Genomic DNA, 54906 nt, shown 5'->3' with positions numbered 1-54906 from the left:
GGGCGGCGGAAGGGCCAGAGCGGGCGCATCCCTCACCAGTTTCGAGAGCATCATGGCCACCGATGCCACGGCCGTCGATCAGATCGCGCGTTTCGCGGCGGATCTGACGATCCTTCACGATTTGTCCTCCGATACGGCGCCGCTGTTGCTGGGCGTGTCGGGCGGCCCCGACAGCATGGCGATGCTGATGCTGGCGGCTTCGGCCTTTCCGGGGCGGATCGCGGTGGCGACGGTCGATCACGGTCTGCGCCCCGAGGCCGCCGACGAGGTGCGGATGGTCGCGGCACATTGCGCCACGCTGGGCGTGCCGCATCACGCCCTCAGGCCCGGCGAGGCGATCGCCGGGGCCAGCATCCAGGCACAGGCGCGCGAGGTCCGCTATGCGCTGCTCGCCGAGCAGGCGCGGGCGATCGGCGCGGCGGCGATCCTGACCGCGCATCATGCCGACGACCAGGCCGAGACCTTCCTGATGCGCGCCGCGCGTGGGGCCGGGCTGTCGGGGCTGTCGGGGGTCCGGGCCCGGACGGTCATCGCGGGGGTGACGGTGCTGCGCCCGCTGCTCGACTGGCGCCGCGCCGAGCTGCGCCGGATCGTCCGCCGCGCCGAGGCGCCCTTTGTCGACGATCCCGCCAATCATGATCCCCGGCACGACCGCACCCGGTTCCGCCAGCTGCTCGACGGGCATGAATGGCTGGGCGTGGCGCAGCTCGCGCGGGCGGCGGCGCAACTGGCCGAGGCGGACACCGATCTGCGCGCGACGGTCGACTGGCTGTGGCAGGAGCGGGCGCAGATCGACGCGGACAATGTCCGCATCGCCGCCGCCGACCTGCCGCGCGAGCTGGGGCGTCGGCTGGCGCGGCGCGCGATCGGCACCGTCCGCGCCGCCGCCGCGATCGAGGCTCCCGCCTGGAACGAGGGCGGCAATATCGAGAAGCTGCTCGACGCGCTGGCGCAAGGCAGCCGCGCGACCCAGGCGGGCGTGATCGCCAGCGTGCGGTCGGGTATCTGGCGCTTCCGTCCCGCGCCGCCCCGCCGCACCGGCTGAGCCGGGGGCCGACTCGGGCGCGTGATCGACGTCGGAGGGGGCGCTCGATCACTTTGATCGGCGTTGTTCCATTGCCATTAACCTCGCTGTGCCTATCTTGAGGGCTGAAAGGTATCCGGCACCGATGAACGACAACGACAAGCAACAGAGCCCCGATCCCAATGGGGGCGGCAACCCCTGGATGAAGAGCCTGTTGATCTGGGTGGGCATCCTGATGGCGCTCGCCCTGTTCGTCAGCCTGTCCGGCGCGGGATCGTCGGCGCAGAGCGGCAACCAGATCGAATATTCCACCTTCCTCGACAAGGTGGACGAGGGGACGGTGAAGACCGCCGTCATCTCGCGCGATTCGATCACCGGCACGCTGTCCTCGGGCGAGAAGTTCCGCACCAGCCCGGTCCCCGATTCGCAGCTGATCCCGCGTCTGCGCGACAAGGGCGTGACCTTCACGGCCAAGGCCGAGGAAGGCCCGTCGATCTGGATGCTGATGCTGTACAACTCGCTGCCGTTCCTGCTGTTCATCGGCATCGCCTTCTTCGTTCTGCGCCAGATGCAGAAGGGCGGCGGGGCCAGCGGCGCGATGGGCTTTGGCAAGAGCCGCGCGCGGATGCTGACCCAGAAGGAAGGCAAGGTGACCTTCGACGATGTGGCCGGCATCGATGAAGCGCGCGAAGAGTTGCAGGAAATCGTCGAATTCCTGAAGGACCCGTCGAAGTTCGCCCGTCTGGGCGGCAAGATCCCGAAGGGCGCACTGCTGGTCGGCTCGCCCGGCACCGGCAAGACGCTGCTGGCGCGCGCGATCGCGGGGGAGGCGGGCGTGCCCTTCTTCACCATTTCGGGTTCGGACTTCGTCGAGATGTTCGTCGGCGTCGGCGCCAGCCGCGTGCGCGACATGTTCGAACAGGCCAAGAAGAGCGCGCCTTGCATCGTCTTCATCGACGAAATCGACGCGGTCGGCCGCCATCGCGGTGCGGGCCTGGGCAACGGCAATGACGAGCGCGAGCAGACGCTGAACCAGCTGCTGGTCGAGATGGATGGTTTCGAGGCCAATGAGGGCATCATCATCATCGCCGCGACCAACCGTCCCGACGTGCTCGACCCCGCGTTGCTGCGTCCCGGCCGCTTCGACCGCCAGGTCGTGGTGCCGCGTCCGGATATCGATGGCCGCGTGAAGATCCTCGAAGTCCATATGAAGAAGGTGCCGCTGGCACCCGACGTCGATGCCCGCGTCATCGCGCGCGGCACGCCGGGCTTCTCGGGTGCGGACCTGGCCAATCTGGTCAACGAAGCCGCGCTGATGGCCGCGCGCAAGGGCAAACGCCTGGTCGCCAATGCCGAGTTCGAGGAAGCCAAGGACAAGGTCATGATGGGCGCGGAGCGTCGCTCGATGGTCATGACCGAGGACGAGAAGCGGATGACCGCCTATCACGAGGCGGGCCATGCGATCATCGCGCTTCACGAACCGGCTTCGGACCCGATCCACAAGGCGACGATCATCCCGCGCGGTCGCGCGCTGGGCATGGTGATGCGCCTGCCGGAGCGCGACTCGTACAGCTATCACCGCGACAAGATGTACGCGAACCTGGCGGTCGCCATGGGCGGTCGTGTCGCCGAGGAGATCATCTTCGGTTACGACAAGGTGTCGAGCGGCGCGAGCGGCGACATCCAATATGCCACGGGTCTGGCGCGTGACATGGTCACCAAATGGGGCATGTCGGACAAGGTCGGCCCGGTGGAATATGCCCAGCCCGAGGGCGAGAGCTTCCTGGGTTATTCGTCCAGCCAGCCGGTGCGCATGTCCAACCAGACTGCGCAGCTGATCGACGACGAGATCAAGTCGATCGTCGAGGGCGGCCTGCACCGTGCCAAGCACGTCCTGACCGAGCATGTCGACCAGCTCCATCTGCTGGCCGGTGCGCTGCTGGAATATGAGACGCTGTCGGGCGACGAGATCAAGAAGCTGATCGCGGGCGACGATATCGGTCGCGACGATCCCAAGGCGAAGGCGGTGCCGATCGCCAAGGCGGGAACCTCGATCCCGAAGACGCGGCGCGGCCCCGGACCGTTCGGATCGCCGAGCCCGCTGGGGGCGTGATCTTCCAGCCAAGCTGACACAAGGGCCATCCCCGAAAGGGGGTGGCCTTTTTGTTTGGAGGCGCGCGCCCTCCCGTGGGCTTCGACTTCGCTCAGCGTGAACGGCGGTTTCGGGTGGGGCTCATGCGTTAAGGGTGGGGGCGTACCCCCCCGCCTGGCTTAAGTCGTATCGACATTCAGCATTGCGCCTTCTTCCCTCTCCCCTGGCCAGGGGAGAGGGTTAGCGAAGCTTGCCAGCTTGCTGGCTAGCGCAGCTTGGGTGAGGGGTTGAGCGAGCCCAAAGGCTCGCGCGCTCGCGGAGCGAGCGCCACCCCTCACCCAGCTCCGACTAAGCCTTTGCTCTCGCAAAGGCCAAGTCTGCGCAACCCTCTCCCCTCTGCGAGGGGCGAGGGAAGGGAAGGCATCGCTGGATGTCGATCGGCCCTGGCCTGGGCGAAGTCGAAGGCCATGTCCCAAGAGGCCCCGCTTTCCACCAGCATCCAGCGCGCGATGCGGCCGCGCGAGCGGGGGTTGGTGTAGAGCGTCAGATCGCCGGTCATCGCATGTCTCCTCGATACGTGCCGGACCGGTCAGACCCGGTCGAGATGGCGATGCAGGAAGCGCGTCGTCCGCTCCCATGCCTGCGCGGCCGCCGCCGCGTCATAGCGCGCCGCCGAGCTGTCATTGTTGAACGCATGATCGACGCCGGGATAGGTGAAGGCCTCGACCGGCCGCCCCGCCGCCTTGAGCGCCGCGACCCAAAGCGTGCCGGTCGCGTTCACGCGCGCATCCTTGCCCGCATAATGGAGCATCAGCGGCGTGCGGACCTTCGCCGCCTCGGCCGGGTCGGGGGCGGGCCCGTAATAGGCGACCCCCGCCGCCAGGGCCGGTCCCGCCGCCACCGCCAGCCGGTTGACGAACGCCCCGCCCCAGCAAAAGCCGACCGCGCCGACCTTGCCCGTCCCCGTGCGGTCCGCCCGCCCATGGTCGATCATCGCCCGCGCCTGGGCCAGCGCCAGATCATAGTCGAGCGTACCGATCAGGGTGCGCGCCTTGTCCTCGTCGGGCGGCGTGCCCCCCTGGGGGGCGAGCAGGTCGGGCGCGATCGCGTGGAATCCGACCAGCGCCAGCCGCCGCGCGACATCCTCGATATGCGGGGTCAGGCCGCGATTCTCATGGATGAGCAGGACCGTGCCCAAGCGCTTCCGCGCCGCTCTGGGCACCGCGACATAGGCGGCGGAGCGGGCCCCAGCCTCCATCCCCTCGCGCCGATCAATGCGCAGCCGGGCGTCATGCGGATCTACGACCGTGGCCGCCGCCGGGCTCGCGGCGATGCCCAGGATCAGCACCTCGGCCGCCGCAGCCGACCCAGCCAGCGCGGTCATCTGGCGCAACAGGTTGCGGCGGTCGTGATGCTCATGGGTGAAGGCGTCATAGATCCGGACGGCCCGGTCATGCAGCGAATCGGTCGGGGGGATATCGGTCATGCGGGCATCCTCCACTCCTGACCGCGGGTCCGGCATCGGCGCCGGTGATTTTGCGATCCGGATGAGGAGCTTAGTCGGGTGCGGGGACCGGGGCTAGGCTCGATCGGGTACGGTTACGACACGGTGGTGCTCGACTATGGGACGACGATGGTCGCGCCCGCCTATCGCGCGATCAACCCGATGATGAAGGTGCCCGCCATCGTCCATCGCGGACAGGTGGTGACCGAAACCGCCGCGATCTGCGCCTATCTGGCCGACGCCTTTCCGGATGCCGGGCTGGCGCCATTGCCGGCGGAGCGTGCCGATTATTATCGCTGGCTGTTCTTCGCGGCGGGCCCGCTGGAGGCGGCGATCACCAACCGCGCGATGGGCGTGACCCCGACGGTCGAGCAGCAGCGCATGGCGGGCTATGGCGATTTCGACCGGGCGGTGGCGGTGATCGGCGATGCGGTGGCGCGCCATCCCTATATCGCGGGCGATCGCTTCACCGCCGCCGATGTCTATCTGGGGTCGCAGCTGATGTGGTTCACCCAGTTCGGACTGCTGCCCAAGACCGAGCCGGTCATGGCCTATATCGGCCGGTTGAGCGATCGCCCCGCCCATGCGCGCGCCACGGCGCTGGACGACGAAAGGGTTGAGGAAGGGGTGGCCTGACTCCGCCCCGGCGGGTCAGGCGAGTACCGGAAATGCGCGCTGCGCCTGCTGGGCGGCGCGCAGCATGTCGAGCCCTGCGGCGAAATGATTGCCCGCCAGCGGCTGGTTCAGCGCATCGGCGCCCTCCAGCGCGGCCTGGGCCAGCGCGATGATTTGATCGAGGGTCGGGGCAGGAGCGGACATCGCGGTTTCCAGGGCAACGGGTTTCGGACCATCGCGTGACGGCCGTGCAATCGCATAACGCGCAAGGCTTAAGCTTCGATAACTTTTTTCGCGATAACGAATATCCGTGGCCAAGTGACCATCTGCCCCCGAGCGGGACACTCGGGGGCAGGGTGCGCGTGGGTCAGCGCATCAGGACCAGTTCCTCGGCCATGGTCGGGTGCAACGCGACAGTGGCATCGAACTGCGCCTTGGTGAGCCCCGCCTTCACCGCGACCGCCGCCGCCTGGATGATCTCGGGCACGTCGGGGCCGATCATGTGCAGCCCGACCACCCGGTCGGTGTCGCCGTCGCAGACCATCTTGTAGAGCGCACGTTCGTCGCGCCCCGCCAGCACATTCTTCATCGGGCGGAAGTCGGAGGTATAGACGCGGACCGAGCCCAGCTTCTGCTTGGCCTGCGCCTCGGTCATGCCGACCCCCGCCATGGGCGGGTGGCTGAACACGGCGGCGGGGATGCAGTCATAATCGACGCGGGTCGGCTTGTTGCCGAAGATCGTGTCGGCAAAGGCCTGTCCCTCACGGATCGCCACCGGGGTCAGCTGGACGCGGTTGGTCACGTCGCCGACCGCGTAGATGCTGTCGCAGGTCGAACGATTATCCTCGTCCACCTTGATCGCGCCATGCTCGTCCAGCTCGACGCCCGCCGATTCCAGCCCCAGCCCATGGGTGTTGGGCAGGCGGCCGGTCGCGAACATGACCAGGTCGACCTCGATCGGCGCATGGTTCGACATGGAGACCAGCAGCGACCCGTCCGCCTGCTTCTCGATCCCCTCGAACGTCGCGTCGAAGCGGAACTCGATCCCCTTCATCATCGAAATCTGGAGCAGCCGGTCGCGGATCGTCAGGTCGTATCCGCGAAGAATGTCCTTGCTGCGGTTGATCAGCGTGACGTGCGCGCCGAACTGGTGGAAGACGCCCGCAAATTCGTTGGCGATATAGCCCGCGCCCGCGATCAGCACGCGGCTGGGGATCGCATCGAGATGGAACGCCTCGTTGGAGGTGATGCCGTGCTCATGGCCGGGGCAGGAGGGGACGGCGGGATGCGCGCCGACCGCGATCAGGATCTTGTCGGCGGTCTTCTCGGTCCCGTCGGCCAGGCGCACGCTGTGCGGGCCGGTGACGACCGCGCGCTGCTGGATGATCTCGACCTTATGGCTCTCCAGCGTGTTGGTATAGGCGCCGTTCAGCCGGTCGACCTCCGACAGGACATTGTCGCGCAGCGTCTTCCACGAAAATTCGCACTCGCTGGGCACCTGCCAGCCAAAGCGGCGGGCGTCCTTCAGGTCCTCGGCGAAATGCGCGCCGTATACGAGCAGCTTCTTCGGCACGCAGCCACGGATGACGCAGGTGCCGCCGACGCGATACTCCTCGGCCACCGCCACGCGCGCGCCATGCGCCGCCGCGACCCGCGACGCCCGCGTTCCCCCCGAGCCTGCGCCGATGACGAACAGGTCATAGTCATACTCAGCCATGGGATCGGTTTCTCCGGGGAATGGGGGCGACAGGCCCGCCTAAAAGCATAACGGGGGACGCCGAGCCAAGTTCAGCGTCCCCCTGACAGTGATCGGAAATTCAAATTCCTCCCCTGCCAGGGGAGGTGGCACGCGTCGCGTGACGGAAGGGGGGGCGCTATCGAGAGGGGGACACCCTTCCACCAGCTTCGCCGGTCCCCCTCCCCTGGCAGGGGGAGGATCGGATCACCCAAAGGCGCGCTTGATCAGGTCCTCGGTCGAGGGATCGAAATCCTGCCCGCCCTGTTCGGCGGCCTTGGCCATTTCCTTGCCCAGCTCGACGCCGAACTGGTCGAAGCTGTTGATGCCCAGGATCACGCCGTTCACGAACACGCGGTGCTCGTAAAAGGCGATCAGCGCGCCCAGCGTGCGCGGGTCGAGCGTCTCGAGCAGGATGGTCGAGGACGGACGATCGCCGGAATAGCTGCGCGCGGGATCGTCGGTCTTCTTGCCCTTCATCAGCGCGGCGCCCTGCGCGAAGGCGTTGAGCAGCAGCTGGCGGTGATGCTCGTCGCTCAGCACATCGCCCGGCTCGACCACCGCGATGAACTCGACGGGGACGAGGTGGGTGCCCTGGTGGAGAAGCTGGAACACCGCATGCTGCGCATCGGTGCCGACCCCGCCCCAGGTGATCGCGGCGGTGGGACGGCCGACGGGCTGGCCATCGACGGTCACGCCCTTGCCGTTCGATTCCATCTCCAGCTGCTGGAGATAGGAGGGCAGGAGGCGCAGCCGCTCGTCATAGGCGAAGGGCGCGCGCGTCTCGGCATGGCGGACCTGGGTATAATAGAGGTCGGCAAAGGCGGCGAGCGCGGGGGCGTTCTGCGACAGGTCGGTCAGGCGGAAATGGCGGTCCATCTCGGCCGCGCCTTCGAGCAGTTCCTCGAACGCGTCCCAGCCCAGGCCCAGCGCGGCGGGGAAGCCGATCGTCGACCAGAGCGAATAGCGGCCGCCGACCGACTCGGCGAAGGACAGGATGCGCGTCTCGTCCACGCCCCATTCGACCGCCTTGGCGGGGTTGGCGGTCAGTGCGATGACCCGGCCATAGGGGTCTTCTACGCCGTGCTCGGTCATCCACTGGAGCGCCGAGGTGGCGTTGAGCATCGTCTCGGTGGTGGTGAAGGTCTTGGACGCGACGACCAGCAAGGTGGCGGCGGGGTCGAAACGCTTGAACACCTCCTCCAGCGCGACGCCGTCGACATTGGAGACGATCGCGACGTCATAGCGGTCGCTGTCGCGGCCCAGCGCATCGACCAGCAGGTCGGGGCCCAGCGCCGATCCGCCGATGCCGATGTGCAGGACATGGCGGATGGGGCCCAGCGCCTCGGCCTCGATCGCGTCGATCAGCGCGCGCATCCGGGCGTGCGAGGCGCGGGCGGTGGCGACGCTTTCGGGATTGCCTTCGCCACGCTCGGCGGTGTGCTCGACCGCACGGCCTTCGGTGACGTTGACCACCTCGCCGCCGAACAGCGCGTCGCGCTTGGCAGCCAGTCCCTTGGTCTTGGCCAGTTCGGCGAAGGCGGCGACGGCCTCTGGCGTCAGATGCGTCTTGGACCAGTCGAAATGGATGCCCGCCACGTCCAGGCTGAGCGAGGCCAGCCGGTTGGGATCATTCGCGAAAAGATCGAGAAGCGGAGTCTGCGGGAGCGATTCGATCGTCGACCAGTCGGCAGCCATGATGCCTGTTCCTTCCTTGACCTGCCCCAAAGGGCTTCATCCACGGCGTTAGACAATGCGGGTGCGCAAAGCCAAGCCCTAGATTGGTATGGTGGATCAGGCTGGTACGCGAAATCGCCACGGGCGGGCGACTTGCGGCGGATCGGTCAGCGGTGCTTCACCGCCACCGGGTCGCGCACCACGCCGACATCGGCGAAGCGCCGGGGCTCGGCGGGCTGGGGTACGGGCTGGGCCAGTTCGCGCTGCCAATAGCCGACATCGATCCAGCGGCCATGCTTGTGGCCGACCTCGCGGAAGACGCCCGCGCGGCGGAAGCCGACCGCCTCGTGCAGCTTGATCGATCCGTCATTGGGCAGCGCGATCACGCCCATCGCCTGGGTGAAGCCCTGCGCGGTCAGCGTGTCGACCAGCGCCTCGTAGAGCAGCCGTCCGACGCCCGCGCGTTGCGACACGTCGGCGACATAGATGGTCGTCTCCACCACCCAGCGATACGCCTCGCGCTCGCGGAAGCGCGCGGCATAGGCATAGCCGATCACCGCATCCTCGCGGCCCGCCTCGTCGCTCAGCGTGGCGACGATCCATGGATACAGCCCGTCCGCGCCCTCCATCCGCGCGCGCATCGCATCGGCATCGGGCGCCTGCGTCTCGAAGGACACCACGCCCGCCAGCACATGCGGCGCATAGATGGCGGCGATGGCGGCGGCGTCATCGGGGCGGGCGGCGCGAATGGCGATCATGGGGCGTGCGTCTCCTGAAACGATGGGCCTGCCTAGCGCGCGGACGCGCCGTTCGGAAAGCCCCGATTCCCGCGCGCCGTTTGGGGAAGGCCCCAATCCCGAGCCCCGTTCGCACCGAGCGAACTCGAAGTGCACGCCCCACATCGGGGCAAAGGGTTTCCCCTGGCCTTCGACTTCGCTCAGGCTGAACGGAGGTGGCGGATCAGCTCACAACCCCAGCTTTGCGATCAGCAGATCGAGCAGCCGCTCGTCGCTGACCGAGCCCACCGGACCCAGGCCGCCGCATTCCAGGCAGCGCGCCTGCACCGACCCGCCGCGCGCCAGTCGCGCGACATCGCCCAGCGCGCGGGCCGCGACCGCGCGACGCTCCGCCGCCGCGATGGCGAACACGTCGCCGCCCTGCTGCGTGTCGTCATCGTCGCTGTCGAACCCTTCGGCCAGCGTCGCGGCGAAGCCCGGCTTCTTCTCCAGATATTCGGCATAGACCTTGGCGGGGTCCAGCCTGGCGCGGCGCGCGGCCTCGGCGATCGCGTCGGACAGGGTGCCGAACCGGTCGACCAGCCCGATCTGCCGCGCGGTGCCGCCGTCCCACACGCGTCCCTGCGCGATGGTGTCGACCTTTTCCACCGACATGTGGCGCGACTCGGCGACGCGGGTCAGGAACTGGCGATAGCCATTCTCGATCCCCGCCTGGAGGATGGTGTCGAGCATCGGGGTGAAGCCGCCCAGCACATCGGGCTGGCCGGTCAGCGGCGTGGTCTTCACCCCGTCGGTGGTGATGCCGATCTTGGCCATCGTGTTCTCGAACGAGGGGATCAGCCCGAAAATGCCGATCGACCCGGTGATCGTGCCCGGCTCGGCGAAGATCAGGTCGGCGGGGGTCGAGACCCAATAGCCGCCCGACGCGGCCAGGCCGCCCATCGACACGATGACGGGCAGCTTCTGCCGCTTGGCCTCCAGGATCGCCTGGCGGATCTGTTCGGAGGCCAGCACCGAGCCGCCGGGCGAGGCGACGCGGACGACCAGCGCCTTCAGTTTCTTCTTGGCCAGCCCGTCGAGCAGCGCCTTGGCGATCGTATCGCCCGCCGCGGTGCCGGGGCCCGCCTCGCCATCGACGATATTGCCCGCGATGGTCAGCACGCCGATCGCGTCGCCCTGCGTCGGCAGGGGATGGGCACGCACCCAGGAGGCGTAGGAGATGGTCCGGAAGCTGCCCGCAGGCTTGCTCGCATCGGCGCCCGCAATCTCGGCGACCCGCTTGCCGAAGGCCAGCTTGTCACCCAGCCTGTCGACCAGCCCGGCCTTCAGATTGGCGTCCGCGATGCTGCCGTTCGCGGCCAGCACCGCGCGGTCCGGCTGGGCCAGGAAACTGTCGATCTGCGCCTTGGGCCGCGCCTTGGCGACGCCCTCGCGCCACTGGGCGAACAGCGTGCCGTACAGCGCCTGCGACGCCGCGCGCGCCTCGGGGCTCTGGTCGGCGCGGATATAGGGTTCGACGAAGGACTTGAACTTGCCGACGCGGTAGACATGCGCGTTGACGCCCAGCTTGTCGATCAGCCCCTTGTAATAGAGCTGGTTGCCGCCCGGCCCCGCGAACAGCGTGCCGCCCAGCGGGTTGACCCAGATCTCGCTGGCGTTCGCGGCCAGGCGATAGGCGCCGTCGGTATAGGCGGTGGCATAGGCCAGCACCGGCTTGCCGCCCTTGCGGAAGCGCTGGATCGCGTCGCCGACCTCCTGCAAGGTCGCAGGATAAGCCCCGCCGAACGCATCCAGGTCGAGGACCAGCACCTTGACCCGGCCGTCATCCTTGGCGGCATCGATCGCGCGGACCAGATCGCGCAGGCGATATTCGTGCGGGACGCTGCGCCCCGACAGCATGGCGAGCGGCGCGATCGTCTCGGGCTGCTCGACGATCGGGCCGTCCAGCTTGAGGAGGAGGGCGCCGTCGGTGATCGCCTTGGTCCCCGGCCGTGCGTTGAGCGCGGCGAAGATCAGGCCGAAGAACAGCAGCATCGCCGCCAGGACCAGGAAATCCTTGATCCCGACCAGCAGCCGCCACGCCGCCTTCAGGATGCGCCAGCCGCTACGCTTGCCCGGCTTGCGTCCCGGTCGGCTGAAATCCTGGTCGAGGGGAGAGGCGGGCGGAAGAGCGTCTGCGCGAGCGTCGGTCATTCCCCATCGCTACCCCAGCCGCGAAGGCGCGGCAATGGTCCGTATTAGCCAGCCAATACGGACGCCGCCGCACCGCGATTTTGTTCCCGCTTTCGGGGCGGCCGGTCGAAATTTTTTGATCGGGGTCGTTGACGGCCTGAACCGGCGTTCACATATCCGGTGGCGTTGGCACTCGCATGGCTCGAGTGCCAGAAAAGTGTAACATGCCAGATAAAGGGACATGGCAATGAACTTTCGTCCGTTGCACGACCGCGTTCTCGTCCGTCGCGTCGAGGCCGAGGAAAAGACGGCCGGTGGGATCATCATCCCCGACACCGCCAAGGAAAAGCCCCAGGAGGGCGAGGTTGTCGCCGCCGGTTCGGGCGCGAAGGCCGAAGACGGCAAGCTGACCCCGCTGGACGTGAAGGCGGGCGACCGCATCCTGTTCGGCAAGTGGTCGGGCACCGAGGTCAAGGTGAACGGTGAAGACCTGCTGATCATGAAGGAATCGGACATCTTGGGGATCATCGGCTGAGCCGATGATCCCCAACCCCGGCGAAGGCCGGGGCCCAGATCAAAAGATTCCTGATCCTCAACATCCCAATCTGAAAGGGTAGCCACCATGGCAGCCAAGGAAGTCAAGTTTTCGCGCGACGCGCGTGAGCGCATTCTGAAGGGCGTCGACATCCTCGCCGATGCCGTCAAGGTCACGCTGGGCCCGAAGGGCCGCAACGTCGTGATCGACAAGTCGTTCGGTGCGCCCCGCATCACCAAGGACGGCGTCTCGGTCGCCAAGGAAATCGAACTCAAGGACAAGTTCGAGAATATGGGCGCCCAGATGGTGCGCGAAGTGGCGTCGAAGACCAACGACATCGCCGGTGACGGCACCACCACCGCGACCGTCCTCGCTCAGGCGATCGTCCGCGAGGGCATGAAGTCGGTTGCGGCCGGCATGAACCCGATGGACCTGAAGCGCGGCATCGACATCGCCGTCGCCAAGGTGACCGAGGACATCAAGTCGCGCTCGAAGCCCGTCTCGGGCAGCCAGGAAGTTGCCCAGGTCGGCATCATCTCGGCGAACGGCGACCGTGAAGTCGGCGAGAAGATCGCCGAGGCCATGGAAAAGGTCGGCAAGGAAGGCGTCATCACCGTCGAGGAGGCCAAGGGCCTCGAATTCGAACTCGACGTCGTCGAGGGCATGCAGTTCGACCGTGGTTACCTGTCGCCCTACTTCATCACCAACCCGGAAAAGATGACGGTCGAACTCAACGACCCGTACATCCTGATCCACGAGAAGAAGCTGTCGAACCTGCAGGCGATGCTCCCGATCCTGGAAGCCGTCGTTCAGTCGGGCCGTCCGCTCCTGATCATCGCCGAGGACATCGAAGGCGAAGCGCTGGCGACCCTGGTCGTCAACAAGCTGCGCGGCGGTCTGAAGGTTGCAGCGGTCAAGGCACCGGGCTTCGGCGATCGTCGCAAGGCGATGCTGGAAGACATCGCCATCCTGACCGCGGGCGAGCTGATCTCGGAAGACCTGGGCATCAAGCTCGAGACCGTCACCGTCGGCATGCTGGGCACCGCCAAGCGCGTCACGATCGACAAGGACAACACCACCATCGTCGATGGTGCGGGTGATGCCGACGCGATCAAGGGCCGCACCGAGGCGATCCGTGCGCAGATCGAGAACACCACCAGCGATTACGACCGCGAGAAGCTCCAGGAGCGTCTGGCCAAGCTCGCTGGCGGCGTGGCCGTCATCAAGGTCGGCGGTGCGACCGAGGTCGAGGTGAAGGAGCGCAAGGACCGCGTCGACGACGCGCTGCACGCGACCCGCGCGGCCGTCGAAGAGGGCATCGTCCCCGGCGGTGGTACGGCGCTGCTGTACGCGACCAAGGCGCTGGACGGCGTCAAGGGCGTCAACGACGACCAGACCCGCGGCATCGACATCGTTCGCAAGTCGCTGACCGCGCTGGTTCGCCAGATCGCTCAGAACGCCGGTCATGACGGTGCGGTCGTGTCGGGCAAGCTGCTCGACCAGAACGACACCTCGTTCGGCTTCAACGCGTCGACCGACACGTACGAGAACCTGGTCGCCGCCGGCGTCATCGACCCGACCAAGGTCGTGCGCACCGCGCTCCAGAACGCGGCGTCGGTCGCGGGCCTGCTGATCACCACGGAAGCCACCGTGGCCGAGCTGCCCGAAGACAAGCCCGCCATGCCCGCCGGTGGTGGCATGGGTGGCATGGGCGGCATGGACTTCTAAGTCGGATATCGGCGACCGGCGGGGCTTGCGCCTCGCCGGGAACCGGACCGGCCTGTCCTTGCGGCACAGCCAACAGAAAGGGCCCGGGGAGCGATCCCGAGGCCCTTTTTTGTGTCTGCTTCATGGTCCGAACTCCGTTCGGCCTGAGCGCAGTCGAAGGCCACGGGAATGCCTTCGCGGAGATGGCGGGGCGTGCACTTCGACTTCGCTCAGTGCGAACGGGCGTGGGGAGTGTCGGCGCGATCCCACAGTCTGCTCTCCGTTCAGCCTGAGCGTAGTCGAAGGCCACGGGATCCCCTCGCGGAGATGGCGGTACGTGCACTTCGATTTCGCTCAGTGCGAACGGGGTGTGGGGGAGAGCCATTGAAAGGCCCCGTTCCCCGGCGAAGGCCGGGGCCCAGTTACGATGCGATCGAGATGGCTCCAGGCGTCGCGTGGGAGGCTCAAACCGGCGCGGCGCAAACGCCTCCCATGAAGCCGTCCGCGCGCCAGCGACGATGGGGCGACTGGGCCCCGGCCTTCGCCGGGGAACGGAAGAGGCATGAAAAAGGGCGGCCGAGCCTTCGCCCGACCGCCCTTCACGAACCGCGAATGCCGCGCTTACGCGCCCGCGTTCTTCAGCGCCGCCTGGACGTCCTTCCAAGTGATCGCGCCCTGAAGCGGCTTGCCGTTCAGGATGAAGGTCGGGGTGCCCGTCACCGTGCCGTCGGCCCCGCGATCCTGGGTCTGCTTGGTCAGGCGGTCGATCTCCAGCATGTTGCTGAGGCAGGCGCGCGCCTTGGCTTCGGGGATGCCGCGCTGCTTGACGAAGTTGATCAGGTCCATCTGGTCGGCCAGCGCCTTGATCACGTCGACCGGCTTGGCATTCTGCAACGCCTTTTGCTGCTCGGGGCTCATCGCCTGGAGCTTGTCGTTGAAGCCCTGCTGCGACTGGTACATCTGTTCCAGGATCGGGAAGAAGGTCGCCTCGCCCGCGCAGATGCCGAGCAGCGCGGGCGGCAGGTCGGGCGCGCCGTGGATCAGGAATTCGCGGAATTCCCAGCTGACCTTGCCCGACTTGACGTAATCGTTCGTCAGCGGCTCATAGCCTTCCCGCGCGAAGGCGCCGCAGGCGGGGCACAGGCGCGAGCCATATTCGACCAGCTTGATCGGGGCATTGGGGTTGCCCATCACGAAGCCTTCGCCGGTCTTGCTGACGACCTGGGTCCAGTCCTTGCCCGCAGGCGCGGGGACCGCCGCGACCGGCGAGGCGGCGGGAGCGCTGCTGTTGGCGTCGCCGCCGCCACCGCAGGCGGCCAGCGCGAGAGGCAGGGCGAGAAGGAGGAGACGAGACTTCATCGACAAATGCTCCGAGAGAAAAGGGGGATCAGCGGGCGCCGGCCGCGCGCAACAGCGGCAACAGGCGTTCCCAGGTGAAGACACCCGTCGCCTGGCGACCGTTGATGAAGAAGCCGGGCGTGCCCTCCAGGGTCTTGGGGGCAGAGCTGGTCATCGCGACGATCCGGTCGGTGGCGGCGCGATCCGACAGGCAGGCGGTGATCTGCGCATCGGTCAGCCCGGCGCTCCGGCCAATCTCGGTCAGCCCCGCGCCATCGGCGATCGCGCGCATCTGCGCCGCCGCCGGATACATGCCGATCCGCTGGCCATTGGCCTGTTCGAACTCCATGCCGCGCGCCAGCCACGTCTTTTGCTGCGCGAACAGCGTGTCGGTCAGCCCGGCGAATTTCGCCGCGCCGCCGCACCGCGCGATCAGCGCGGCCGCCAGGTCGATCCGGTTGAAGATGTAATGGCGCAGCTCGATGCTGGTCGAGCCCGACCGGACCATCTGCCCCTTCAGCACCGCGCCCGAGCTGTTGATGAAGGCGGCGCAATGCGGGCAGGTATAGCTGACATATTCGACCAGCTTCACCCGCGCCGCCGGATTGCCGATGACATAGGCGCCCGTCGGCGTCTGGGTGATATGGGTCGTCCAGTCGGTCTTGCGCTGCGCCTGGGCCGCCTCGACGGCGCTGGTGGCGGAAAGCGAAAGGCCGAGCGCGGCCAGCGACAGGAAAAGGCGCATCACGATACCTTGGGAATGCCGCGCGTCGCCGCGACGCCCGCGGCCAGCGATTCGAGCACCGCGCGAAGCTCTGGGTCGGCGATCTGGCGCAGGCCGTCGCCCATTTCCGGCGGCACCGGCTGGGGCTTGGGGCGGGCGGGGCGGCGGGGCGCGCCCATCGGGAGATCGCCCTGCCGGATCTGCAACCGCGCGACCGCCGGATAGCCGAAGAAGCGATTCACCCGCTCGATGATCTCGGGCGCGATATGCTGCATCATCGGGGCATGGGCCCCGCGCACGACCAGGGTCAGCACGCCATTCTGCTTCTCGCCCTGCGGAAAGCGGATCGATTCGGGCGCGCTGGCGGTCGACAGGCGCGGGCCGACGATATCGGGCCAGCGGCTGACGATCGCGCTCTGCACGAAGCCGAAACGACGAAAGGCCGCGCCGCCGATGGCGGGCAGCAGTTCGGACACCGCGCGGGGGCGGTTGGAACGGGGGGGCGGCTCCTGGGGGGCGCGGACGCGCTTGCTCATGTCGCGCTCCATGCCATAGCGGGCCGGTGGACGCCAAGCCTTCATCATCGCCCGACAATCCTGCCGCCCGGCTGCTCGCCTGGTACGACCGTCATGCCCGCGACCTGCCCTGGCGCAGCAAGCCGGGGGAGACGCCCGATCCGTACCGGGTCTGGCTGTCTGAGGTGATGCTGCAACAGACGACGGTGGCGGCGGTCGCGCCGCGCTTCACCGCCTGGGTCGAACGCTGGCCCGACGTCGCCAGCCTGGCCGCCGCGCCAGATGAGGACATCATGGCCGCCTGGGCGGGGCTGGGCTATTATGCCCGCGCGCGCAATCTGGTGAAGGCCGCGCGGGCGGTCGTGGCGGAGCATGGCGGGCGCTTTCCGGCGACGGAGGCGGCGCTGCGCGACCTGCCGGGACTCGGGGCCTATACGGCGGCGGCGGTGGCGGCGATCGCGTTCGGCGAGCGCGCGGTGGTGGTCGACGCCAATGTCGAGCGCGTCGTCGCCCGGCTGTTCGCGATCGAAACGCCGTTGCCCGCCGCGCGGCCCGCGATCCGTGCCGCGACCGACCGAATCACCCCCGACGCCCGCGCTGGCGACTTCGCGCAGGCGATGATGGACCTGGGCTCCGCGATCTGCACGGTGAAGAAGCCGCAATGCCTGCTCTGCCCCCTGGCCGTCGATTGCGATGCCCGGGCGCAGGGGATTGCCGAGACGCTCCCAGCCAAGGCGCCCAAGAAAAAACGTCCCTATCGTCACGGCACCGTCTTCTGGATCGAGCAGGAAGGGCGGGTCTGGCTGGTCCGCCGCCCGGACAAGGGGATGCTGGGCGGCATGCGCGCGCTGCCGACCGGGCCATGGAGCGACGAACGGCCGGGGCTGGCCGAGGCACCGGGCAGGGGGCCATGGACGATGCTGAACGAGACGGTCGTGCATGGCTTCACCCATTTCGAGCTGGAACTCGCGCTCGCCCGGAGCGAAGGGCGGCCCGAGGACGCGGCGGCGGGGGAATGGTGGCCGGTCGCCGATCTGGGAACCGCCGGGCTCCCCACGCTGTTCGCGCGGGCGGCCGATCTGTTGAAAAGGACCTGATGCCGATGATGCGCCGAATGATGATGACGGGCGGGGTGGCGATGACCCTGCTGGCGACCGCCGCCCCGGCCCAGCTGGCGGCACCGCCGCGCGCGTCGGTGGCGGCGGCGACCCGGCTGCCCGCGACCCAGGCCCTGTTCGACAGCTATGTCCGAACCGGCAAGATGCCCGGCATCGTCGCCGCGCTGGGGATGCAGGGACAGCCGACCGTCTTCGTCTCGGCGGGGCGGACCGGCCTGGAGCCGAACGCGCCTGCCGCCGGGCCGGATACGCTGTGGCGGGTCTATTCGATGACCAAGCCGATCACCGCGATGGCCGCGATGATGCTGATCGAGGAGGGGCGGCTGAAGCTCGACCAGCCGCTGTCCGACATCTATCCGGCCTATGCGCGGATGCGGGTGCTGACCGACCCCGACCATTCGCTGGAAACCCGGCCTGCGACCCGGCCGATCACCATTCGCAACCTGATGACCCATACGGCGGGGCTGGGATACAGCATCGTCACGAAGGGTCCGCTGCTTCAGGACTATGAGCGGCTCGGTATCGTGCCCTTCGCGGCCAATGCGCAGGTCGAGGCCAAGGTGCGGCCGACCCGCCCCGACAGCCTCCAGCAATTCGCCGAGCGCGTCGCGACCCTGCCGCTGATCGCCGAGCCGGGGACCAAATGGAGCTATTCGATCGGCCTCGACGTGCTGGCGGCCGTGGTCGAGAAGGTGTCGGGCATGCCTTTCGAGCGGTTCGTCCAGACGCGGCTGTTCGCCCCGCTCAAGATGACGTCCAGCTATTGGCAGGTTCCGGCCTCGGCGGCGAACCGGCTGGCGACCAATTACACCTTCATCGGCGACCAGTTGGTGCCGCTCGATCCGGCGGCGGGCTCGGTCTTTCGCCAGCCGCCCAGCTTTCCCTATGGCGGGGCGGGGCTGGTCATGTCGGCGCGCGACTATGACCGGTTCCTCCAGATGCTCCAGAATGGCGGGGAGGTGGACGGCGTCCGCGTGATGAAGGCGGAAACGGTCAAGCTGGCCATGTCGAACCTGCTGCCGTCGGGCGTCACCTATGGCTCGGTTTCAGGCACGACCGGGGGCAGCGCGGGCGAGGTGCCGACCGGCTTCGGCGCGGGCGGGTCGGTGACGCTGGCCGATACGCCGGGCGGTCCGGGCAAGGGCACCTATGGCTGGGGCGGCGCGGCGGGCACCATCGCCTTTGTCGACCCCAGCCGCCACATGCGCGGGACCGTCATGGTCAATTACTTCCCGGCGGACCGCTATCCGCTGCGGCGCGATCTGGCGGCGGCGCTGTACCAGGATCTGGGGGCACCGCGTCGATGAACGGCCTCGGCTTTACCGGCGGGCGACTCGACCGCGCCGATCCGCTGCGTCATGACGAACCGGGTTTCGCGGCGGCGCTGGCCGATCCGGCGGCACGGCTGCTGATCCTGAACGAATATCAGCCGGTCATGGCCGAGGGGCGCCTGGGTTGGACCGCCATCGCCCCCGACGCCCGGCCGGAGGATCATGTCCTGCTGGGCATCGAGGACGGCGCGCCGCATTTCGCGCGGCTGGTGGCGGAACCGGCCGCTGGGCGCTCGGTCGAGATGATCGCGGCGCTCCACGCGCTGGCGGCGGGCGAGGCGGCGACCTATGCGGCGGCGCGCTCGGTGCTCGACTGGCATGCCCGGCATGGCTTTTGCGCGCGCTGCGGCGCGGCGACCGCGCCGTTCCGCGCGGGCTGGGGGCGGCGCTGTCCGGCGTGCGGCACCGAGCATTTCCCGCGAGTCGACCCGGTGGTCATCATGATCGCCGAGCATGACGGGCGCGCGCTGCTCGGCCGCCAGCCCGCCTTTCCGCCGGGGCGCTACTCGGCGCTGGCGGGGTTTCTGGAACCCGGCGAATCGATCGAGGAAGCGGTCGCGCGCGAGCTGTTCGAGGAAGCGGGCGTGCGGGTGCGCGACGTGCGCTATATCGCCAGCCAGCCCTGGCCCTTCCCTTCGTCGCTGATGATCGCCTGTGTCGCGACGGCGCTGGACGACCGGCTGGCGATCGACACGACCGAGCTGGAGGACGCGATCTGGGTGTCGCGGGACGAGGTGCGCGCCGCGCTGGCAGGGGATGCGTCCAGGTTCGGCGTGCCGCCCACTTATGCCATCGCGCATACGCTGTTGGAGGCGTGGGCCCGATAATCCTCCCCGGTACGGGGAGGATTTCAGCCGCGCTGGCGTGCCTGGGCGTAGGTGCCCAGCACCCGCATCCATTTGCTGTGGAAGCCCAGTTCCTCGATCGCGCGGTCGAAGGCGGGGTCGCCCGGCTTGCCGACCACGTCGCAATAGAATTCGGTCGCCGCGAAGCTGCCGCCGCGCTGATAGCTTTCCAGCTTGGTCATGTTGACGCCGTTGGTCGCAAAGCCGCCCATCGCCTTGTAGAGCGCGGCGGGGATGTTCTTCACCTCGAAGATCAGGCTGGTCATCCACGGACCGTCGCCCACCGGCGGCTGGCCGCCGCGCGCCAGCACCACGAAGCGGGTCATGTTGCGGTCGCCGTCCGAAACATCCTCGGCCAGCAGGTTCAGGCCGTACAGCTCGGCGGCGCGCGGCGGGGCGAGCGCGGCGATGCTGGCGTCGCCCATCTCCGCCACCCGCGCCGCCGCGCCCGCCGTATCGGCATAGGCGATCGGGCGAATCCCATGCGCGCGCAGCCAGTGGCGGCACTGGCCCAGCGCCTGCGGATGGCTCATCGCCTCGACCAGCCCGTCGCGGCCGCCCGTCGCCATCAGCGCGTGGCGGATCGACAGGAAATGCTCGCCGACGATCGCCAGCCCGGATTCGGGCAGCAGGAAATGGATGTCGGCGACGCGCCCGTGCAGCGAATTCTCGATCGGGATGATCGCGCGGTCGGCCTTGCCGCTCTTCACCGCATCCAGCGCGTCGGCAAAGTCGAAACAGGGCAGCGGCAGGCCGTCCGGAAAGGCCTCCACCGCCGCGACATGGCTGTTCGCGCCCGGCGCACCTTGAAAGGCGACCGCGCGCGCGGGTTCGGCCAGCGCGGCCTCGGTCATCGCCGCGACGATCGGGCGGGCGGGGGCGGCATAATTTTCCATGGGCCAGCGGCCTAAAGCGCGGGCGCCATGCGATCAAGGGAAGCAAAACTTGCCGTCCGCGAAAGCCGCACCTAAGGTCTGCGTTCAGGAGAGATATTGGCGGGGCAGCGAAAAGCGATGGACCTAAAGACCAATACGATCGCGGGATGGGTGCTGGGCGCGGCAGGCGTCGCATTGGGCCTTTCGATCGTCGGCGGCATGATCTTCCACGACGAGCGCCCCGAGAAAATGGGCTATGCGATCGAGGGCGTCGAGGCCGAGGGATCGGGCGGCGGCGCCGCCGAGGTGCCGATCGCCTCGCTGCTGCCGACCGCCGATGCGGCCAAGGGCGCCGAAGTCTTCAAGAAATGCGCCGCCTGCCACACGATCAACCAGGGCGGCGCGAACGGGATCGGTCCCAACCTCTATGCCACCATGGGAGAGGCTATCGCGCAGGGCAAGGCGGGCTTCGCCTTCTCCGACGCGCTGAAGGCGGTCGGCGGCACATGGGACTGGGACAAGATGAACGCGTGGCTGACGTCCCCGCGCAAATTCGCGCCCGGCACCAAGATGACCTTTGCCGGGCTGTCCAATCCGCAGGACCGCGCGAACGTGATCCGCTATCTCAACCAGCAGGGATCGAACCTGCCGCTGCCCGCCGCGCCGGCCGCCAAGGAACCGGCGGCCGGCGACGCCCCCGCCAACGGCGCCGATGCGGCGGTCAACCGGGTCGAGGAGGATCCGCGCGGCGATACCGGGTCGATCGCCAATACCGGCACGCCCGCGCGGGGTGCGCCCTCGGTCGATCCGCAGGCGGCGGTGGAGGGGGCCAAGGCGCCGCGCTGACCGGGGAATGCTGCCCGGCCTGAGCCTCGATCCGCCGATCCTGCAAGCGCCGATGGCGGGAGTGTCGACGCCCGCCATGGCGGCGGCGGTCGGGGAGGCGGGCGGCCTCGGCGCGGTCGCCCTGGGGGCCAGCGATGCCGCTGGTGCCGCCGCGACGATCGCCGAGACGCGGGGCCGAACGCCGCGCCCCGTCAACGTCAATCTCTTCGTCCATGCGCCGCCTCGCCCCGATCGCGAGCGGGAGACGGCTTGGCGCGAGGCGTTGCGGCCCGCCTTCGCCGAACAGGACGCCGCCCCGCCGCTGGCTCTGCGCACCATCTATGCCAGCTTTGCCGAGGATGACGCGATGCTGGCCCTGCTGGTCGCGACGCGCCCCTCGGTGGTCAGCTTCCATTTCGGGCTGCCCGGCGCCGATCGGATCGCGGCGCTGAAACGCGTCGGCTGCCGGTTGCTGGCGAGCGTCACCTCGCTGGCGGAGGCGGAGGCCGCCGAGCGTGCGGGCATCGATGCGCTGGTCGCTCAAGGGTATGAAGCGGGCGGGCATCGCGGCGTCTTCGACCCGGATGCGCCCGACGACCGGCTGGGGACGCTGGCGCTGACCCGGTTGCTGGTGGTGCGGACGCGCCTGCCGGTCATCGCGGCGGGCGGGATCATGGACGGGGCGGGCGTGTCGGCGGCGCTGGCGCTGGGGGCGGTGGCGGCGCAGCTGGGCACCGCCTTCATCGCCTGTCCGGAAAGCGCGGCGGACGACGCCTATCGCGCAGCGCTGAGCGGCCCCGGAGCGGCGCATAGCGTCATGACCCGCGCCATATCCGGGCGGCCTGCGCGCTGCCTGCCCAATCGCTTCACCGCGCTGGGCCAGACCTTGTCGGTCGCGCCGCCCGATTATCCGCGAGCCTATGACGCCGGAAAGGCGCTGAACGCCGCTGCCCGCGCGAAGGGCGAGCATGGCTATGGCGCGCAATGGGCCGGGCAGGGGGCTCCGCTGGCCCGCGCCCTGCCAGCAGGCACGCTGGTCCGCACGATCGCTGGCGAGATGCGGCGATAGCGTCTATCCGCGCCGACGATTGCAGGTGATCGGAAAGGGACAGTTTGTGAGAATCGCGCTTTGGATGGCGGCCCCCGCGCTGGTCGCGGCCGCGCCCCTGCCCGCAGCGGAGAGCCGCTCGCCGATCCTGCTGTCCGAGTTTGTCGATGCCGCCGCCCCCTATCCGCAGGCGCATGCCTCCACGATCGTCCAGCTTCCCGACGGCACGCTGGCCGCCGCCTGGTTCGCCGGGTCGGGCGAGAGCCGCCCCGATGTCCGCATCTGGTTCGCGCGCCGGGGGGCAAAGGGCTGGGCAGCCCCGGTGCCCGTCGCCGATGGCGTCAGCCCGGACGGCAAACGCTATCCGACCTGGAACCCGGTGCTGTTCCAGCCGCCGGGCGGCGCGCTCCAGCTGTTCTACAAGGTGGGTCCGAACCCGCGCGAATGGTGGGGCATGGTGATTCGCTCGACCGATGGCGGCCGCACCTGGACCCGCCCCGAGCGGCTGCCCGACGGCGTGCTGGGGCCGATCAAGAACAAGCCGGTGATCGCCGCCGATGGCAGCTGGATCGCCCCGTCCAGCCGCGAGGAGGGCAATGCCGAGGCCAATATCTGGTCGCTGCGAATCGAGCGCAGCACCGACCAGGGCAAGAGCTGGACGGTGGGCCCGCGCATCGCCAGCCCCATGCATATCGAGGCGATCCAGCCCAGCATCCTCTTCCACCCGGACGGTCGCCTGGAGCTGATCGCGCGGACGCGGCAGGGGGCGCTGGCGCAGAGCTGGTCGCGCGACAATGGCGTCACCTGGTCGCCGATCGCGGCCATCGACCTGCCCAATCCCAATGCGGGCACCGATGCGGTGACGCTGGCCGACGGGCGCCAGCTGATCGTCTATAACCACAGCGCGCACGCCCCCGATACGCCGGGCGACGGGCCGCGCTGGCCGATCAATATCGGGCTGTCCGATGACGGGTTGCGCTGGCACAACGCGCTGACGCTGGAGAGCAAGCCGATGCCCGATGGCTATGCCTATCCGGCGGTGATCCAGACGCGCGACGGGCTGGTCCATGTGACCTATACCTGGAACCGGCAGCATATCCGGCATGTCGTGATCGATCCCAGGCTGCTCAAGTAAGGGAGGGAGCCCCGAGCGGGGCCCCGAACGGAGCGAAGTCGAAGGCCACGGAAATCGCCCGAGAAAACAACAAGGGGGTGCCACCCGCGCCGCAGCCCGCTACACCATCGCGATGACCACCAAGCCCCCCATCGGTCGCGATACGCGGCTGTGCATGTCGCTGTCGGCGCGGCCCGGCAATTTCGGATCGCGCTTCCACAACCGGCTCTATGAGCTGACCGGGCTCGACTATGTCTACAAGTCGTTCAGCACCACCGATCTGGCGGCGGCGGTCGGGGGGATTCGTGCGCTGGACATTCGGGGCTGTGCGATCTCGATGCCGTTCAAGGAAGCGGTGATCCCGATGCTCGACGCGCTGGCCGGGTCGGCGGCGGCGATCGACAGCGTCAACACCATCGTCAACGATGGCGGGCGGCTGACCGGATATAATACCGACTATGCCGCCGTCGTCGAGCTGGTCGCCGATATCGATCGCGCGACGCCGTTCGTGCTGCGCGGATCGGGCGGCATGGCCAAGGCGGTGGCCGCTGCGCTGCGCGATTCGGGCTTCACGCACGGCACCATCGTCGCGCGCAACGAAGCCGCGGGGCGGGGACTGGCCGAGCTTTACGGCTTCGGCTGGGCGAGCGAATTGGGCGAGGGGGCGCCGCTGCTCATCAACGTCACGCCGATCGGCATGACCGGCGGTAATGAGGATGACCTGGCCTTTCCCGAGGCGATGATCGCCGATGCGGACATCGTCTTCGACGTGGTGCAATATCCGCCCGAGACGCGGTTCCTGAAGGCCGCCCGGGCGCTGGGCAAGCGAATCGTCACCGGCACCGAGGTCGCGACCATCCAGGCGCTGGAACAGTTCGTCCTCTATACCGGCCTGCGCCCCACCCCAGACCAGGTGGCCGAAGCGGCCGCCTATGCCCGCAGCCTGGGCTAGGGCCGATCGACATTCAGTATTGTGTTTTCTTCCCCTCTCCCCTGGACAGGGGAGAGGGTTAGCGAAGCTTGCCAGCTTGCTGGCTAGCGCAGCTTGGGTGAGGGGTTGCGCGAGCCCAAAGGCTCGCGCGCTCGCTTCGCGAGCGCCCACCCTCACCCAGCTCCGACTAAGCCTTTGCTACGCAAAGGCCAAGTCTGCGCAACCCTCTCCCCTCTGCGAGGGGCGAGGGAGGGAAAGGCATCGCTGAGCGTCGATCCGCCCTAGATTCCGCCCATCGCCGTCAGCACCGCCCATTCGGCTTCGCCCACCGGCGAGACGGAGAGGCGGGACTGGCGCAGCATCGGCAGGTCGGCCAGCCTGGCCTCCGCCTTCATCGCCGCCAGCGTGACGGGGCGGGGGAGCGGCCGGTCGGGCGCGACCTGGACCGAGACCCAGCGTCCATCTTCGCCATCGGGGCGCGCGGCGCGGGTGACGGTTACGATCCCGACCGCCGCCTTATCCTTGCCGCTGTGATAGAAGATCGCCGAGTCGCCCACCGTCATGGCGCGCAGATGCTTGGCGGCGGCGGCGTTGCGTACGCCGTCCCATTCGGTCGCGCCGTCGCGGACCAGATCGTCCCAGCCATAGCTGTCCGCCTCCGATTTCAGCAGCCAATAGGCCATGGTCGTATCGCGCTCCTGAACCGCGACTAAACGCCGCATTCCATGTCCATTCAGCCCGATGATGGCAGGGAACGCAACACCGACGCCAGCGGCGCGTTTTGCCATCAGCGGACCGGGCGTATCAGTATCGGAGGTTCGGTATGAACGGAGTTTTGAAGAAAGTGGGGTTGGGCGTCGCCTTGGCCGCGACCGCGCTGACCGCCGCGGCACCCGCCGAGGCGCAGCGTTGGGGTCGCGGCTGGGGTGGAGGCTATTACAACCGGGATCGCGGCGGCGATGCGGTGGCGGGCGCGTTGCTCGGCGGCATCCTCGGCCTGGGCGTCGGGGCTGCGATCGCCAGCAGCAACCGGCCGCGCTATGTCGATCGCGGCTATTATTACGATCGCGGCTATGATCCCTATTATGCGCCGCCGCCCCCGGCGGTGGTCTATGAATATCAGGATTATCGGCCGCGTTGCTGGAACGACTGGCGCTGGGACCCCTATTGGGGCCGCAACGTCCAGGTGCGGGTCTGCAACTAAGTCCAAGGGCGGCGTCGGATCATTCCGGCGCCGCTTTTTCTTGGCAGCGAGCCCGTCTCGGCGTTAAGGCGCGGACATGACCGATACCGTTCCCGATCGCCTGTCCACCAACCCGGACAGCCCCTATTTCGACCAGGACCTGCTGCAGCGGGGCGTTGGCATCCGCTTCAAGGGCGCCGAACGCCGCGACGTCGAGGAATATTGCATTTCCGAAGGCTGGATCCGCGTCGCGTTGGGCAAGAAGGTCGACCGCCATGGCCGCCCGCTGACCCTGAAGCTGACCGGCGAGGTCGAGGCGTGGATCGAGAACCCGGCCGCTGGCGAAGACGCCGCCGAGGGTTCGGACGAGGCCTGATTTCCGGCTGTACCCCGGCGAAGGCCGGGGGCCGGTTGCCTTCGAGGGTGGGGTGTAGTGGCCTCCCACTTGTCGGGTAGCGCGCCATCTATTTCGCTGTGACTGGGCCCCGGCCTTCGCCGGGGAACATGCCTGCGTTATGGACCATCTGCTCCCAACCCCCCGTTCAGGCTGAGCGAAGTCGAAGCCCAGGGGAATCCCCTGCCGCATTTCAACGTCACTCAACGCGAACGGAGGGCCGGGCTCAAGCCGCCTCCATGGCCTCGCCCGCTTCCATCCAGCGCGCCTCGGCATCGGCGAGTTTCTCGACCACTTCGGCGCGGCGCTTGTTCAGTTCGCCCATCGACAGCCTGGCATGGCGCGGTTCGGCCGAGGCCGGATCGTTCATCGCCTTGTCCAGCGCGTCGCGCTCGCGGGTCAGCTTGGCCATCTCGTCCTCGATGCCACGCAGCGTCTTCTTCATCGCGTTGAAGCGTTCGCGCTGCTCGGCCGAGGCCTTCTTGCTGGCCGCGCGGTCCGCCTTGGACGCGGCGTCGCCCTGGCCCGCATCGCCCTTCAGGACGAAGGCGATGTAATCGTCCAGCGACCCGTCGAATTCCTTCGCGGTGCCGTTGTCGACCAGCACCAGCCGGTCCGCGGTCATCTCCAGCATGTGGCGGTCATGGCTGACCAGGACGACGGTGCCCTTGTACATGTTGAGCGCCTGGACCAGCGCCTCGCGCGCATCGACGTCGAGGTGGTTGGTCGGTTCGTCGAGGATCAGCATGTGCGGCGCGTCGCGGGTGATGAGCGCCAGCGCGAGCCGGGCGCGTTCCCCGCCCGACAGCTTGCCGACCTTGGTCGTCGCCTTGTCCCCCGAAAAGCCGAACCGGCCCAGCTGCGCACGCACCGCCGCCGGGGTCGCGCCGCGCATGATCCGGGTCATGTGCTCCAGCGCGGTATCGTCGGTGTCGAGCTCCTCGACCTGATACTGGGTGAAATAGCCGACGCGCATCTTGCCCGACGAGTTCATGTCGCCTTCCATCGGCGTCAGCTGCGCGGCGAGCAGGCGGGCCAGCGTCGTCTTGCCGTTGCCGTTGCGGCCCAACAGCGCGATCCGGTCGTCCGGGTCGATGCGCAGGTTCAGCCGCTTCAGGATCGGCGTCTCCGCATAGCCGACACTGGCGAGGTCCAGCGTGATCAGTGGCGGGCGCAGCTGGTCGGGATCGGGGAAGTCGAAGGACAGCGAGGGATCGTTCGCCATTTCGGCGATCGGCTGCATCTTGGACAGCATCTTGGCGCGGCTCTGCGCCTGTTTGGCGGTCGAGGCGCGGGCCGAGTTGCGCGCGATGTAATCCTGCAGCTTGGCGCGCTGCGCCTCCTGATTCGCCTTGGCCGCGGCGAGCTGCGCCATCCGCTCGGCGCGCTGGCGCTCGAACGAATCGTAACCGCCGGGGTAGAGCGTCACCTTCCCGCCCTGCAGGTGCAGGATATGGTCGACGACATTGTTCAAAAAGTCGCGCTCATGGCTGACCAGCAGGATCGTCGCGCGATAGGATTTGAGGAAATCTTCCAGCCACATCACCGCTTCGAGGTCGAGGTGGTTCGACGGTTCGTCGAGCAGCAGCACGTCGGGCGCCGAGAAGAGCAGGGCGGCGAGCGCCACGCGCATCTTCCACCCGCCCGAATAGCTGGACAGCGGGCGCGCCTGCATCGCCTCGTCGAAGCCCAGGCCCTGGAGGATGCTGGAGGCGCGCGCGGGCGCGGTATAGGCGTCGATCGCGATCAGCCGTTCGTAGATGTCGCCCAGCTTTTCGGGATCGCTCTCGGTCTCGCTGCGCTCCATCAGCTCGGCGCGTTCGACATCGGCGGCCAGCACCGTCTCGAACGGGGTGGCGGTGCCGTCGGGCGCTTCCTGCGCGATATAGCCGAGCCGCGCGCCCTTGGGCATTTCGCACGCGCCGTCATCGGCCTCCAGCTGGCCCGCGATCACGCGGACGAGCGTCGACTTGCCGGCACCATTGCGGCCGATCAGGCCGACCCGGCTGCCGGGGGGGAGCGCGGCGGATGCACCGTCGAGGATCGTGCGGCCGCCCAGGCGCACGGTGATGCCATTCAGATTGAGCATGGCGCGCGCGTAGCAAATTCCGGCGCGAAAGGGGAGGGGGACCATGCGAAACATGGTGGAGGGGTGTCCCGGCTGGCGAGGTCGGCTCTGCCTTACCGCCGGGGAAACCCCTCCGTCAGGCCTTCGGCCTGCGACCTCCCCGTGTCGGGGAGGTGTAAGGTTCAGCGCGCGGCGAGGTTGGTCGCGCCGGCGGGCGGCCAGTTCTGCGGCCCGCACTTCTTGACGACCCATTCGGCGCGCTTGTTCCAGCACAGCGCGTCGAGGCGCGGCATGGTCACGGCGACATGCTCGCGGCCGATATAGCGCGGGAAGCGCTGCTCGCCATAAGGGACCAGGCTGTTGCGCAGTTCCTGCATCCGGTCGACCGCCAGCTCGCCCAGATGGCCGCGCGGGGTGAAGACCGCCTGATGCAGGATCGAGCTGGCCGTCTGGCAGAAGCCCAGCTGGCCCGACACCGAGGAGAAGCTGGCATAGGTGCGCGTGCCGAACTGGTCGAGCGCGTTCTGGCCTTCCTTCACGGTCTTGTTCTTGCGCTTGAAATAGGCGCCGAGCGTGTCGAACGCGCCTTTCAGCTCGCCCTCATGATCCTTCAGGATGGCATTGTAATTGGCGACCGTGGCCAGCGTCGGCTCGAACTGGCATTGCAGCGCGGCGACGTTGAGCGCGGCGCGCATGTTCCAGAGCAGCCCCGCGCGCAATTCGGCCGGGGTCGCGCCGGGCAGCGGCTGGCCGATGCCGGGTTCGTCGCCCTGAACGGGCTTTCCCTGGAAATTATAGGGCTGCAGGAAGAATTGTGCCGATGCGGGTGCCGCGGCACCCATCCCCCAAAAAGCCACGCCGGCGACCAGCGCGGTACGCACCAACTTCATTGTGTTCCGATCCTTCCCCCGTAGGGCTTTCGAGCGTCCCGAAACATAACGCTTTTTGGGGGCCGACCCAAATGGAAATCACGGGGTCGCGTCGATTGTCGGATGCGATCGGTCGTTACGGAAAGGCAGCGAAATCGCGGTGTTGGCGGTGGCGCCGACGCCCCATTTACGCGGGCTGACGCACCCATGAAAAGGGCCGCCCGGTCGCCCGGACGGCCCCTGTCGTCAGGAATGATCCTGGCGATGATTACATCGCGTTCGACGCGTTGGTCATCGTGTCGTTGGCCATCATCATGTCGTTCGACATGGTGTCGTTGGCCATCACGCCACCGTTCATGGCGCCGTCGACGGCGGTCATGTTGTCGGTGGTGGTGTCCATGCCTTCCGAAGCGTTCATTTCGGTGGTCATGTTCGCGTCGGTGGTGTTCTCGGTCTTCGAGCCGCAAGCCGAAACCGCGAGCGCCGCGCCGGCGATGATCGAGCCCGTCAGGACCTTGGAGATGATTGCACGCATTGGAAGCTCCCTTGATAATAAGGATTTGGAACGGCTTGCTGGCCCTATTACCCAAATCGGGGTGGACATTAATCGGATACCGCCTGGTCCTCAAGCCTCGTTTTGTCGGACCGGATCAAGGGTCTTGAGGAAAGCCGGAAAGCTGAACGCAAGCGCCTCGTCAAAGGTTTCCAATGACTTGGTGCCATTCAACGCAAAAAGACTGGTCACCGGGAACTCCGGCAGGCCGCAGGGGACGATGCCACCGAAATGGGACAGGTCGGGCGCGATATTGACCGCGAACCCGTGCAGCGTGACCCAGCGGCGCACGCGCACCCCGATCGCGCCGATCTTGGCCTCCGGCCCGCCGTCGCGGGTCCAGATGCCGACACGCCCGTCCACGCTGAAGGCATTCACCCCCAGCCGGGCGAGCGCGGCGATCAGCCAGTCCTCCAGCGCATGGACGAATTGCCGCACGTCGCGGCCGCGCTTGGTCAGGTCGAGCACCAGATAGCCGGTCCGCTGTCCGGGCCCGTGATAGGTATATTTGCCGCCGCGCCCCGTCTGGTGCACCGGAAAGCGCGGATCGACCAGCTCGGCCGGATCGGCGCTGGTCCCCGCCGTATAGACGGGGGGATGTTCGAGCAGCCAGACCAGCTCGCGCGCTTCGCCCGCCGCCACCGCGGCGGCGCGCGCCTCCATCTCGGCAAGCGACTGGTCATAGGGGGTGAGCCCGGCGCTGATGCGCCATTCGATATCGGAAAAGGCGGGAAGATCGGTCACGATGCGCGCTATCTGCGCCCGGGGCGGCGGCGATGCAAGCGTTCCGCCGGGACGGGGGCAGCGGGCCAACGCGACCGATGGCATCCCGTCCGGCAATCGGTTAGGCAGGAGTCATGTTCATGACGGATGACGCCGGACAGGTCGGCCGCATGACGGGGCAAAGGGAAGCAAGATGACCGTCAGGATCGGATCGGTGTGGGACAGCACGCAACAGGTGCTGGCGGGCAGGGCCGGGATGCTGGTCCCCTTCGCCGCGATCGGGTTCGTGGTTCCGGTCTTGGTCCAGTTGCTGCTCGTCCCCGCAGGCAGCGTGCCGCATGGCGGCCTGATGATGGTATCGACGATCCTGGGCGCGCTGCTGGGCATTTGGGCACAGCTGGCGATCATGGCGCTGGCCACCCATCCCGCGACCACCCAGGCCGATGCGGCGCGTGCCGGGTGGCGGCGATTCCCGGCGGCGCTGGGCGTGGCATTGGTGCTGGGCCTGGCGTTCATGGTCGCGATCCTCATTCCCATGGTCCTGCTGGGGGCCTCGGGCTTCGACTTCGCGCAGGCGGTGGCCGCCAACGGCAATCCGGCGCTGATGCCGCCCATCCCCTCGGGGCTGGGCGTGATGCTGGGGCTCTACATCCTGGCCCTCGCCCTGGTCGCGGTATGGATCGGCGTGCGGTTCATGCCCCTTTATGCGGTGGTGCTGAACGAGCGGCGGGGGCTGGGCGCCTATCGCCGGTCGCTGGTGCTGACGCGCGGGATGACCTGGCGGCTGATCGGCGTCTCGCTGCTGTTCCTGATCGTCCTGTTCGTCACCACGCTGGCGGTGCAGGGGGTGACCGGTGCCGTCCTGCGGCTGGCGCTCGGGCCCGACCGGCCGGGGATCGTGCTGGGGCTGGTTGGGGTGCTGGGGTCGATCGTCACCGCCGCCTTCATGACGCTGGCCTATGTCTTCGTCGCCCGGCTCTATGTCGCGACGGCGGCCGAGCATCCCGCCGGTCCGGCCACGGAGGACGGCACGCCGTCGCTGTGATGACGTTCGACATGATGGCTGCGCTGCGGGACGCCTGGGGCCTGTTCCGCCGGAATGCCGACCTTACGCTGCGGCTGGCCGCGCCCTTCCTGTTCCTGCCGACGTTCGCGCTCGGCCTGCTGGTGCCTGCACCGCCGCTGCCCGAGGAGGACGCGGCGGACGGCGCGGCGCGGGCGATGGCCTGGGTCGATTCGGTGGGCAACTGGGCGGGGCAATATGGCGGCTGGTATTTCGCCACCTATGCGATCGGGCTGATCGGCACCGCGGCGCTGCTGGCGCTGCATCTGGGCGGCGGCCGGTTGACGGTGGGACAGGCGCTGAACGTCAGCCTGCGGATCGCGCCGCGCTTCCTGCTCGCGATGATCCTGGTGGCGTTGCCGGTGGGGGCGGGAATGCTGCTCTACATCCTGCCGGGACTGTATGTCGCGGGGCGGTTGCTGCTGGTCGGGCCGATCCTGCTGGCCGAGCGGCGGATGCCCGCGCTGGCGGCGCTGGCCCGCTCGTTCGCGCTGACGCGGGGCGTCGGGCTGCCGATGGCGGCGCTGGCCTCCTGCACCTATCTGGGCGGGATGATCCTGGGCCAGCCCTTCATCCTGCTGATCGACACGGTGCAGGGCAGCGGCGGCAATCCGGTGGCGATCGCCCTGCTCCAGACCGGGGCGGCGGCGGTGGCGCTGGCGTCCGGGGTGGCCCAGGCGCTGATCGCGCTCGCCGCCTATCGCCGACTGGTCAGCCGCTGATCCCCAGGCGCGGGATCTGCGGCGCGGCATCCTCGGGCAACAGTCCGAGCGCGCGGGGATCGGGAAAGGTCTCGATCGCGCGCCCGATCGGGGTGAAGCCCTGCTTGCGGTAGAAGCTCAGCGCCGAGGGATGGTCGAGCGTGCAGGTATGCACCCAGACCCGCTCCACCCCCGGCGTCCAGGCGCGCAGCATCGCCTGCGCCATCAGCCAACGGCCATGGCCATGCCCCGCCAGTTCGGGGATCAGCCCGAAATAGCCGATCTCGCACGCGCCCGTCTGGCGATGGTCGAGTTCGAGCAGCCCGACCTCGATCCCCATCCGGTCGATGACCGCGAAGACCGAGACGGCGGGATCGTGGATGATCCCGGTCAGCATCGCATCGTCCATCACCAGCCGCGAGAACCACAGCCACGGCGCGCCGACCCGCGCGAACAGCGCCCGGTATTTGGCGGGGTCGGGCCGGGCCCAGGCGGTCAGCCGCAACGGCGAGGCGAGCATCGGGCGCGGGCGCGGGCGCTCGCGCATCTCCAGCGTGGTGACGATGGTGGCGATCTCGACGGGGTCGACGGGGATCAGCGCCATGGATTATTCCCAGGTCGCGAGCGGCGGCAGGCTCATCAGGATCGCCTCGATATTGCCGCCGGTCTTCAGTCCGAACAGCGTGCCGCGATCATGGACGAGGTTGAACTCGGCATAGCGCCCGCGCCATGCCAGCATCGTCGCGCGATCCGCCTCGGTAAAGGGCTGGTCCATCCGCCGCCGGACGATGCGCGGATAGACGTCCAGGAACGCCTCGCCGACATCGTGGGTCAGCGCGAAATTGCCGTCGAAATCGCCCTCCAGATGATCGTAGAAGATGCCGCCCACGCCGCGATGCACCTTGCGGTGGGGGATGTAGAAATAGTCGTCGGCCCAGGCCTTGAACCGGGGATAATGGTCCGGGTCATGCGCATCGCACGCCGCCTGCATCGCGGCATGGAATTCGGCGGTATCCTCGTCGATGGGCAGCGGCGGATTGAGGTCCGCGCCGCCGCCGAACCAGCGCTTCGTCGTGGTCAGGAAGCGGGTGTTCATATGGACTGCGGGGACATGCGGGTTGGCCATGTGCGCGACCAGGCTGATCCCCGTCGCCACGAAGCGCGGATCCTCGCCCGCGCCGTGGATGGTCTGGGCGAACGGCCCCTCGAACGTGCCGCCAACGGTCGAGACGTTGACGCCGACCTTTTCGAAGACGCGCCCCTTCATCACGCCGCGCACCCCGCCGCCGCCGGGCTCGCCGCTGGGATCGGCACGGTCCCAGGCGGTATAGGTGAAGGCCGCGTCCGACCCCGCCTCGCGCTCGATCGCCTCGAACGCGGCGCAGATCCGGTCGCGCAGCGATTCGAACCAGAGGCGGGCGGCGTCCTGCTCGGCGTCGAGCGCGATGTCGGGGGTGCGGCTGGTCATGATCCGGAGTCTCTGGGCGGGGGAGGGGGCGGGGGTCAACCCGGCATTTGGTCCCAACCCGTCTGCCGCCGTGCCTCGGCCAGCAGGATGCCGCCGGTGATCGCGACGTTGAGCGAGCGGACGCCGCTGCGCATCGGCACGCGCACCCGGATGTCGGCGGCGTCGTGCACCGCCTCCGGCACCCCTGCGCCCTCCGAGCCGAGCAGGATCACATCGTCGGGGCGGAACACCATCTCGGGCAGCGGCAGCGCGCCCAGCGTCGTCGCCAGCACGATCCGTCCCGGGGTGGCGGCGCGGAAGGCGTCCCAATCGGCATGGCGCACCACCTGGGCCATGGCGGCATAGTCCATCGCCGATCGCGCCAGCGCCCGGTCGGAATAGGGAAAGCCCATCGGCTCGATCAGGTCGACCGCGACGCCGAAACAGGTCGCGGTGCGGATCAGCGTGCCGACATTGCCCGCAATATCGGGCGCATGAAGCGCCAGCCGCATCAGTGGCCGGGAAAGGACAGCAGCGCATCGACCGCCAGCCCCTCGGCCCGCAATGCGTCGGCGCCGCCGAGATCGGGCAGGTCGACCAGGAACTGCGCCTGTTCGACGACGCCTCCCGCCTTGCGCAGCAGCCGGACGGCGGCGCGGGCGGTGCCGCCGGTGGCGATCAGGTCGTCGACCAGCAGGACGCGCGCGCCGGGGACCAGCGCATCCTCGTGCATCGCGATCCGGTCCTGGCCATATTCCAGCGCATAATCCTCGGCGATGGTCGCGCCGGGCAGCTTGCCGTCCTTGCGGATCAGCAGCACGCCCGCGTTCAGCGGCACCGCGAGGGCGGCGGCGAACAGGAAACCGCGCGCCTCGATCCCCGCGATCAGGTCGACCGGCCCGCGCGTCGCGGCGACCATCCGCTCGATGGTCTGCGCGAAACCCGTCGGGTCGAGGAGCAGCGTGGTGATGTCGCGGAACGCGATGCCGGGCTTGGGAAAGTCCGGGATCGTGCGGATCAGGGCTTTCAGATCGTCATTGGCGTTCATGCGGCGCCTCATGGGCCTGATGGCGGCGGGGGTAAAGGGGGGCAATCCCAACCCTCCGTTCGGCCTGAGCGAAGTCGAAGGCCAAGGGAATCCATGGCCAAAGGGGCCGGAGGAAAGGTTCGGGCATGGGCTTCGACTTCGCTCAGCCTGAACGGAGGTCGGGAGTGGGGCGGCGGGTTCCGCAAGAAAAAAAAGGGCGGCTCCCTTCCGGAAAACCGCCCCAGGCTCTCACATGATCCGATACGGCCTCAATGCTTCACGTCGCGCCAGACATTCTGATACGCCCCCCAGGCCAGGAAGCAGAAGATCAGGATGAAGATCACCGCCCCGATCCCCGCCGCATGGCGCGATTCCAGCTTGGGCTCGGCGGTCCAGGTCAGGAAGGCGGCGACGTCCCTGGCCATCTGGTCGCGGGTCGCCAGCGTGCCGTCGGTATATTGGACCTGCCCGTCCTGGGTCAGCGGCGGCGGCATCGCGATGTTGAGGTTCGCGAAATAGGGATTGTAGTGCAGCCCCGTCGGCGTCTTGGCATCCGGGAACTGGCGCAGTAGCGCGGCGGGCTGGTTGCGATAGGCATCGGGGCCGATCAGCGAATAGACGTAATTGGTGCCGTCATGCCGCGCCTTGGTCATCAGCGACAGGTCGGGCGGCAGCGCGTTGTTGTTCGCCGCGCGCGCCGCGACCTCGTTGGCGAAGGGCGAGGGGAAATGGTCGGCGGGCACGTTCTTGCGCGTCGTCGCCTCGCCCGTCTCCGGGTTGATGCTCGGCTGTTCGATCACCCACTGGTTGGCGATCGCCTTCACCTCGGCCTCGTTATAGCCTAGGTCCTTCAGGTCGCGGAACGCCACCAGCCGCAGCGAATGGCAGGCCGCGCAGACCTCCTTATAGACCTGGAAGCCGCGCTGGAGCTGGCGCCGGTCGAACCGGCCCAATATTCCGTCCGAGGCCAGATGTGCGGGCTTGGGGTGGAGGTGGAACTCCTCCTCGGCGGTGGGGGCGGGCGGGTCGGAGACCAGCCCCGAGACGCTGCCCCACAGCGCGATGGCGAGGACCAGGGTGAAGGCCGCCCCGACCAGGAATGCGATGCCACGAACCATGTTCGAAATCCTCTCTCGGTTCGTGTCAGGCCGAAGCCGAAGGGGTTAGGGCCGACTTGGTGGGCGCGGTGCCGCCATGTTTGGCCAGCACGGCTTCGGTGATCGAATGGGGCAGGGGGGCGGGCCGCTCCGTCCGTGCGATCCAGGGCAGGATCACCAGGAAGTGGAGGAAATAATAGGCCGCCGTGACCTGGCTGAGGATGATGAAGAAGGGCGTCGCGGGCGACCCCCCGCACCAGCCGAGCAGCAGCACGTCGACCACCAGCACCCAGAAGGCGATCCGCGCCTTGGGCCGGAAATTGCTCGACCGCACCGGCGAGCTGTCCAGCCAGGGGAGAAAGAACAGCAGCAGGATCGACCCGAACATCGCCAGCACGCCCCACAGCTTGGCAGGCAGGATGAAGTCGGCGGTGAAGGCGCGCAGGATCGCGTAGAAGGGCCAGAAATACCATTCGGGCACGATATGCGCAGGGGTCGAGAGCGGGTTGGCCGGAATGTAATTGTCCGGATGGCCCAGATAATTGGGGAAGAAGAACAGCAGCCCCGCGAACACCAGCAGGAACACGCCCAGCCCCACCGCATCCTTGGCGGTGTAATAGGGGTGGAAGGGCACCGTATCCTGCTCGCCCTTCACGTCCACGCCGGTCGGGTTGTTCGAGCCGGGGATGTGCAGCGCCCAGATGTGCAGGATGATGACGCCCGCGATCACGAAGGGCAGCAGATAGTGGAGCGAGAAGAAGCGGTTGAGCGCGGCATTGTCCGGCGCGAAACCGCCCAGCAGCCAGACGCGGATGGTGTCGCCGACCAGCGGGATCGCCGAGAAGAAGCCGGTGATGACCTGCGCCCCCCAGAAGCTCATCTGCCCCCAGGGAAGGACATAGCCCATGAAGGCGGTGGCCATCATGAGGAGGAAGATGACGACGCCGAGCAGCCACACCATCTCGCGCGGAGCCTTGTAGGACCCGTAATAGAGGCCGCGGAAGATGTGCGTATAGACGACGATGAAGAACATCGACGCGCCGTTGGCGTGGGCATAGCGCAGGAACCACCCAGCGTTCACGTCGCGCATGATGCTTTCGACCGAGTCGAAGGCGACGCCCGCATTGGCGGCATAATGCATCGCCAGCACGACGCCGGTGATGATCTGGATGGCGAGCGCGGCGCCCGCCAGCACGCCGAAATTCCAGAAATAGTTCAGGTTGCGCGGCACCGGATAGCCCGCGCCCACCGCATTATAGACGAGGCGCGGCAGCGGCAGCTTCTCGTCCAGCCAGCGCATGACCGGCTGTTTCGGTTCGTAATGCTTGGCCCAGGGAAAGCTCATGTCTCGGGTCCCCCTTTAAGCGGCCGCGCCGACCGTGACGGTCGTGTCGCTGTCGAACTTGTAATCGGGCACGAAGAGGTTCTTCGGTGCCGGACCCTTTCGGATGCGCGCGGCGGTGTCATAGGCCGAGCCGTGGCAGGGGCAGAAATAGCCGCCATAGGGGCCCTTGTTCTCGCCCTCGCCCGCGCCCAGCGGCACGCAGCCCAGATGGGTGCAGACGCCCAGCGTGATCAGCCAGTTCTTCTTGCCCGGCTTGGTCCGCTCCTCCAGCGTCTGGGGATCGCGCAGCTCGGACAGCGGCACCGCATCGGCCTCCGCCATTTCCTTGGGCGTCAGGTTGCGGACGAACAGCGGTTGCTTGCGGAAACTGGCCTTGATCGCCTGGCCCGGCGCGATCTTGGACAGGTCGATCTCGGTGGTCGACTGCGCCAGCACGTCGGCCGAGGGGTTCATCTGGTTGATGAGCGGCAGGACGATGGCCAGCGCCCCCACACCCGCGAAGGATACGGCGGCGACGTTGATGAAGTCGCGGCGGCGGGGATCATGGACCTCTTCGTGGAATGGCTCCGGCGACTCGCCGGGGGGTACGGTGTTCTCCGTCATCGCCATTCGTCCTGTCCCTCCACCTCGTTCGCGTGGCGCCGGTCGCGCCCTGGCGGTCGTGCCGGATTGTCCCCGGTCATGCGCCGCCCGATCTCGCCCGCCCATGATGAACGGAGCGTCAGGTTAGCCTTGCTTGACGGGCTTTGCCAATCCCCTTTGCGGTGGCGTTCATGGCGGGTGCAGTCGGGCGGGCGCAGGAACCATGGTGGCGTGGTTCGGGTTGACCGATGACGGACGCGGATGACGGGCCCCTGTCGCATCCGCAGGAACGACCAGGGGCATGGAGAGAGGCGATGCTCTTGGGCAGGATCGGATGGGGCGGCTTGCTGGCCGCCGGGCTGTTGGCGCTGGGCGGCTGCGCCGACGGCTATGGCTATAGCGGCGTGTCGGTGGGCACGGGCTATGGCGGTTATGGCGGCTATGGCTATGCCCCCGGCTATTATGGCGCGGGTTATGCGCCGTCCTATTATGGCTGGTACGACGACTTTTATTATCCGGGCACGGGCGTCTATGTCTATGACCGCTATCGTCGGCCGTTCCGCTGGAACGAGGGCCAGCGCGCCTATTGGGAAGGGCGGCGCGGCGCGTGGCGCGGGGCCCCGATCCGCGACCAGTGGCGCGGCTGGGGTCGCAACGGCTGGCGCGGCGACCGCTGGGGCAATGGCCCGCGTGGCCCCGGTCCCAATCCCGGTCTGGGCGTCGCGCCCCGCCCACCGGCCCCACGGGTCGAGGGGTGGCGCGGCCCTCGCGGCGGCAATCCCGGCTGGCGTGGCGGGCGGCCCGGCGGCGCGCGGGGCGGTCCGCGCGGGCCGCGCTGATCAGCCTGCCGAGCGGGCCCGGATCATCAGCGTGGGGCGGAACCGCATCACCGCCACATCGTCCTGGTTATAGACGGTCAGCAGGCTGACGATCAGCCCCATGTCGGGCCGACTGGCCGAGCGGCGCACCTCCAGCACCTCGGTCTCGCAGCGCAGCGTGTCGCCCGGATAGACCGGCTTCAGCCAGCGAAGCTCGTCGATGCCGGGCGATCCCAGGCTCTGAAAGCCGGTCGCCCGGTAATGCTCGACGATCATCGCCATGGTCATCGACGCGGTGTGCCAGCCGCTGGCCGACAGCCGCCCGAAATGGGTGGCGGCGGCGGCCTCGTCGGACAGGTGAAAGGGCTGGGGATCGTAGCGCGTGGCAAAGGCGATCACCTCGTCCCGCTCGACCCGATGATTTCCGAACCGCGCGGTATCGCCGACCGCCACATCCTCCAGCCAGATCATCGCATCCTCTCCTTATCGTCTGAAAACGCGGCGGAACGGCGCATCGTTGCCGTCCAGCCCCTGGCCCGCCGGAAGCCCGATCAGATCGCGCAGCAGCGGGGCGACATCGACATTGTCGAACGGCGCCAGCCGTACCCCCGACCGAAATGCGGGGCCCTGCGCGATGAACAGCGCGGCCATGGCGGGATCGGCATTGTCATAGCCATGGGTGCCCTTGGCAAAGGGGGCGTCGGGCCGCTTGGCCTGGATCAGCCAGCCGGTCTGGGCGAGGCAGAAATAGGGCGGGATGCGCGGGTTGCGACCATAATGGAAACGCGCGGGCATCGCCGGGCTGCGCCAGCAATCGGCATGATCGTGATGGCCGAGCAACCGCCGCTCCAGCGCGGCCTCATGCCCCGGCACCGCGCGGAAGGTCGCATAGGGGCCGTCCTCGGTCATCACCGCATCGGCGGGATCGACCAGCATATCCTCGGTCACGATCCGGTCGCTGGAGGTCGCGGCCATGCCGTGGTCTGCGACGACGACCAGATTGGCGGGCTGGCCCAGTTCGGCAAGCCCGGCCAGCAGGCGGCCGATCGCCTCGTCCACCTTGCCGACCGCCGCGTTCACCTGTGGCGAGTCGGGGCCGGCGTCATGGCCCGCGCTGTCCACTTCGTCGAAATACAGCGTCAGGAATTGCGGGCGGCTGGCCGCCGGGCGACGCAGCCAGTCGATGATCGAATCGACCCGCTGGCGGTCGGTCACGTTCTGGTTGAACTGCTGCCAGTCGTGCGGACGCATGCCGCCCGTCACGGTGCCGCCATAGTCGCCGGGGTGGAAGGTGCCGCCCCAGGCGACGTTCGATCCCGGCCAGAACATGGTGGCGGTGGGAATTCCGGCCTTTTCGGCGGTGATCCAGATCGGCTCGGCGCTGTTCCACCAATAGGGCTGGTCCGAGGCCATGGTGAAGCGCGCGTCGGGATGGGCCGGATCGGTGAAGCCGTTGGCGACGATCCCGTGCCGATCGGGCACCAGCCCGGTGACCAGCGTCCAGTGATTGGGGAAGGTCTTGGACGGGAAGGAGGGGCGCATCGACGCGCTGACCCCCTCGGCGGCCAACCGCGACAGGTTCGGGGTCAGCCCGCGCGTCAGATAATCGGGGCGGAAGCCGTCGATCGATACCAGGATCGTGACCGGCGCGCGCGCCGCGACCGCATCGGCGGCGGGGCGGGGCGTCGCCGCCCCCGCGCTCGCCGCGCTCTCGCCGATCGGGGGCAATGCGGGCGGCGTATAGGGGTAGGCACAACCGGCCAGGAGGGGCAGGGCGAGGGCGGCAAGGGGGAGTCGGGTCACGGAGCGGCTATCCTTTCAGGCCAGCCGATAGCGTCGTCCTGTGACACTGGCGAGGCCCGTCGGCAGGATCCCGCGCTCGCCCGGCCGGTCAGTCCAGTGGGAAGAAGTGGCGCACCTCCGGCCCGGCATGGCGAAGCAGGACCCGCAGCCGTTCGGCGGCTTCGGCGGGATGATCGCCGGGCAGCCCCGCCATCGCCCAGTCGCCGAAGGTCGGCGTGTCGGTCCGGCGGTCGTCGAGGACCTGGATGTCGGTGTGGCGCGGATCGCGCCGGATCCGCTCGAACGCGTCGCCGACGCTGTCGACGGGGCCCTCGATCAACTGGAGATAGCGGCCTCGCTCGATCCAGAGGATGCCCGAAATGCCGTCCATGCCGTTGTTGCGGCGCGAGACGCGCAATATGGCCAGGTGATCCGACCGGCCATCCTCGCCCACGGCCTGGCTGCTATAGATGATACGCCGGAACGAACTAACCTGGATCATGATTGGCTTCTAGGTCCTCCGGCGCGCGCTGCAAAGCGGCAATGCGCCGGGCGGCCGGAGCCGACCGGCGCATAATGGGTCAGACGTTGAAGCGGAACAGCATCACGTCGCCGTCCTGCACGACATATTCCTTGCCCTCGGCGCGCAGCTTGCCCGCATCGCGGGCGCCCGCCTCGCCCTTGAAGGCGATATAGTCGGCAAAGGCGATGGTTTCGGCGCGGATGAAGCCGCGTTCGAAATCGCTGTGGATCTCGCCCGCCGCATTGGGCGCCTTGGCGCCGCGATGGACGGTCCAGGCGCGCGCCTCCTTGGGGCCGACCGTGAAGAAGGTCAGCAGGTCGAGCAGCGCGTAACCGGCGCGGATCACGCGGGCGAGGCCGGTTTCGGACAGGCCCAGCTCGGACAGGAACTCGCCGCGATCCTCCGCGGGCATGGTCGCGATGTCGGCCTCGATCGCGGCCGACACGACGACCGCCTGCGCGCCCTCGGCGGCGGCCTTTTCGAAGACGCGCGCCGAATGGGCATTGCCGTTGGCGGCGTTCGATTCTTCGACATTGCAGACATAGAGGACGGGCTTGGCGGTCAGCAGCTGCGCCTGCGAGAACACGCGCGCCTCTTCCTCATCCTTGGGCACGGTCAGCCGCGCGGGCTTGCCGTCGCGCAGCAGCTCCAGCGTCTGGCCCAGGACCGAGGCGGCGATCTTGGCCTCCTTGTCGCCCTGCTGCCCCTTCTTGATGAAGGCGGGGACGCGCTTTTCCAGGCTTTCGAGGTCGGAGAGCATCAGCTCGGTCTCGACCGTCTCGGCATCGGCGATGGGGTCGACCTTGCCCTCGACATGGGTCACGTCGCCGTCCTCGAAGCAGCGCAGGACATGGACGATCGCGTCCACCTCGCGGATATTGCCGAGGAACTGGTTGCCCAGGCCCTCGCCCTTGGACGCGCCGCGCACGAGGCCCGCAATGTCGACAAAGGCGAGCTGCGTCTCGATGATCTTGGCGGAGCCGGCGACCTCGGCCAGCTGGTACAGGCGCGGATCGGGGACCGCGACGTTGCCGACATTCGGCTCGATCGTGCAGAACGGATAATTGGCGGCCTGCGCCGCCGCCGTTTCGGTCAGCGCGTTGAAGAGGGTGGACTTGCCGACATTCGGCAGGCCGACGATGCCGCAGCGGAAACCCATGCGTCGCTTATCCTACAGGAAGGGGAAAGCGTCCCTCTAGCGACGATGGGGATATTTCTCAACCGAGCGCTTCTCCCATGCTCCGTTCAGCCTGAGCGAAGTCGAAGGCCAAGGGATGACGGTTGGGCGGGGCGCCATTGTCGGATGTTCCAGCGTGGCCTTCGACTTCGCTCAGGCTGAACGGACTGGGGGGAAGGGGTTATGGGGTCAGGCGATCCCGACCATCATCGCTGCGGCCCAGGCGAGCAGCATCACGCCCAGCGCCCCCGAAAACCCCATCAGCACCAGGCCCAGATAATGCAGCATCGGCGGATTGGCGCGCTGCGCCTTCTTGTTCCGGCCCAAGCCCGACAGCACGAAGCTCGCCAACATGCCGAAGGTGAAGACAGCGAATTCGATCATCGGGAATAACGTCCGGGATAGGGGGTGCGATCGATGCCCCCTTTAACCGAGATAAGTTAACGGCACGATATCGGCGCGGCGAAGCGCCCGCTTTCATCGATGAAGTGTGGGAACCTTTCGCCCTGTCGCGGGTGCGGCGCGGATCGTCGCGCGCGGCGGATCAGCGATAGTTGAAGCTGACGCTGATCCGCTCGCCCTTGGCACCGTTGGGCACGACCTCGTGTCGTAGCCAGCTTTCCCACAGCAGCACCGTTCCCGGCTGGGGCGTGGCGGTGGCGAAGGTGGACAGGTCGTCGGGCGCATCGGCACGGCGCGGCGGGGCCGCCATCAGCATCGGCAGGCGCGGATCCTCCAGCTTCAGCGCGCCCGATCCCTGAGGCATGGCGACATAGAGCGTGCCCGAGACGACCGAGTGCGGATGGATATGCGCCGAATGATGCCCGCCGGGTTTCAGGACATTGACCCACAGGCTGTCCAGCTTCAACTTGCGCCCGCCCAGGTCGAAGGCGCATTCCTCGGCGAAGCGCGCGACATGGCGGTCCAGCTTCTTGCGCAGGTCCGCGAAGACCGGATCGCGGATCGGCAGGTCGTTGAGCGAGGCATAGCTGGTATAGCCGCGATAGCCATGCTCCTTCGACCAGCGCCGCCCGGCGCGGTCGTCCTCGGCCAGCGCCCAGCAGCTCTGCTCGATCTCCTCCAGCAGATCGGCATCGTCCAGCTGGCCCTCATAGAGAAGCGAGGCGAAGAGGCGGCGCACGCTCATGCCGGGTCTCCCAGGCGCAGCGCGATGTCGTTGACGAAGCGGACATCGTCCCCCTCGGCCAGCCAGCGCGCCTCCGCCGCCAGCGCGCCGAGCAGGTCGGACAGCGGCTCGATCTCCGCCTTGGCGTAGTTGCCGAGCACATGGCCGGTCACGCGGTCCTTGTGCCCTGGATGCCCGATGCCAAGCCGGACGCGGCGGAAGTCGGGCCCCAGATGCTGGTCGATCGAGCGCAGCCCGTTATGCCCCGCCGTGCCGCCGCCGGTCTTCACCTTCACCCGGAAGGGGGCAAGGTCGAGTTCGTCGTGGAAGACGGTCAGCGCCTCCACCCCCAGCTTGTAGAAGCGCAGCGCGTCGCCGACGCTGCGCCCGCTCTCGTTCATGAAGGTTGCGGGCTTGAGCAGCAGGATCTTCTGCCCGCCGATCCGGCCTTCCTGGGTCCAGCCCTGGAACTGCTTCTTCACGGGGCCGAAATCATGCACCTCGGCGATGGCGTCCATCGCCATGAAGCCGACATTGTGGCGGTGCATCGCATATTGCGGCCCCGGATTGCCCAACCCGGCCCAGACCTGCATGTGATATTCCTTATTCGCTTGGTTGGCAGGGCCCTAGCACCGGGGGCTTCGGGTTTCCAATGCGGTGAGGGTGGAGGGGGCGTGGGCTTCGACTTCGCTCAGCCTGAACGGGGTTTGGGGGCTAAAACCAAAATCCCCGAACCCCGTTCAGCCTGAGCGAAGTCGAAGGCCAAGGGAATCCCCCCTCAGATCAACCCCTGCGCCCGCAGACTCACATGCCCCGAGGTCCCGATGATCAGATGGTCGTGCACCGTGATCCCCAGTCGCTTGCCCGCCTCCGCGATGGCGCGGGTCACGTCGATATCGGCGCGGCTGGGCGAGGGGTCGCCGCTGGGATGGTTGTGCACCAGGATCAGCGCCGCCGATCCGAAGTCGATCGCGCGGCGAATCACCTCGCGGATATAGACCGGCGCCTGGTCGATCGAACCCTGTCCCATCAGCTCGTCGCGGATCAGCATGTTGCGCGTGTTGAGGTGCAGCACCCGGAACCGCTCGACCCCGTGATGCGCCATGTCGGCATGGAGATAGTCGAGGAGCGCCTGCCAGTTGGACAGGACCGGGCGCTTCGCCGCCTCCACCTGCACCAGTCGCAGCGCGCAGGCCTGCGCGATCTTGAGCGCCGCCGCCGCCGTCTCGCCCACCCCGTCGACGCGTCGCAGGGCATTGGGATCGGCGGTCAGCACGCCACCTATGTCATGGAATTCACGCAGCAGCGCCTTGGCGATCGGCTTGGTGTCGCGGCGGGGGATGGCGGTCATCAGCAGATATTCGATCAGTTCATGGTCGAGCAATCCGCCACCGCCCAACAACCGGTCGCGCAGTCGCGCACGGTGTCCGGCATGGTCATTCGGCTGATCCCGCTCGTCCCCGCCGCCACCGTCGCCCATGGTCCGCTTCCCCCTTTGCCGGAAAGCATAAGGGCGGCGCGGGGAACTGTCGCCGGGCTTCGTGCGATTGCGTGCGGCGCGACCATAGGGTTATGACACAGGTCAAGTCGGAAGGAGTGACATCGGGGTGGAGGGCGCGAACGAGGAAGTCGGCACCCCCGAAAGCCCGATCCGGCGTTTCCGTCGCCTTCAGCGTATCCTGATCGCCATCGCGCTGCTGATCCTGGTCGCGCTGATCGCACTGTGGCTGGAGCGCAAGCCGCTCGCCGGGGGTTTCATCGATCGCGAACTGGCGCGGCGCGGCGTTCCTGCGCGCTACAAAATTTCCGATCTGGGGACGGGACGGCAAAGGCTGACCGATGTGGTGATCGGCGATCCGCGCAATCCCGATCTGGTCGCCGACTGGCTGGAGACGCGGACCCGGCTGACCTTGTCCGGCCCCGAGGTGACGGGGGTGCGGGCCGGTCGGGTGCGGTTGCACGGGCGACTGGTCGGCGGACGGATCACGCTGGGCGCGCTCGACAAGCTGATGGGGCCGTCCTCGGGCAAGCCCTTCGCGCTCCCCGCGCTGGATGTCGTGGTCGGTGATGGCGGCATCCGGCTCGACACGCCGCATGGGCCGGTGGGGCTCAGCCTGTCGGGGCGGGGGGTGCTGAACGACGGTTTCACCGGGCATCTGGCGGCGGTGGCGCCCCGGCTGGTGATGGGCGATTGCGTCGCCACGGGGCTTGCCGCGCCGATGCGCGTGCGGGTGGTGCGCGAGCAGCCGACGCTGACGGGGCCGCTGCGGCTCGGCAATCTGCGCTGCGGCGAGGTGGCGGTGGCCGATCTGGCGGCGCGGGTCGACGTGACCTTCGGCGCGGCGCTCGATCGGTGGCAGGGGCGTGCCACGGTGGGCAGTGGCGCGATCCGCCATCCCGTCATGGCCGCCGCCGCGATCGAAGGACAGCTCGATTTCACCGGCACCCCCAAGGGCACGCATGGCCGGATGCAGCTGGCCGCGCGCAACGTCGTCGCGCGGCCGGGCCGCGCCGGGCGGGCGACGATCGCCGGACAATATCTGGTCGGCCCCGTCACCCGCTTCGACGGCCGGATGACGCTGGGCGACGCACAGCTGTCGCCCGCCATGCTGGCGCGGGTCGGGCAATGGGGCGCGGCCGCCGCCGGAACCCCGGTCGGCCCGGTGGTGAGTGCCATGGCCGAGGCCGTGCGGCGCGGCGGGCGGCGCTTCGCCGCCGACGTCGCGCTGGCGATCGACAGCGACAAGGGGCCGCGCGGCCCCGGCTTTGCGGTGCGGGTGCCGCGCCTGTCGCTCGCCTCGGCCAGTGGCGGGCGGCTGGCCTTCGCGGATGGCGCGGGGCTGACCTATGACGCGCGGGGGCTGCGGCTCGACACCCGGCTGGCGATGCGCGGGGGCGGGCTGCCCGGTCTGCGCGCCACCTTGCGACAGGATGCGCCGGGGGCGCCGATGCGCGGCACCGCCGAGCTGGCGCGTTACGACGCGGGCGGTGCCAGCCTGGCGCTCGACCGGCTGGTGTTCCAGGCGGCGATGAATGGCGAGACGCAGATCACGACACGCGCCATGCTGTCCGGGCCGATCAGCGGCGGCCGGATCGACAATCTGGTCCTGCCCATCACCGCCAACTGGGATGGGGGGCGGCGCTTGCGAGTCAATCCGAGCTGCCAGCCGCTGGCGATCGACCGGCTGGCGCTGTCGGGGCTCCGGCTGGAGCGGGTCGCGACGACGCTCTGCCCGCTCGACGGCGCGCTGGTCCGTCTCGACGGCGGGCGGATCGGCGGCGGGGCGCAACTGGGGCCGACACGGCTTGCCGGGCGGATCGGGAGCAGTCCGCTGGCGCTGTCGGCGGCGGCGACCCGGTTCGCGCTGGCGGATCGCAGCTTCACGCTGACCGGCGTCGAGAGCCGCATCGGCCGCCCCGAATCGCCGACCCGGATCGACGCGACGAGCCTGTCGGGCCGGATCACGCCAGAGGGGATTGCGGGCCAGTTTACCGGCGGCAGCGGCCAGGTCGGGCAGGTGCCTCTGCTGCTGGGGCAGGCCGATGGCACATGGCGGCTGGCCAAGGGGGTGCTGACCCTGAACGGCGGGTTGCAGGTGAGCGATGCCCGCGCCGATTCGCCGCGCTTCCTGCCGATGGCGGCGCGGGACGTGACGCTGACGCTGGCGGGCAGCCGGATCGATGCGAAGGGCGCGCTGTTCGAGCCCACAAGGAATGTGAAGGTCGCCGATGTCGCCATCACCCATGCGCTCGATCGGGGCGCGGGCTCGGCCGAGTTGGTGGTGCCGGGGCTGACCTTTACCAAGGACTTCCAGCCCGAATTGCTGACCCCCGTCACCAAGGGCGTGATCGAGGACGTGCGAGGCGAGATGTCGGGTCAGGGGCGGATCGCCTGGGATGCCGATGGCGTCCGCTCGACCGGCGATTTCGGCACCGAGGGCATCGATCTCGCCGCCGCGCTCGGCCCCGTCACCGGGATTGCGGGCAAGATCCACTTCACCGACCTGCTGGCGCTGGAAAGCGCGCCGGGCCAGGTGGTGACGATCCGCACGATCAATCCCGGCATCCAGGTGACGAACGGCACCGTCCGCTACCAGACGCTGTCGGGCACGCGCATCCGGGTGGAAAGCGGCAACTGGCCCTTTGCGGGCGGCACGCTGACGCTCGACCCGACGCTGCTCGATTTCTCGCAGCCGGTGGAGCGGCGGATGACCTTCCACGTCAAGGGCGCGGCGGCCGACCAGTTCCTGCTCCAGTTCGATTTCCAGAATCTCAACGCCACCGGCATCTTCGACGGCGAGCTGCCGATGGTCTTCGACGAGCGCGGCGGGCGGATCGAGGGCGGCCGGCTGGTCGTGCGGCCGGGCGGGGGCAGCATCGCCTATCTGGGGGCGGTCAGCCAGAAGGATCTGGGACTCTGGGGCAATCTGGCCTTCGGTGCGCTCCGTTCGCTCAACTATCGTTCGCTCCGGATCGACATGAACGGGCCGCTGGCGGGCGAGATGGTGACCGATGTCCGCTTCGCCGGGATCAGCCAGGGCAAGGGCGCCAAGTCGAACTTCCTGATCCGGCGGCTGCAGAAGCTGCCCTTCGTGTTCAACGTGCGGATCAAGGCGCCCTTTCGCGGGCTGCTCGATTCGGCGCAGTCCTTCTACGACCCGCGCCGCCTGATCCAGCGGAACCTGCCCGCGCTGCTGGAGGAACAGAACAAGCGCGCCGCGCCACCCGCCGCCCCGGCCGCCGGAACCCCCATTCAGCGCAGCGCAAGCGAGACCGTGCCATGACCGTAACAGGATTGAAAATGCAGGACAGAATGCCGATCTTGGGGATGACGCGATGGATGCCGGTCGCGCTGGTCCTGGCGAGCGGGGGATGTGTGAACATTTCCGCGCCGGACAAGCCGATCGAGATCAATCTCAACATCAATGTGACGCAGGAAGTGGTATATCGCCTGGACGGCGAGGCCAAATCGCTGATCCAGCAGAATCCGGGGATATTCTGATCATGAAGACCAAGGCGGTGGTGATGGTGGCGGCAGCGGTCGCGCTGATCGGCATTTCGGGCGTGGCGATCGCACAACGCGATCCCGCCTATGCCGCCGCGCGCGCCGAGGGATTGGTCGGCGAGCAGCCCGACGGCTATCTGGGCATCGTCGGCGCCGCGACCCCGGCGCTGCGCACGCTGGTCAATAGCATCAACATCCAGCGCAAGGCGGCCTATACCCAAAAGGCGCAGGCCAGCGGCGCGACTGTCGAGCAGATGGCCTTTACCAGCGGCTGCAACCTGATCGCGCAGACCGCCAGCGGCGAGAAGTACAAGACGCCCGAGGGCGTGTGGAAGACGCGCACCGCGGCGGCGCCCGAGCGGGCACCTGCCTGCGTGTAAGCTCCCTTCTTACTCCCCTCCCGCAGGCGGGAGGGGCTGGGGGAGGGGAGTCCGGCGGCGTGAAGGCGATCGGCTTGAGGAGAGGGGGATGAAGTCCCGTATCTTCAGAGGCATTGCCCGACGATAGCGCCAGCCCTCCCCCGACCCCTCCCGCCTGCGGGAGGGGAGAAGAAGGGGGGAGAAGAAGAACCTGCCCGCGAATCACGCCGCCCTGTCGCTCCTCGGCAACAATCCTTAACGCATCTGTCACAACGCCCACCCCAGGCGGTTGACTTGGGGGGAGGGCCTTTCTAAACGGGCCTCGCCTTGGCGGGGTCGCTCGCCGTTCGCGCGCATTCTCCCCTTCGGTGACGAAATCAGGTGAGGGTGGCTGCGTGGCGGAGAAAGAGCCCGGACAGGACTTTGGCGATGCGGACGATCCGCGTCTGGCCGCGCTGGACAAGCGACTGGCACAGGCACGCGCGGAGGGCGCATCGCGGCAGGGGGTGAAGGTGGATGCCGACAGGGGATATTCCCAGGGTAGCCGCGTCATCTCCGCGCTGATCGGAAGTCTTGTGGGCAGTGCGTTGATCGGCTGGCTTTTCGACCGCTGGTTCGGCACCGCACCCTGGGCCCTGATCGTGATGCTGTTCCTGGGGATCGGCGTGGCGTTCAGGCAGATCATTCGGATTTCTGGCGAACGCCCGGAGTAACCGGGCGTTCGTCATATGTGGGAACGAAGCAGCGTGGCGGCAGAATCGGGCGGCAAGATTGATCCGATGCACCAGTTCCTGATCGAGCCGGTGCTCGGTCGGCATTGGGTGGTCGGCGGCTACGACCTTTCCTTCACCAATTCCGCTCTGTGGATGGTGGCGACGTTGGTCGCGCTGTGGATCTTCATGATCGGCGGGATGAAGCGCGATCTGGTCCCCGGTCGCTGGCAGGCGGCGGTCGAGGGCTTCACCGGCTTCGTCAATTCGATGCTGACGTCGAATATCGGGCCGGAGGGCAAGCGCTTCCTGCCTTATGTCTTCTCGCTCTTCATGTTCATCCTGTTCGCCAACGTGCTGGGGCTGCTGCCCTTCGGCGTGGTGCCGGGTGTCCATCCCTTCACCGTGACCAGCCATGTGACCGTGACCGGCGTGCTCGCGCTGATCTCGTTCGCGATCGTGCTGATCGTCGGCTTCGGTCGCCACGGTTTCCACTTCTTTGCGCTGTTCGTGCCGCACGGCACGCCGACGCTCATGATCCCGCTGATCTTCGTGGTCGAGCTGATGAGCTTCCTGGTGCGCCCCTTCTCGCTGGGTCTGCGACTGTTCGTCGCGATGACCGCGGGGCACATCCTGCTGAAGGTTCTCGCCGCCTTTGTCATCAACGGCATCAACATGGGCCCCGGCTATGCCGCGCTCATCACGCTGCCGAGCTTCCTGCTGATGATCGGCATCACGCTTCTCGAACTGCTGGTCGCCGCGATCCAGGCCTATGTCTTCGCGCTGCTGACCTCGGTCTATCTGAACGACGCGGTCAACCTGCACTGATCCGGGGAGCCGGACCGGGCGGGCGGCCTCGCCGCACGACTTGAATACCCAAACGACCCTTTTTGAACTGGAGTGATTGAAATGGACGCAGAAGCTGCACGGATGATCGGTGCCGGTCTGGCCGCTATCGGCATGGGCATCGCCTCGCTCGGCGTGGGCAACGTGTTCGCCAAGTTCCTCGAAGGCGCGCTGCGCAATCCGGGTGCGGCGGACAGCCAGCAGGGCCGCCTCTTCATCGGTTTCGCCGGTGCCGAGCTTCTGGGCCTGCTCGCCTTCGTGACGATGATCATCCTGGTGTTCGTCGCCCAATAATTCTGATCGGCCGGGCGTCTCGGTGACGATGCGCCCGGCCGATATGGCAACGAGGACTCCATGCCCCAGATAGCACAGATCAGTGCGACCTATGCGTCGCAGATCTTCTGGCTCCTGATCACCTTCGGCCTGCTCTATTTCGTGGTCGGTCGTGGGATGGTGCCCAAGATTCAGGCGACCGTCGACGCTCGCGAAGCCCGTATCGCCGGCGATCTGGCGGCGGCGGAGGCCGCACGCGCGGAGGCCGACCGGGTCGAGGCGGCATGGCGGGCCGAGATGGACGCCGCGCGCACCGCCGCGATGGCGGAAACCAACGCCGCCAAGGCGCGGGCGACCCATGCCTTCGAGGCGCAGGTCAAGGCGGCCGATGCCGACCTGGCCGAGCGGCTGGGTCATCACGACCTGGCGATCGCCAATGCCAAGGCCGAGGCGATGGCCAATCTTCAGTCCGTGGCGGCCGAGGCCGCGCGCGATCTCGTCGCCAAGCTGTCCGGCGTCCATGTGGGCGAGGATGCGGCGGCCGACGCGGTGCGAAAGGTGAGCGCGCATGGCTAATCATTCCGCGAACGGCGCGCTGACCAACGCCGACGCGCTGGTCGCGCAGAACCTGGCCGATGCGGCCTCGGCCGAGGGCATGGCCCCCCAGCCGATCCGCGAGGGCGATGGCCTGACCGCCAACACGGTCGCGCCCGCCGAGACCGAGCATCACGCTGCCAGCCCGACCGCGCTGGGTTTCGATTCGACCGGCTGGGTGGCGCTCGCCGCTCTGGTCGTGCTGATCGGGATGCTGGTCAAGAAGGTGCCCGCGATGATCGGGCGCTCGCTCGACCAGAAGATTGCCGGCATCCGCGCCCAGCTCGACGAAGCGATCAAGCTGCGTCAGGACGCCGAAGCGCTGAAGGCCGAATATGAGGCCAAGGCCAAGGCGGCGCATGCCGATGCCGAGGCGATGCGCGTCCAGGCCCAGCACGAGGCGGGGCAGCTGCTCAGCAAGGCCAAGGCGGATGCCGAGGCGCTGATGGAGCGTCGCGCCAAGATGGCCGAGGACAAGATCGCGGCCGCCGAGCGCACCGCGCTGGCCGAGGTCCGCGCCCGCGCCGCCGAGGCTGCGGCCAAGGCCGCCGGTCTGCTGATCGCCGAGCATCATTCGGTCGAGGCCGACCGGGCGATGATCGACCGCTCGATTGCAGGGCTCGGCCGCCCGAACTGATCGGCGCCAGGGCCAGTGACAGGACCGCGCTTCGGGCGACCGAGGCGCGGTTCGGTCGTTTTTGGCGGCCGAACGACCGCCCACCCCGTTCAGGCTGAGCGAAGTCGAAGCCCAAGGGAATCCCTCTCCCCGCGCGTGGAGAGGGCAGGGCGTGGGCTTCGACTTCGCTCAGCCCGAACGGGGGATGGGAAAGCCAATTTCTTCTCAAGCTCGACTTGGGGAGGGGGACCGCCGGGCCAAGCCCGGTGGTGGAGGGGCCAAGCCCCAAATGACATAGTCCCGCACACACGGGGTCGCATCGCCGTCTCTTCCGGGTTTCCGGCGCCGATGCCCATAGTGCCGAGCCCGTAACCAAGGAGACGCTCCGATGGCATGGGTCATTCTGGGCATTGCCGTGATTACCGAGATTTGCTGGGCGCTCAGCCTGAAATGGGCGGCGACCGTCGCCACCTGGCAGGCGTCGAGCGTACCGATCCTTCTCAGCTTCGTGAATATGGGCCTGCTGGCGCTGGCCATGCGCGGGCTTGCGGCCGGGACCGCCTATGCGGTGTGGACCGGGCTGGGCGCGGTGGGCGTCGTGATCGGTGGCGCGATCGTCTTCGGCGACAGGATCGCGCCGATCCAGGCGGGCTTCATGGTCCTGACCGTGATCGGCGTGATGGGGACCAAGCTGTTCGCGCAGGGCTGAATTTGGGTTCGCGCGGAGGCGCAGAGAGCGCGGAGAAAGAAGAAGGTCTTCCGACCGCCACGTTTGGAACGCCTCTGCGTCCTCCGCGTCTCCGCGCGAACAAAAAACCGTCCCGTCTTCGCGTCTTCGCGTGAACCAAAGCCACCTCACAGGGTAGCGATCCGCCCCCCGCGCTCCTAAATCGGCCATAATGTCCGAGCCTCCCGTCGACCGCTTCAATGAAGAGAAATCCACCTTCACCCTGCGCGGGGCCGATGCGCCCGATCTGAATGCGGGGGTGGCGGCGATCCGCAACGTGCTGGCGACGCTGCCGCTGCGGCCGGGCGTGTACCGGATGCAGGATGCGCGCGGCGATGTCCTCTATATCGGCAAGGCGCGGGCGCTGAAGAACCGCGTCGCCAATTACACCCAGGTCGACCGCCTGCCCAAGCGCCTGCAACGCATGGTGGCGCAGACTCGGTCGATGACCATCGTCACGACCAATAATGAGGCCGAGGCGCTGCTGCTCGAGGCGCAGCTCATCAAGCGTTACCGTCCGGCCTTCAACGTGCTGCTGCGCGACGATAAGAGCTTTCCCTTCATCCTGCTGCGCAACGATCACGACTTTCCGCGCATCCAGAAGCATCGCGGTGCCCGGCGCGCGGTCGGCAATTATTACGGCCCCTTCGCCAGCGCGGGCAGCGTCAACAACACGTTGAATGCGCTGCAAAAGCTGTTCCTGTTGCGGTCGTGCACCGACAGCTTCTTCAAGGGGCGCGACCGGCCGTGCCTGCTCTACCAGATCAAGCGCTGCTCGGCGCCGTGCGTCGGCCGGATCGACGAGGCGGCCTATGCCGAGCTGGTCGCGGATGCGAAGAACTTCCTCGGCGGCAAGTCGACCCAGGTCCAGGCCAAGCTGGGCAAGCAGATGCAGGACGCCGCCGAAGCGATGGATTTCGAGCTCGCCGCGATCCTGCGCGACCGGCTGAAGGCCTTGACCTTCATCCAGGGGACCCAGGCGATCAATGCCGAGGGCGTGGGCGACGCCGACATCTTCGCGCTGGCGTGTCGCGAGGGGGTGATGGGCATCCAGGCCTTCTTCATTCGCGGCGGCCAGAATTGGGGGCATGGCAGCTTCTTTCCGGCGCACACCACCGACGTGCCCGAGGAGGAGGTGCTGACCAGCTTCCTCAGCCAATTCTATGAGGAGGTGCCGCCCGCCAAGACGATCCTGCTCGACCGCGAGCTGCCCGAAGGCGAATTGCTGACCGAGGCGCTGGGCGAGCGCGCCGGGTACAAGGTGCAACTCACCGTGCCCCAGCGCGGCGACCGCCGCCGCCTGCTCGACCAGGCGAAGCGCAACGCGGTGGAGGCGCTCGACCGGCGGCTGGCCGAGTCGACCACCCAGGCCAAATTGCTGCGCGAGGTGGCGGACTTCTTCGACCTGTCCGAGCCGCCGCAGCGGATCGAAGTGTACGACAACAGCCATATCCAGGGCACCAATGCGCTGGGCGCGATGGTCGTGGCCGGGCCGGAGGGTTTCCAGAAGGGCCAGTATCGCAAGTTCAACATCAAGGGGAACGAGGCGGCGACCAATGACGATTTCGGCATGATGCGCGAAGTCTTCCGCCGCCGCTTCGCGCGCCAGCTCGAGGAAAATCCCGACCGCGACGATGCGACCTGGCCCGATCTGGTCCTGATCGATGGCGGGCGCGGGCAACTCAACGCGGCAAAGGCGGTGCTGGAGGATCTGGGCATCGAGGATGTCTGCCTGGTCGGCGTCGCCAAGGGCCCGCATCACGGCCGCGAGGGGCGCGAGGTCTTTCACATGATGGACGGCAGTGAACGGATGCTGCCGGTCAACGCGCCGCTGCTCTTCTACCTCCAGCGGCTACGCGACGAGGTCCACCGCTTCGTGATCGGCGCGCACCGCGACAAGCGCGCCAAGGCGATGGGCGCGAGCCCGCTGGACGAAGTGCCCGGGATCGGCCCGGCGCGGAAGAAGGCGCTGCTGATGCACTTCGGCACGGGCCGGGCGGTGCGGAATGCCAGCCTGGAGGATCTGCGCAAGGCACCGGGGGTCAGCCAGGCGGTGGCGCAGCAGGTGTACGACTTTTACCATAGCCGGTGAGGGTCTCCATTGCTTCCGATGCCGATCATGGTCGAATTCATGCGTTTGTCAGCGGACGGTAAGCCGTAGCGCGATAGCCTGCGCATCGGCCGTGCAACTTTGCTGTCCGGCGGGAAGAGCCGGTCTGGAAACGGCTTTATCGAAGCGGGAGACGAGCGTGCCGATCGCTTTTGCCATGCTGCTTGCCGCGCAGGCCGTCAGCTCTCCGCTCTCGCACAAGGCGACCGCCTGTTCCGCCTCGGAAATCGTCAGGGTCCCGCCCGGAGACATGCTCCAGCTATTGGACGATTTCAGGGCGAGCCTGTCATCCGGCGACCGTCACCGGCTCGATGGCGCGCTCCCCCGTGGCGCGGATGGCGGGATCGAACGATGCGATCGCGCCGAGGGGAGCCGCGCCGCGTGCGAGGTCCATGCCTATATGCCGGCGCTTCGGCGCACCGGGCTGATGCCAAGGTTCCGGGCAAGCATCTGCTCCGCAAGACTGGACGCGCGGGGCCTTTCTCCGACGTCGAAGCGATAGGCTTCGCGCTTCCTGTTAGGGCCGATCGACATTCATGCCTTTCCTTCCCTCGCCCCTCGCAGAGGGGAGAGGGTTGCGCAGACTTGGTCTTTGCCAGAGCAAAGGCTTAGTCGGAGCTGGGTGAGGGGTGGCGCTCGCTTGGCGAGCGCGCGAGCCTTTGGGCTCGCTCAACCCCTCACCCAAGCTGCGCTAGCCAGCAGGCTGGCAAGCTTCGCTAACCCTCT

At 68.0% G+C, this 54906-nt stretch carries 57 protein-coding genes; 27 read left to right on the top strand and 30 right to left on the bottom strand.

Going from position 1 to position 54906, the window contains the following annotated elements:
* The first annotated feature begins 52 nt into the window (after window positions 1-52).
* Window positions 53-1045, top strand: a complete 993-nt coding sequence (gene tilS, locus ABIC44_RS15750; protein WP_354296491.1) for a tRNA lysidine(34) synthetase TilS — start codon at window positions 53-55, stop codon at window positions 1043-1045.
* Window positions 1046-1169: 124 nt separating this feature from the next.
* Complete coding sequence (gene ftsH / locus ABIC44_RS15745; RefSeq protein ID WP_307100618.1) at window positions 1170-3137, top strand: ATP-dependent zinc metalloprotease FtsH; 1968 nt, start codon at window positions 1170-1172, stop codon at window positions 3135-3137.
* A 568-nt stretch (window positions 3138-3705) separates the two neighbouring features.
* On the opposite strand, the gene ABIC44_RS15740 is transcribed toward ftsH, so the two are convergent.
* Window positions 3706-4602, bottom strand: coding sequence for a dienelactone hydrolase family protein (locus ABIC44_RS15740; protein WP_354296490.1), 897 nt, complete (start codon window positions 4600-4602; stop codon window positions 3706-3708).
* A 78-nt stretch (window positions 4603-4680) separates the two neighbouring features.
* Here ABIC44_RS15740 and ABIC44_RS15735 point away from each other — a divergent pair, with 78 nt between their 5' ends.
* A complete protein-coding gene (locus tag ABIC44_RS15735) occupies window positions 4681-5256 on the top strand; it encodes a glutathione S-transferase family protein (RefSeq protein ID WP_354296489.1) in 576 nt (191 codons plus the stop codon).
* 15 nt (window positions 5257-5271) lie between these two features.
* Here ABIC44_RS15735 and ABIC44_RS15730 read toward each other — a convergent pair whose 3' ends face one another.
* The 5 genes from ABIC44_RS15730 to sppA form a co-directional block, all read right to left on the bottom strand.
* Window positions 5272-5439: a hypothetical protein gene (locus ABIC44_RS15730; RefSeq protein WP_307100613.1), complete on the bottom strand. Its 168-nt coding sequence runs from the start codon at window positions 5437-5439 to the stop codon at window positions 5272-5274.
* 163 nt (window positions 5440-5602) lie between these two features.
* Entirely contained in the window at window positions 5603-6952 is a 1350-nt protein-coding gene (gene gor / locus ABIC44_RS15725; protein WP_309701046.1) for a glutathione-disulfide reductase, read from the bottom strand.
* A 225-nt stretch (window positions 6953-7177) separates the two neighbouring features.
* Entirely contained in the window at window positions 7178-8668 is a 1491-nt protein-coding gene (gene pgi / locus ABIC44_RS15720) for a glucose-6-phosphate isomerase (protein WP_354296488.1), read from the bottom strand.
* A gap of 146 nt (window positions 8669-8814) precedes the next feature.
* Window positions 8815-9405, bottom strand: coding sequence for a GNAT family N-acetyltransferase (locus ABIC44_RS15715; RefSeq protein WP_307100607.1), 591 nt, complete (start codon window positions 9403-9405; stop codon window positions 8815-8817).
* A gap of 207 nt (window positions 9406-9612) precedes the next feature.
* Entirely contained in the window at window positions 9613-11577 is a 1965-nt protein-coding gene (gene sppA, locus ABIC44_RS15710) for a signal peptide peptidase SppA (protein ID WP_354296487.1), read from the bottom strand.
* 226 nt (window positions 11578-11803) lie between these two features.
* Between sppA and groES the strand changes: the two genes are divergently transcribed.
* Both groES and groL read left to right on the top strand, forming a co-directional pair.
* The gene (gene groES / locus ABIC44_RS15705) at window positions 11804-12091 is read left to right on the top strand and encodes a co-chaperone GroES (protein WP_230483787.1); all 288 of its coding nucleotides are present in this window, start codon (window positions 11804-11806) and stop codon (window positions 12089-12091) included.
* 87 nt (window positions 12092-12178) lie between these two features.
* Complete coding sequence (groL, locus tag ABIC44_RS15700; protein ID WP_307100603.1) at window positions 12179-13819, top strand: chaperonin GroEL; 1641 nt, start codon at window positions 12179-12181, stop codon at window positions 13817-13819.
* Window positions 13820-14419: 600 nt separating this feature from the next.
* On the opposite strand, the gene ABIC44_RS15695 is transcribed toward groL, so the two are convergent.
* Genes ABIC44_RS15695 through ABIC44_RS15685 form a run of 3 tightly spaced genes read right to left on the bottom strand, consistent with a single transcriptional unit; the run spans window position 14420 to window position 16396 of the window.
* Window positions 14420-15157 (bottom strand): thioredoxin domain-containing protein, encoded by a 738-nt coding sequence (locus ABIC44_RS15695; protein WP_354296486.1) that lies wholly within the window; start codon window positions 15155-15157, stop codon window positions 14420-14422.
* 28 nt (window positions 15158-15185) lie between these two features.
* Window positions 15186-15881 (bottom strand): thioredoxin domain-containing protein, encoded by a 696-nt coding sequence (locus ABIC44_RS15690; RefSeq protein ID WP_354296485.1) that lies wholly within the window; start codon window positions 15879-15881, stop codon window positions 15186-15188.
* Window positions 15881-16396 carry a DUF721 domain-containing protein gene (locus ABIC44_RS15685; protein WP_354296484.1) on the bottom strand — a complete coding sequence of 172 codons (516 nt, stop codon included), beginning with the start codon at window positions 16394-16396 and terminating at the stop codon, window positions 15881-15883. Before ABIC44_RS15685 ends, ABIC44_RS15690 begins: the two co-directional genes overlap by 1 nt.
* Window positions 16397-16422: 26 nt before the next feature.
* Between ABIC44_RS15685 and mutY the strand changes: the two genes are divergently transcribed.
* From mutY to nudC, 3 genes are read left to right on the top strand one after another with little or no spacing between them, the layout of a single operon-like run.
* Complete coding sequence (mutY, locus tag ABIC44_RS15680) at window positions 16423-17472, top strand: A/G-specific adenine glycosylase (protein ID WP_354296483.1); 1050 nt, start codon at window positions 16423-16425, stop codon at window positions 17470-17472.
* 8 nt (window positions 17473-17480) lie between these two features.
* Window positions 17481-18800 (top strand): serine hydrolase domain-containing protein, encoded by a 1320-nt coding sequence (locus ABIC44_RS15675; protein ID WP_502959857.1) that lies wholly within the window; start codon window positions 17481-17483, stop codon window positions 18798-18800.
* The gene (nudC, locus tag ABIC44_RS15670; RefSeq protein WP_354296481.1) at window positions 18797-19651 is read left to right on the top strand and encodes an NAD(+) diphosphatase; all 855 of its coding nucleotides are present in this window, start codon (window positions 18797-18799) and stop codon (window positions 19649-19651) included. Before ABIC44_RS15675 ends, nudC begins: the two co-directional genes overlap by 4 nt.
* 23 nt (window positions 19652-19674) lie before the next feature.
* Here the strand turns inward: nudC and ABIC44_RS15665 are convergent, their stop codons facing one another.
* Window positions 19675-20565 (bottom strand): prephenate dehydratase, encoded by an 891-nt coding sequence (locus ABIC44_RS15665; RefSeq protein WP_309701069.1) that lies wholly within the window; start codon window positions 20563-20565, stop codon window positions 19675-19677.
* Window positions 20566-20682: 117 nt separating this feature from the next.
* On the opposite strand from ABIC44_RS15665, the gene ABIC44_RS15660 reads away from it, so the two are divergent.
* The 4 genes from ABIC44_RS15660 (at window position 20683) to ABIC44_RS15645 (ending at window position 24483) form a co-directional block, all read left to right on the top strand.
* On the top strand, window positions 20683-21390 hold the full coding sequence (locus ABIC44_RS15660; protein WP_354296480.1) for a c-type cytochrome: 708 nt from the start codon (window positions 20683-20685) through the stop codon (window positions 21388-21390).
* A 7-nt stretch (window positions 21391-21397) separates the two neighbouring features.
* Window positions 21398-22438 carry an NAD(P)H-dependent flavin oxidoreductase gene (locus ABIC44_RS15655; RefSeq protein WP_354296479.1) on the top strand — a complete coding sequence of 347 codons (1041 nt, stop codon included), beginning with the start codon at window positions 21398-21400 and terminating at the stop codon, window positions 22436-22438.
* Window positions 22439-22484: 46 nt separating this feature from the next.
* On the top strand, window positions 22485-23552 hold the full coding sequence (locus ABIC44_RS15650; protein ID WP_354296478.1) for a sialidase family protein: 1068 nt from the start codon (window positions 22485-22487) through the stop codon (window positions 23550-23552).
* 112 nt (window positions 23553-23664) lie between these two features.
* Entirely contained in the window at window positions 23665-24483 is an 819-nt protein-coding gene (locus ABIC44_RS15645; protein ID WP_354296477.1) for a shikimate 5-dehydrogenase, read from the top strand.
* A 260-nt stretch (window positions 24484-24743) separates the two neighbouring features.
* On the opposite strand, the gene ABIC44_RS15640 is transcribed toward ABIC44_RS15645, so the two are convergent.
* A complete protein-coding gene (locus ABIC44_RS15640) occupies window positions 24744-25145 on the bottom strand; it encodes an EVE domain-containing protein (RefSeq protein ID WP_354296496.1) in 402 nt (133 codons plus the stop codon).
* Between the two features lie 140 nt (window positions 25146-25285).
* Between ABIC44_RS15640 and ABIC44_RS15635 the strand changes: the two genes are divergently transcribed.
* Together ABIC44_RS15635 and ABIC44_RS15630 are read left to right on the top strand one after the other, a co-directional pair.
* Entirely contained in the window at window positions 25286-25666 is a 381-nt protein-coding gene (locus tag ABIC44_RS15635) for a hypothetical protein (RefSeq protein ID WP_307100580.1), read from the top strand.
* A 76-nt stretch (window positions 25667-25742) separates the two neighbouring features.
* Window positions 25743-26021: a DUF3297 family protein gene (locus tag ABIC44_RS15630; protein WP_309697142.1), complete on the top strand. Its 279-nt coding sequence runs from the start codon at window positions 25743-25745 to the stop codon at window positions 26019-26021.
* Between the two features lie 244 nt (window positions 26022-26265).
* On the opposite strand, the gene ABIC44_RS15625 is transcribed toward ABIC44_RS15630, so the two are convergent.
* From ABIC44_RS15625 to lipB, 4 genes are all read right to left on the bottom strand, one after another.
* Window positions 26266-28128, bottom strand: a complete 1863-nt coding sequence (locus ABIC44_RS15625) for an ABC-F family ATP-binding cassette domain-containing protein (protein ID WP_309701083.1) — start codon at window positions 28126-28128, stop codon at window positions 26266-26268.
* 161 nt (window positions 28129-28289) lie between these two features.
* The gene (locus ABIC44_RS15620; RefSeq protein WP_354296476.1) at window positions 28290-28997 is read right to left on the bottom strand and encodes a hypothetical protein; all 708 of its coding nucleotides are present in this window, start codon (window positions 28995-28997) and stop codon (window positions 28290-28292) included.
* A 247-nt stretch (window positions 28998-29244) separates the two neighbouring features.
* Window positions 29245-29511 carry a hypothetical protein gene (locus tag ABIC44_RS15615; RefSeq protein WP_307100572.1) on the bottom strand — a complete coding sequence of 89 codons (267 nt, stop codon included), beginning with the start codon at window positions 29509-29511 and terminating at the stop codon, window positions 29245-29247.
* A gap of 90 nt (window positions 29512-29601) precedes the next feature.
* Window positions 29602-30273 carry a lipoyl(octanoyl) transferase LipB gene (gene lipB / locus ABIC44_RS15610; protein ID WP_373424647.1) on the bottom strand — a complete coding sequence of 224 codons (672 nt, stop codon included), beginning with the start codon at window positions 30271-30273 and terminating at the stop codon, window positions 29602-29604.
* A gap of 172 nt (window positions 30274-30445) precedes the next feature.
* Here lipB and ABIC44_RS15605 point away from each other — a divergent pair, with 172 nt between their 5' ends.
* Both ABIC44_RS15605 and ABIC44_RS15600 read left to right on the top strand, forming a co-directional pair.
* Window positions 30446-31297 carry a DUF7847 domain-containing protein gene (locus ABIC44_RS15605; RefSeq protein ID WP_354296475.1) on the top strand — a complete coding sequence of 284 codons (852 nt, stop codon included), beginning with the start codon at window positions 30446-30448 and terminating at the stop codon, window positions 31295-31297.
* 11 nt (window positions 31298-31308) lie between these two features.
* Window positions 31309-32037: a YciC family protein gene (locus ABIC44_RS15600; protein WP_354296474.1), complete on the top strand. Its 729-nt coding sequence runs from the start codon at window positions 31309-31311 to the stop codon at window positions 32035-32037.
* Here ABIC44_RS15600 and ABIC44_RS15595 read toward each other — a convergent pair.
* The 7 genes from ABIC44_RS15595 to petA form a co-directional block, all read right to left on the bottom strand.
* Entirely contained in the window at window positions 32027-32620 is a 594-nt protein-coding gene (locus tag ABIC44_RS15595) for a GNAT family N-acetyltransferase (RefSeq protein WP_354296473.1), read from the bottom strand. The two genes, ABIC44_RS15600 and ABIC44_RS15595, sit on opposite strands and share 11 nt — an antisense overlap.
* 3 nt (window positions 32621-32623) lie before the next feature.
* Window positions 32624-33484 carry an oxygen-dependent coproporphyrinogen oxidase gene (hemF, locus tag ABIC44_RS15590; protein ID WP_354296472.1) on the bottom strand — a complete coding sequence of 287 codons (861 nt, stop codon included), beginning with the start codon at window positions 33482-33484 and terminating at the stop codon, window positions 32624-32626.
* A gap of 35 nt (window positions 33485-33519) precedes the next feature.
* Entirely contained in the window at window positions 33520-33975 is a 456-nt protein-coding gene (locus tag ABIC44_RS15585) for a tRNA (cytidine(34)-2'-O)-methyltransferase (RefSeq protein ID WP_354296471.1), read from the bottom strand.
* Entirely contained in the window at window positions 33975-34511 is a 537-nt protein-coding gene (locus ABIC44_RS15580) for an adenine phosphoribosyltransferase (protein ID WP_354296470.1), read from the bottom strand. Before ABIC44_RS15580 ends, ABIC44_RS15585 begins: the two co-directional genes overlap by 1 nt.
* A 248-nt stretch (window positions 34512-34759) precedes the next feature.
* The gene (locus ABIC44_RS15575) at window positions 34760-35608 is read right to left on the bottom strand and encodes a cytochrome c1 (protein ID WP_354296469.1); all 849 of its coding nucleotides are present in this window, start codon (window positions 35606-35608) and stop codon (window positions 34760-34762) included.
* Between the two features lie 25 nt (window positions 35609-35633).
* Entirely contained in the window at window positions 35634-36932 is a 1299-nt protein-coding gene (locus ABIC44_RS15570; protein ID WP_309701095.1) for a cytochrome b, read from the bottom strand.
* A 15-nt stretch (window positions 36933-36947) separates the two neighbouring features.
* Window positions 36948-37541, bottom strand: a complete 594-nt coding sequence (gene petA / locus ABIC44_RS15565) for a ubiquinol-cytochrome c reductase iron-sulfur subunit (RefSeq protein WP_307100557.1) — start codon at window positions 37539-37541, stop codon at window positions 36948-36950.
* A 287-nt stretch (window positions 37542-37828) separates the two neighbouring features.
* Between petA and ABIC44_RS15560 the strand changes: the two genes are divergently transcribed.
* The gene (locus ABIC44_RS15560) at window positions 37829-38353 is read left to right on the top strand and encodes a hypothetical protein (protein WP_354296468.1); all 525 of its coding nucleotides are present in this window, start codon (window positions 37829-37831) and stop codon (window positions 38351-38353) included.
* On the opposite strand, the gene ABIC44_RS15555 is transcribed toward ABIC44_RS15560, so the two are convergent.
* The 8 genes from ABIC44_RS15555 to radC form a co-directional block, all read right to left on the bottom strand.
* Window positions 38354-38803, bottom strand: a complete 450-nt coding sequence (locus ABIC44_RS15555) for a MaoC family dehydratase (protein ID WP_307100553.1) — start codon at window positions 38801-38803, stop codon at window positions 38354-38356. It abuts the gene before it with no gap.
* Window positions 38804-38815: 12 nt separating this feature from the next.
* A complete protein-coding gene (locus ABIC44_RS15550; RefSeq protein WP_354296467.1) occupies window positions 38816-40135 on the bottom strand; it encodes an alkaline phosphatase family protein in 1320 nt (439 codons plus the stop codon).
* Window positions 40136-40223: 88 nt separating this feature from the next.
* Window positions 40224-40616, bottom strand: a complete 393-nt coding sequence (locus ABIC44_RS15545) for a BLUF domain-containing protein (RefSeq protein WP_307100549.1) — start codon at window positions 40614-40616, stop codon at window positions 40224-40226.
* 79 nt (window positions 40617-40695) lie between these two features.
* Window positions 40696-41796 carry a redox-regulated ATPase YchF gene (gene ychF, locus ABIC44_RS15540; RefSeq protein WP_307100547.1) on the bottom strand — a complete coding sequence of 367 codons (1101 nt, stop codon included), beginning with the start codon at window positions 41794-41796 and terminating at the stop codon, window positions 40696-40698.
* Window positions 41797-42003: 207 nt separating this feature from the next.
* The gene (locus ABIC44_RS15535; RefSeq protein ID WP_307100545.1) at window positions 42004-42198 is read right to left on the bottom strand and encodes a hypothetical protein; all 195 of its coding nucleotides are present in this window, start codon (window positions 42196-42198) and stop codon (window positions 42004-42006) included.
* Between the two features lie 160 nt (window positions 42199-42358).
* Entirely contained in the window at window positions 42359-42961 is a 603-nt protein-coding gene (locus tag ABIC44_RS15530; protein ID WP_354296466.1) for a TIGR02466 family protein, read from the bottom strand.
* On the bottom strand, window positions 42958-43533 hold the full coding sequence (pth, locus tag ABIC44_RS15525) for an aminoacyl-tRNA hydrolase (protein ID WP_307100542.1): 576 nt from the start codon (window positions 43531-43533) through the stop codon (window positions 42958-42960). The genes ABIC44_RS15530 and pth overlap by 4 nt, the downstream gene beginning before the upstream one ends.
* A 185-nt stretch (window positions 43534-43718) precedes the next feature.
* The gene (gene radC / locus ABIC44_RS15520) at window positions 43719-44420 is read right to left on the bottom strand and encodes a RadC family protein (RefSeq protein WP_307100540.1); all 702 of its coding nucleotides are present in this window, start codon (window positions 44418-44420) and stop codon (window positions 43719-43721) included.
* A gap of 127 nt (window positions 44421-44547) precedes the next feature.
* Here radC and ABIC44_RS15515 point away from each other — a divergent pair, with 127 nt between their 5' ends.
* From ABIC44_RS15515 to uvrC, 10 genes are all read left to right on the top strand, one after another.
* Window positions 44548-47724 (top strand): intermembrane phospholipid transport YdbH family protein, encoded by a 3177-nt coding sequence (locus tag ABIC44_RS15515; RefSeq protein ID WP_354296465.1) that lies wholly within the window; start codon window positions 44548-44550, stop codon window positions 47722-47724.
* Between the two features lie 29 nt (window positions 47725-47753).
* On the top strand, window positions 47754-47942 hold the full coding sequence (locus ABIC44_RS15510) for a YnbE family lipoprotein (protein WP_307100536.1): 189 nt from the start codon (window positions 47754-47756) through the stop codon (window positions 47940-47942).
* 2 nt (window positions 47943-47944) lie between these two features.
* Complete coding sequence (locus ABIC44_RS15505) at window positions 47945-48325, top strand: YdbL family probable chaperone protein (protein WP_307100534.1); 381 nt, start codon at window positions 47945-47947, stop codon at window positions 48323-48325.
* Between the two features lie 374 nt (window positions 48326-48699).
* On the top strand, window positions 48700-49017 hold the full coding sequence (locus tag ABIC44_RS15500) for an AtpZ/AtpI family protein (protein ID WP_307100533.1): 318 nt from the start codon (window positions 48700-48702) through the stop codon (window positions 49015-49017).
* Between the two features lie 33 nt (window positions 49018-49050).
* Window positions 49051-49842, top strand: a complete 792-nt coding sequence (locus ABIC44_RS15495) for a F0F1 ATP synthase subunit A (protein ID WP_307100531.1) — start codon at window positions 49051-49053, stop codon at window positions 49840-49842.
* 81 nt (window positions 49843-49923) lie between these two features.
* Window positions 49924-50154, top strand: coding sequence for a F0F1 ATP synthase subunit C (locus ABIC44_RS15490; RefSeq protein ID WP_307002385.1), 231 nt, complete (start codon window positions 49924-49926; stop codon window positions 50152-50154).
* Between the two features lie 60 nt (window positions 50155-50214).
* On the top strand, window positions 50215-50709 hold the full coding sequence (locus tag ABIC44_RS15485; protein WP_261269959.1) for a F0F1 ATP synthase subunit B family protein: 495 nt from the start codon (window positions 50215-50217) through the stop codon (window positions 50707-50709).
* Window positions 50702-51364: a F0F1 ATP synthase subunit B family protein gene (locus tag ABIC44_RS15480; RefSeq protein WP_354296464.1), complete on the top strand. Its 663-nt coding sequence runs from the start codon at window positions 50702-50704 to the stop codon at window positions 51362-51364. The genes ABIC44_RS15485 and ABIC44_RS15480 overlap by 8 nt, the downstream gene beginning before the upstream one ends.
* 367 nt (window positions 51365-51731) lie before the next feature.
* Window positions 51732-52052 carry a DMT family transporter gene (locus ABIC44_RS15475; RefSeq protein ID WP_309697098.1) on the top strand — a complete coding sequence of 107 codons (321 nt, stop codon included), beginning with the start codon at window positions 51732-51734 and terminating at the stop codon, window positions 52050-52052.
* A 190-nt stretch (window positions 52053-52242) separates the two neighbouring features.
* Window positions 52243-54162: an excinuclease ABC subunit UvrC gene (gene uvrC / locus ABIC44_RS15470; RefSeq protein ID WP_354296462.1), complete on the top strand. Its 1920-nt coding sequence runs from the start codon at window positions 52243-52245 to the stop codon at window positions 54160-54162.
* The last annotated feature ends 744 nt before the right edge of the window (window positions 54163-54906 follow it).

Source organism: Sphingomonas sp. 1185 (assembly GCF_040544655.1).
Taxonomy (GTDB): Bacteria; Pseudomonadota; Alphaproteobacteria; order Sphingomonadales; family Sphingomonadaceae; genus Sphingomonas.
Note: the sequence above shows the minus strand (reverse complement) of the source record. Positions and strands in the feature narration are given on the sequence as shown.

Coding starts and splice junctions, on each gene's coding strand:
- ABIC44_RS15560 (WP_354296468.1), top strand. CDS start 37,829: ATGCTCTTGGGCAGGATCGGATGGGGCGGCTTGCTGGCCGCCGGGCTG.
- ABIC44_RS15615 (WP_307100572.1), bottom strand. CDS start 29,511: ATGCGTGCAATCATCTCCAAGGTCCTGACGGGCTCGATCATCGCCGGC.
- groL (WP_307100603.1), top strand. CDS start 12,179: ATGGCAGCCAAGGAAGTCAAGTTTTCGCGCGACGCGCGTGAGCGCATT.
- ABIC44_RS15600 (WP_354296474.1), top strand. CDS start 31,309: ATGATGGCTGCGCTGCGGGACGCCTGGGGCCTGTTCCGCCGGAATGCC.
- hemF (WP_354296472.1), bottom strand. CDS start 33,484: ATGACCAGCCGCACCCCCGACATCGCGCTCGACGCCGAGCAGGACGCC.
- ABIC44_RS15730 (WP_307100613.1), bottom strand. CDS start 5,439: ATGTCCGCTCCTGCCCCGACCCTCGATCAAATCATCGCGCTGGCCCAG.
- petA (WP_307100557.1), bottom strand. CDS start 37,541: ATGGCGATGACGGAGAACACCGTACCCCCCGGCGAGTCGCCGGAGCCA.
- uvrC (WP_354296462.1), top strand. CDS start 52,243: ATGTCCGAGCCTCCCGTCGACCGCTTCAATGAAGAGAAATCCACCTTC.
- ABIC44_RS15580 (WP_354296470.1), bottom strand. CDS start 34,511: ATGAACGCCAATGACGATCTGAAAGCCCTGATCCGCACGATCCCGGAC.
- groES (WP_230483787.1), top strand. CDS start 11,804: ATGAACTTTCGTCCGTTGCACGACCGCGTTCTCGTCCGTCGCGTCGAG.
- ABIC44_RS15555 (WP_307100553.1), bottom strand. CDS start 38,803: ATGATCTGGCTGGAGGATGTGGCGGTCGGCGATACCGCGCGGTTCGGA.
- ABIC44_RS15595 (WP_354296473.1), bottom strand. CDS start 32,620: ATGGCGCTGATCCCCGTCGACCCCGTCGAGATCGCCACCATCGTCACC.
- radC (WP_307100540.1), bottom strand. CDS start 44,420: ATGGGCGACGGTGGCGGCGGGGACGAGCGGGATCAGCCGAATGACCAT.
- ABIC44_RS15695 (WP_354296486.1), bottom strand. CDS start 15,157: ATGAAGTCTCGTCTCCTCCTTCTCGCCCTGCCTCTCGCGCTGGCCGCC.
- ychF (WP_307100547.1), bottom strand. CDS start 41,796: ATGGGTTTCCGCTGCGGCATCGTCGGCCTGCCGAATGTCGGCAAGTCC.
- ABIC44_RS15640 (WP_354296496.1), bottom strand. CDS start 25,145: ATGGCCTATTGGCTGCTGAAATCGGAGGCGGACAGCTATGGCTGGGAC.
- ABIC44_RS15675 (WP_502959857.1), top strand. CDS start 17,481: ATGCGCCGAATGATGATGACGGGCGGGGTGGCGATGACCCTGCTGGCG.
- sppA (WP_354296487.1), bottom strand. CDS start 11,577: ATGACCGACGCTCGCGCAGACGCTCTTCCGCCCGCCTCTCCCCTCGAC.
- ABIC44_RS15645 (WP_354296477.1), top strand. CDS start 23,665: ATGACCACCAAGCCCCCCATCGGTCGCGATACGCGGCTGTGCATGTCG.
- ABIC44_RS15490 (WP_307002385.1), top strand. CDS start 49,924: ATGGACGCAGAAGCTGCACGGATGATCGGTGCCGGTCTGGCCGCTATC.
- ABIC44_RS15475 (WP_309697098.1), top strand. CDS start 51,732: ATGGCATGGGTCATTCTGGGCATTGCCGTGATTACCGAGATTTGCTGG.
- pgi (WP_354296488.1), bottom strand. CDS start 8,668: ATGGCTGCCGACTGGTCGACGATCGAATCGCTCCCGCAGACTCCGCTT.
- ftsH (WP_307100618.1), top strand. CDS start 1,170: ATGAACGACAACGACAAGCAACAGAGCCCCGATCCCAATGGGGGCGGC.
- ABIC44_RS15685 (WP_354296484.1), bottom strand. CDS start 16,396: ATGAGCAAGCGCGTCCGCGCCCCCCAGGAGCCGCCCCCCCGTTCCAAC.
- nudC (WP_354296481.1), top strand. CDS start 18,797: ATGAACGGCCTCGGCTTTACCGGCGGGCGACTCGACCGCGCCGATCCG.
- ABIC44_RS15625 (WP_309701083.1), bottom strand. CDS start 28,128: ATGCTCAATCTGAATGGCATCACCGTGCGCCTGGGCGGCCGCACGATC.
- ABIC44_RS15510 (WP_307100536.1), top strand. CDS start 47,754: ATGCCGATCTTGGGGATGACGCGATGGATGCCGGTCGCGCTGGTCCTG.
- pth (WP_307100542.1), bottom strand. CDS start 43,533: ATGCAGGTCTGGGCCGGGTTGGGCAATCCGGGGCCGCAATATGCGATG.
- ABIC44_RS15740 (WP_354296490.1), bottom strand. CDS start 4,602: ATGACCGATATCCCCCCGACCGATTCGCTGCATGACCGGGCCGTCCGG.
- ABIC44_RS15485 (WP_261269959.1), top strand. CDS start 50,215: ATGCCCCAGATAGCACAGATCAGTGCGACCTATGCGTCGCAGATCTTC.
- ABIC44_RS15505 (WP_307100534.1), top strand. CDS start 47,945: ATGAAGACCAAGGCGGTGGTGATGGTGGCGGCAGCGGTCGCGCTGATC.
- ABIC44_RS15655 (WP_354296479.1), top strand. CDS start 21,398: ATGCTGCCCGGCCTGAGCCTCGATCCGCCGATCCTGCAAGCGCCGATG.
- ABIC44_RS15635 (WP_307100580.1), top strand. CDS start 25,286: ATGAACGGAGTTTTGAAGAAAGTGGGGTTGGGCGTCGCCTTGGCCGCG.
- ABIC44_RS15575 (WP_354296469.1), bottom strand. CDS start 35,608: ATGGTTCGTGGCATCGCATTCCTGGTCGGGGCGGCCTTCACCCTGGTC.
- ABIC44_RS15715 (WP_307100607.1), bottom strand. CDS start 9,405: ATGATCGCCATTCGCGCCGCCCGCCCCGATGACGCCGCCGCCATCGCC.
- ABIC44_RS15630 (WP_309697142.1), top strand. CDS start 25,743: ATGACCGATACCGTTCCCGATCGCCTGTCCACCAACCCGGACAGCCCC.
- ABIC44_RS15690 (WP_354296485.1), bottom strand. CDS start 15,881: ATGCGCCTTTTCCTGTCGCTGGCCGCGCTCGGCCTTTCGCTTTCCGCC.
- ABIC44_RS15665 (WP_309701069.1), bottom strand. CDS start 20,565: ATGGAAAATTATGCCGCCCCCGCCCGCCCGATCGTCGCGGCGATGACC.
- ABIC44_RS15570 (WP_309701095.1), bottom strand. CDS start 36,932: ATGAGCTTTCCCTGGGCCAAGCATTACGAACCGAAACAGCCGGTCATG.
- ABIC44_RS15480 (WP_354296464.1), top strand. CDS start 50,702: ATGGCTAATCATTCCGCGAACGGCGCGCTGACCAACGCCGACGCGCTG.
- tilS (WP_354296491.1), top strand. CDS start 53: ATGGCCACCGATGCCACGGCCGTCGATCAGATCGCGCGTTTCGCGGCG.
- ABIC44_RS15620 (WP_354296476.1), bottom strand. CDS start 28,997: ATGAAGTTGGTGCGTACCGCGCTGGTCGCCGGCGTGGCTTTTTGGGGG.
- ABIC44_RS15585 (WP_354296471.1), bottom strand. CDS start 33,975: ATGCGGCTGGCGCTTCATGCGCCCGATATTGCGGGCAATGTCGGCACG.
- ABIC44_RS15605 (WP_354296475.1), top strand. CDS start 30,446: ATGACCGTCAGGATCGGATCGGTGTGGGACAGCACGCAACAGGTGCTG.
- ABIC44_RS15535 (WP_307100545.1), bottom strand. CDS start 42,198: ATGATCGAATTCGCTGTCTTCACCTTCGGCATGTTGGCGAGCTTCGTG.
- ABIC44_RS15660 (WP_354296480.1), top strand. CDS start 20,683: ATGGACCTAAAGACCAATACGATCGCGGGATGGGTGCTGGGCGCGGCA.
- ABIC44_RS15545 (WP_307100549.1), bottom strand. CDS start 40,616: ATGATCCAGGTTAGTTCGTTCCGGCGTATCATCTATAGCAGCCAGGCC.
- ABIC44_RS15530 (WP_354296466.1), bottom strand. CDS start 42,961: ATGAGCGTGCGCCGCCTCTTCGCCTCGCTTCTCTATGAGGGCCAGCTG.
- gor (WP_309701046.1), bottom strand. CDS start 6,952: ATGGCTGAGTATGACTATGACCTGTTCGTCATCGGCGCAGGCTCGGGG.